This is a genomic window from Microvirga sp. P5_D2 (assembly GCF_054049475.1).
In genome coordinates this window covers 1-41629 of record NZ_JBFUMH010000036.1, presented here as the reverse complement: position 1 = coordinate 41629, position 41629 = coordinate 1, and the positions used below count along the sequence as shown (strand labels likewise).

31 protein-coding genes are annotated in these 41629 nt (G+C 61.4%); 19 read left to right on the top strand and 12 right to left on the bottom strand.

Features of this window, described 5'->3' with window-relative positions:
* Together ACXJKO_RS12290 and ACXJKO_RS12285 are read right to left on the bottom strand one after the other, a co-directional pair.
* Positions 1-642 (bottom strand): response regulator (locus tag ACXJKO_RS12290; protein WP_457091380.1); only part of this gene is annotated, 642 nt, incomplete at its 3' end.
* A complete protein-coding gene (locus tag ACXJKO_RS12285; protein WP_457091379.1) occupies positions 632-1993 on the bottom strand; it encodes a sensor histidine kinase in 1362 nt (453 codons plus the stop codon). The genes ACXJKO_RS12285 and ACXJKO_RS12290, both read right to left, overlap by 11 nt.
* Before the next feature lie 476 nt (positions 1994-2469).
* Between ACXJKO_RS12285 and ACXJKO_RS12280 the strand changes: the two genes are divergently transcribed.
* The 3 genes from ACXJKO_RS12280 to ACXJKO_RS12270 all read left to right on the top strand — a co-directional run bounded on the left by ACXJKO_RS12280 (position 2470) and on the right by ACXJKO_RS12270 (position 12843).
* Positions 2470-9636 (top strand): peroxidase family protein, encoded by a 7167-nt coding sequence (locus tag ACXJKO_RS12280; RefSeq protein WP_457091378.1) that lies wholly within the window; start codon positions 2470-2472, stop codon positions 9634-9636.
* A gap of 140 nt (positions 9637-9776) precedes the next feature.
* Positions 9777-11516 (top strand): type I secretion system permease/ATPase, encoded by a 1740-nt coding sequence (locus ACXJKO_RS12275; protein WP_457091377.1) that lies wholly within the window; start codon positions 9777-9779, stop codon positions 11514-11516.
* Between the two features lie 16 nt (positions 11517-11532).
* The gene (locus tag ACXJKO_RS12270; protein WP_457091376.1) at positions 11533-12843 is read left to right on the top strand and encodes an HlyD family type I secretion periplasmic adaptor subunit; all 1311 of its coding nucleotides are present in this window, start codon (positions 11533-11535) and stop codon (positions 12841-12843) included.
* An 89-nt stretch (positions 12844-12932) separates the two neighbouring features.
* On the opposite strand, the gene ACXJKO_RS12265 is transcribed toward ACXJKO_RS12270, so the two are convergent.
* Genes ACXJKO_RS12265 through ACXJKO_RS12235 form a run of 7 tightly spaced genes read right to left on the bottom strand, consistent with a single transcriptional unit; the run spans position 12933 to position 19298 of the window.
* Complete coding sequence (locus ACXJKO_RS12265) at positions 12933-13907, bottom strand: isoaspartyl peptidase/L-asparaginase family protein (protein WP_457091375.1); 975 nt, start codon at positions 13905-13907, stop codon at positions 12933-12935.
* Between the two features lie 6 nt (positions 13908-13913).
* Positions 13914-14963 carry a DmpA family aminopeptidase gene (locus ACXJKO_RS12260; protein ID WP_457091374.1) on the bottom strand — a complete coding sequence of 350 codons (1050 nt, stop codon included), beginning with the start codon at positions 14961-14963 and terminating at the stop codon, positions 13914-13916.
* A 1-nt stretch (position 14964) separates the two neighbouring features.
* Positions 14965-15861 carry a polysaccharide deacetylase family protein gene (locus tag ACXJKO_RS12255; protein ID WP_457091373.1) on the bottom strand — a complete coding sequence of 299 codons (897 nt, stop codon included), beginning with the start codon at positions 15859-15861 and terminating at the stop codon, positions 14965-14967.
* A gap of 32 nt (positions 15862-15893) precedes the next feature.
* Complete coding sequence (locus ACXJKO_RS12250; protein WP_457091372.1) at positions 15894-16649, bottom strand: SDR family NAD(P)-dependent oxidoreductase; 756 nt, start codon at positions 16647-16649, stop codon at positions 15894-15896.
* Positions 16646-17662, bottom strand: coding sequence for a ketopantoate reductase family protein (locus ACXJKO_RS12245; RefSeq protein ID WP_457091371.1), 1017 nt, complete (start codon positions 17660-17662; stop codon positions 16646-16648). Before ACXJKO_RS12245 ends, ACXJKO_RS12250 begins: the two co-directional genes overlap by 4 nt.
* On the bottom strand, positions 17662-18357 hold the full coding sequence (locus tag ACXJKO_RS12240; protein ID WP_457091370.1) for a creatininase family protein: 696 nt from the start codon (positions 18355-18357) through the stop codon (positions 17662-17664). Before ACXJKO_RS12240 ends, ACXJKO_RS12245 begins: the two co-directional genes overlap by 1 nt.
* Positions 18354-19298, bottom strand: a complete 945-nt coding sequence (locus ACXJKO_RS12235) for a GntR family transcriptional regulator (protein WP_457091369.1) — start codon at positions 19296-19298, stop codon at positions 18354-18356. Before ACXJKO_RS12235 ends, ACXJKO_RS12240 begins: the two co-directional genes overlap by 4 nt.
* Before the next feature lie 228 nt (positions 19299-19526).
* Between ACXJKO_RS12235 and ACXJKO_RS12230 the strand changes: the two genes are divergently transcribed.
* The 6 genes from ACXJKO_RS12230 to ACXJKO_RS12205 all read left to right on the top strand — a co-directional run bounded on the left by ACXJKO_RS12230 (position 19527) and on the right by ACXJKO_RS12205 (position 26652).
* Positions 19527-21107 (top strand): ABC transporter substrate-binding protein, encoded by a 1581-nt coding sequence (locus tag ACXJKO_RS12230; RefSeq protein WP_457091368.1) that lies wholly within the window; start codon positions 19527-19529, stop codon positions 21105-21107.
* Between the two features lie 148 nt (positions 21108-21255).
* Positions 21256-22230 carry an ABC transporter permease gene (locus ACXJKO_RS12225; protein ID WP_457091367.1) on the top strand — a complete coding sequence of 325 codons (975 nt, stop codon included), beginning with the start codon at positions 21256-21258 and terminating at the stop codon, positions 22228-22230.
* Entirely contained in the window at positions 22227-23138 is a 912-nt protein-coding gene (locus ACXJKO_RS12220; RefSeq protein ID WP_457091366.1) for an ABC transporter permease, read from the top strand. The genes ACXJKO_RS12225 and ACXJKO_RS12220 overlap by 4 nt, the downstream gene beginning before the upstream one ends.
* Positions 23135-24154: an ABC transporter ATP-binding protein gene (locus ACXJKO_RS12215; RefSeq protein ID WP_457091365.1), complete on the top strand. Its 1020-nt coding sequence runs from the start codon at positions 23135-23137 to the stop codon at positions 24152-24154. The genes ACXJKO_RS12220 and ACXJKO_RS12215 overlap by 4 nt, the downstream gene beginning before the upstream one ends.
* Positions 24106-25110 carry an ABC transporter ATP-binding protein gene (locus tag ACXJKO_RS12210; RefSeq protein ID WP_457091364.1) on the top strand — a complete coding sequence of 335 codons (1005 nt, stop codon included), beginning with the start codon at positions 24106-24108 and terminating at the stop codon, positions 25108-25110. The genes ACXJKO_RS12215 and ACXJKO_RS12210 overlap by 49 nt, the downstream gene beginning before the upstream one ends.
* 18 nt (positions 25111-25128) lie before the next feature.
* Positions 25129-26652 (top strand): carboxypeptidase M32, encoded by a 1524-nt coding sequence (locus ACXJKO_RS12205; protein WP_457091363.1) that lies wholly within the window; start codon positions 25129-25131, stop codon positions 26650-26652.
* 200 nt (positions 26653-26852) lie between these two features.
* Here the strand turns inward: ACXJKO_RS12205 and ACXJKO_RS12200 are convergent, their stop codons facing one another.
* Positions 26853-27779, bottom strand: a complete 927-nt coding sequence (locus ACXJKO_RS12200) for a LysR substrate-binding domain-containing protein (RefSeq protein WP_457091362.1) — start codon at positions 27777-27779, stop codon at positions 26853-26855.
* A 206-nt stretch (positions 27780-27985) separates the two neighbouring features.
* Here ACXJKO_RS12200 and nikB point away from each other — a divergent pair, with 206 nt between their 5' ends.
* From nikB to ltaE, 6 genes are all read left to right on the top strand, one after another.
* On the top strand, positions 27986-28906 hold the full coding sequence (nikB, locus tag ACXJKO_RS12195; RefSeq protein WP_457091361.1) for a nickel ABC transporter permease: 921 nt from the start codon (positions 27986-27988) through the stop codon (positions 28904-28906).
* Positions 28899-29762, top strand: a complete 864-nt coding sequence (locus ACXJKO_RS12190; protein ID WP_457091360.1) for an ABC transporter permease — start codon at positions 28899-28901, stop codon at positions 29760-29762. Before nikB ends, ACXJKO_RS12190 begins: the two co-directional genes overlap by 8 nt.
* 40 nt (positions 29763-29802) lie before the next feature.
* Positions 29803-31371: an ABC transporter substrate-binding protein gene (locus tag ACXJKO_RS12185; RefSeq protein WP_457091359.1), complete on the top strand. Its 1569-nt coding sequence runs from the start codon at positions 29803-29805 to the stop codon at positions 31369-31371.
* A 144-nt stretch (positions 31372-31515) separates the two neighbouring features.
* Entirely contained in the window at positions 31516-33027 is a 1512-nt protein-coding gene (gene argH, locus ACXJKO_RS12180) for an argininosuccinate lyase (protein WP_457091358.1), read from the top strand.
* A 40-nt stretch (positions 33028-33067) separates the two neighbouring features.
* Positions 33068-34711 carry an ABC transporter ATP-binding protein gene (locus ACXJKO_RS12175; protein WP_457091357.1) on the top strand — a complete coding sequence of 548 codons (1644 nt, stop codon included), beginning with the start codon at positions 33068-33070 and terminating at the stop codon, positions 34709-34711.
* 36 nt (positions 34712-34747) lie between these two features.
* Complete coding sequence (gene ltaE, locus ACXJKO_RS12170) at positions 34748-35809, top strand: low-specificity L-threonine aldolase (protein ID WP_457091356.1); 1062 nt, start codon at positions 34748-34750, stop codon at positions 35807-35809.
* A 323-nt stretch (positions 35810-36132) separates the two neighbouring features.
* Here ltaE and ACXJKO_RS12165 read toward each other — a convergent pair whose 3' ends face one another.
* Positions 36133-36408 (bottom strand): hypothetical protein, encoded by a 276-nt coding sequence (locus ACXJKO_RS12165; RefSeq protein WP_457091355.1) that lies wholly within the window; start codon positions 36406-36408, stop codon positions 36133-36135.
* A 436-nt stretch (positions 36409-36844) separates the two neighbouring features.
* Here ACXJKO_RS12165 and ACXJKO_RS12160 point away from each other — a divergent pair, with 436 nt between their 5' ends.
* Together ACXJKO_RS12160 and ACXJKO_RS12155 are read left to right on the top strand one after the other, a co-directional pair.
* Positions 36845-37372 carry an HdeD family acid-resistance protein gene (locus tag ACXJKO_RS12160; RefSeq protein WP_457091354.1) on the top strand — a complete coding sequence of 176 codons (528 nt, stop codon included), beginning with the start codon at positions 36845-36847 and terminating at the stop codon, positions 37370-37372.
* Positions 37373-37444: 72 nt separating this feature from the next.
* Positions 37445-38563, top strand: coding sequence for an AI-2E family transporter (locus ACXJKO_RS12155; protein WP_457091353.1), 1119 nt, complete (start codon positions 37445-37447; stop codon positions 38561-38563).
* Here the strand turns inward: ACXJKO_RS12155 and ACXJKO_RS12150 are convergent.
* Positions 38457-40313 carry a metallophosphoesterase family protein gene (locus ACXJKO_RS12150; protein WP_457091352.1) on the bottom strand — a complete coding sequence of 619 codons (1857 nt, stop codon included), beginning with the start codon at positions 40311-40313 and terminating at the stop codon, positions 38457-38459. The two genes, ACXJKO_RS12155 and ACXJKO_RS12150, sit on opposite strands and share 107 nt — an antisense overlap.
* Before the next feature lie 308 nt (positions 40314-40621).
* Between ACXJKO_RS12150 and ACXJKO_RS12145 the strand changes: the two genes are divergently transcribed.
* Positions 40622-41194 (top strand): DUF1269 domain-containing protein, encoded by a 573-nt coding sequence (locus ACXJKO_RS12145; RefSeq protein ID WP_457091351.1) that lies wholly within the window; start codon positions 40622-40624, stop codon positions 41192-41194.
* A 64-nt stretch (positions 41195-41258) separates the two neighbouring features.
* Positions 41259-41629 (top strand): hypothetical protein (locus tag ACXJKO_RS12140; protein WP_457091350.1); only part of this gene is annotated, 371 nt, incomplete at its 3' end.

Here is a 41629-nt window from a genome sequence, read left to right as displayed (position 1 = left end):
GTATAACCTCGTCGCAGCGACCATGGCGACCTCGACGCGGTTTCTGACACCTAGCTTTTCCATGATGGCGGTCACGTAGCTTTTGACCGTCTTCTCCGTCAGGCCGAGCTCATCGCCGATGCGCCGGTTGCTGAAACCCTGGAGGATCAGCATCAGTATCTGCTCCTCGCGCGCGGTGACTTCGGGGAAGCGGCTTGGGGTCGATGGTTCACGAGTCTCCGTGATTCTCGACATGAAGAGCTGCGCCGCGAAGCTCGGCGACACATAGCTTTGGCCTTTGTCGACGGTGCGGATGGCATTCACGAGTTCGGAACTGCTGGTCCCCTTGAGAAGATAACCGCGCGCTCCCTTCCGCAAGGCGCTGCGGACTTCCTCCTCGTCATCGACGACCGTGAGCATCAGCGTCTTCGTCGCGGGATAGCGCAGCGCGATCCTGGCGGCGGCGTTGATCCCGCCGCCCGGCATGTTCATGTCGAGAAGCAGAACATCGGGGGTGTGCTCCTCGGCGATCTGAACAGCATCGGCAGCTGTGCCGCCCTCGCCGACAACCTCGATATCGGCCTCTGATTCCAGGGCGAAGACCACCCCATCCCGGTAGAGCATGTGGTCGTCCACGACCCCGACGCGGATCTTACGCTGCATCCGCCACTCCCATGGTCAGAGGCAGGGATGCCTTGATGCAGGTTCCTGCTTCCGGCCTGCTTCTCATGTTCACGGTTCCACCGATGCTCTCGATCCGGTCCCGAAGTCCCGCCAGGCCGAAGCCCGGCTGCTTCATCTGGCCCTCTGGATCGCACATGCCCGGACCCTTGTCCGAAACCTCGATGTCGATGGAGATTCCATCCCAGGTAATGTCGACCTTCTGGCCCCGGCCGCCCGCGTGCTTGAAGGCGTTGTTGAGCCCTTCCTGCACGAAGCGGCACAGGGCGATTTTCACGAATTGCGGAGCCTGTTCCGGTAGTTCGGCGATGTTGCAGATGATGCTCGTTCCCGTCGTGCGTTCATGAAGACGGATCATGAAGGTCAATGCTTCCCTCAAGGACAGTTTCTCGACTTCCGGGAGGAGGAGACCCTTGCAGATGTTTCTGATGTCGGTGAGTGCATCCGACAGGGCCTTTTGCGTTCGCCCCAGATTGTCATAGTCTTGCGGGCTGCCATGAACCTTGCTCAGGCGCAGCAGAGCAAGGCTGACCAATTGGGCAACGCCGTCATGCAGGTCATATCCCATCTGCCGTAGAAAGCGCTCGTTACTTTCCGTTGCATTCTGCGCCGCACGCTCGATTCGCTCGTGCAGGACGCGGTTCTGCTTGAGCAGGCCTGACAACTGCGCCACGCGCATGCTGAGCGCCGCACGCTGATGGTCGATAGTCTTGCTGCCATTGGCCACGATCACGAACAACGCGCCCATCATGTTCAACGTGATCAGGATCGTGGCGATCCAGGTTTGCCACTCGGCCGCGACGAGCTCGGCCTCCAGCGCTTGCGCGCGCTCGTGAAACTCGACGGCGGCAATGATCTTGCCGGTTTCGCTCTCGCGGATGGGAGCGAAGACCTTGAAGTGCGCATGGCCCGCATCCCGCTGATCGATATGCGCTTCCTGGGAAGCGTCCTCGAACTGCACCGAGATGGTGCCAGCCCATACGGCTTGAGAGGCCGGTGCCTGTTCGAGTCGTTCTCCGACGAGTGTCTGGGCGCTGCTATAGACAATCACCCCATCGCGCCTCCAGACTCTCAGCGACAGGATGTTCGTGCGAAGATCGGGCCGCTCCATGTCCCGATCAAGGTCGCTGATGGTCTTCTCGGACAGAGTCCCGCGGAATGCGAGTTCCTGAAGATGGGGCGTGATGAAGCTGCTGACGGTGAGTGCGGCGGATGCGGCTTTGAAATCTGAAACGCTTTTCTCGATCTGCCATGAGACCCAGGTGCCCAACGCCAGCATTCCGACCAGCATTACCGCGAAAGCCGTGAGAAGGAATTGCCCGCTGAGGCTCATTCGTCGTCCAGGTTTTGACCCTGGATCCGTTTCGAGCCTAGCACCTTGAGAAACGTACACCGCGGCGATCCCTCTGACCTCCGCACGGACCCTTCTGGACGGGGTCTGCTTAGAGGCTTTCCAAAGTAGAGCCGAGCTTCCATGGCTGTAAATACTACCCGAAAGAGGTAGTTCATCGATGCCGAGGGCGCCAGGGTGCGAACGAATAACAAATGTTATAATAATGAGATAACGATAATAGGAATTTGTGTCTGCCGGTGAAAGTAATGATGTCGATGTGATCGGCTTTGATGTTGTATCGTAGTGGACTTTGGTCGAGTGGTCGACCAAGGTCCCGGATGACCTTGAGATCACTATCGGACCTAGGTCCCTTTGCCGGCAATAGGACCTCAGACCGTCTAGTGAGCAGCCTCCCTCTTTGACCAGAATGTGTCTGGTAGCCGTCAATTTTGCGGCGATAGATTGGGAGGGAAACTATGGTCAATCTCGTCAGGCACGATCTCGAATTCATTCTGAAGCAGATCAAAATCGCTGAGGCCAACTCGTCAGCTCATTCAGGTGAGGRCGCGAAGAAGTTGACCGAAATCCGCGTCGATGCGGACGGCAACGTCGTCGCGGAAGGCGGAGCGCTGGCTGTTCCGACGACGCTGTCTCCCTACGGCCTGCGCACGGTCGATGGCAGCTACAACAATCTCGTCGATGGACGCAATGAATGGGGCGCTTCGGACACGCCCTTCGGACAACTGACGGATCCCTACTGGCGCGACGAGCAGGACGATCAGATCGTCTTCGGAACGCCTCAGAACTCCGTCACGATGAACAATAACAACTACGGTAACGCCGGAAACGTCGTAGACGCAGACCCGCGCATCATCTCGAATCTGATCGTCGATCAGTCGCTGGACAACCCCGCCGCCATCTATGCGGCATTGAGCTATGCCGGCGTTACCGGCCAGGCGCTTTTGACGACAACGCAGGCCATTCGCGCGGCCAAGGAAACCCTCGATGCGGCCATCGAGAACGCTGAAAATTCAGGTGGTGACATTTCGGCGCTCGAGCAGGCTGTGGAGGATGCTCAAGCCGCGGCTGATTTGGCACAGGCTGCTGCCGATGCGGCGCAGACTGAAGCGGATGCCGATCAAGCTGCATACGAAGCCGCCGTTGCGGATGCTCAACTCGCCGAGACTGTTGCAGATCAGGCGCTGGATGACCTGACCGCATTTCTGATCGACGGCATCGTCCCGGATGATCAGCAGGAAGGCTATGCCGAGGCGCTCGCGAACTTCCTGACGAAGCAGACAGAATTCGGCGAGGCCGAAGCTCTTGCCACGACCCGAGGCCAGGAGGCCCAGGCTTCCGCCGGTATCGCGGAGACGAAAGCCGCCAATGCAGCAGAAAAGGCGGCAGAGGTCGATCAGGCTCAGCAAGCACTCGATGATGCCCTGGCTGCTAACGGCGATGCCGCTGTCGCTGCTGCCCAGATTATCTTGGATAAGCTGCTCGACGATAACGGCGTCGTCGTCGACAACAACAGCGTGGTGCTTCCCAACGTATCTCCCGACGAAGGCCTGTCGGCTCAGTACAACAGCTGGTTCACCCTCTTCGGCCAGTTCTTCGACCACGGTCTCGATCTGGTGCCGAAGGGCGGCAACGGAACGGTATATATTCCGCTTCAAGAGGATGACCCGCTGTATAACCCGGCCAGCCCGCACACCAACTTCATGGTGCTGACCCGCGCGCCTGCCAATCCCGAAAACCTGACGACGCCATGGGTCGACCAGAACCAGACCTACAGTTCCCACGCATCGAAGCAGCTTTTCATGCGTGAATATGCTGTGGTTGACGGCAAGCCTCTCGCAACTGGTCTGTTACTCGAAGGCGATAAGGGCGGCCTTGCCACCTGGGCCGATGTGAAGGCTCAGGCTCGCGAAGTGCTTGGCATCAACCTGACGGATGGAGACATCACGAACATTCCGATGTTCGTCATGGACGCCTATGGCGAGTTCGTGCGCGGCGAAAACGGCTTCCCGCAGATGGTGGTTTCGCTCGGCGCCGACAACGCGTTCGGCGGCGAAGGAGCCAATGCCGACGTGTTCGTGGAAGGCAATCCGGCAAGCCCGATCTCGACAGCCAATGCAGTTCGCACCGGCCACGCCTTCCTCGACGACATTGCCCACGCGGCTGGCCCGAAGACTTCGACCGGCGTCATGCTGCCTCAGGATAACGATGATGCGGTCGGCTACACTGGCGCATATGACATGCGAGGCAACCAGACCTCGTACGACAACGAGCTGCTCGATGCCCATTACATCACGGGTGACGGACGCGGTAACGAGAATATCGGCCTGACCGCCGTCCACCACGTGTTCCACTCCGAACACAACCATATGGTGGAACAGGTCAAGACCCGCGCCATCGAGTCCGGCGATCTCGACTTCCTCAACGAATGGCTCCGCAATCCGTTGGAGGCGGGCACCGCTCTCCCGGACCCGACGGATGCCGAGGCCGTCAAGGCCTTCGCGGATAGCCTCGCATGGGACGGCGAGCGCCTGTTCCAGGCCGCCCGCTTCACCACCGAGATGCAGTACCAGCACCTCGTGTTCGAAGAATTCGCTCGCAAGATCCAGCCGGACGTGGATGCCTTCGTCTTCCAGCCGTCCATGGATATCGACCCGGCAATTTTTGCCGAGTTCGCCCATGTGGTCTACCGCTTCGGTCACTCGATGCTGCGGGAAACGGTCGATCAGACCAACGCCGATGGCAGCGCGAGCAACCTGGACCTCTTCGAGGCCTTCCTGAATCCGCTGGCCTTCGGCGCCGATGGTCTGGATCACAGTCAGGCCGCAGGCGCCATCGTGCGCGGCATGACCAGCCAGGTCGGCAACGAGATCGACGAGTTCGTTACCGGCGTGCTTCGTAACCAGCTCCTCGGCATCCCGCTCGACCTCGCGGCGTTGAATATCGCTCGCGGGCGTGAAACCGGCATCCCGTCATTGAACGAGGCCCGTCGCCAGTTCAGGGAAATCGCGAGCGGCGATACTCAGCTCGATCCCTATACGAGCTGGACCGACTTCATGCTCAACCTGAAGAACCCGGCGTCCATCGTGAACTTCATCGCGGCCTACGGCACGCATATCTCGATCATGAACGCGACGACGGCAGACGCCAAGCGTGACGCCGCCTGGAAGATCGTGTTCGGCGGGGCGGGCGCGCCGGAGGACCGGCTTGCCTTCCTCAATGCCACGGGTGCCTACGCCGGAGGAAAGCTCGGCGGCTTGGAGGATGTCGACCTCTGGGTCGGCGGCATGGCCGAGAAGAAGATGGCCTTCGGCGGCATGCTGGGCTCGACCTTCTCGTTCGTCTTCGAGCTGCAGCTCGAGAACCTGCAGAATGCCGATCGGTTCTATTACCTGTCTCGCGTTCAGGGTCTCAACTTCCTCAATGAGCTGGAGAACAACTCCCTCGCCAAGATCGTGCTGAACAATACGGATCTGGGCGAAACAGGCTATGCGTTGCCGGGCGATATCTTCTCGGTGCCCGACCACGTCCTGTATGTGGACGGCAATGTGCAGATGATGTTCGGCCACACGGACCCGACGCACGACGATCCCTTCCTCGCCGCGATTTCCGATCTCGTCGAGCGTGTCGATGCCGATGGCGACGGCATTGCCGAGTACATTCGCTACAACGGCAACGATCACGTGCTCATCCAGGGCACCAACGGTAACGACCATATCGTGGCCGGCGGCGGCGACGACTCGGTCTGGGGTCGCGACGGCGACGACAAGATCGAAGCCGGCTACGGCGTGGACAAGATCCACGGCGGCAAGGGCGATGACATCATCACCAATTCCGGCACGGATATCGGTGAGGTCGACATGCTCCACGGTGAAGAGGGCAATGACGTCATCCATGGCGGCAGCGGCCTGGCTTTGATCTTCGGCAACGAGGGCCAGGACTTCATCATGGCAGGCCCGGACGGTAAGGAGGTGTTCGGCGGTACGGGTAACGACTTCATCCTAGGCGGTGACGGCGGCGACTTCCTGCTCGGCAACGAGGGTGACGACTGGATCGAGGCTGGCAACGGTTTCGATACGACAGCCGGCGACAACTCGGATCTGAACTTCAACTCGTCGATCCTCGGCCACGACGTCATGTTCGCCGGCCAGAACGAGCATGATTTCGACGCCGAATCCGGCGACGACATCATGGTCCAGGGCGAGAGCGTCATGCGCAACGAGGGCATGTTCGGCTACGATTGGTCGATCCATAAGTTCAATAACGAGGCCGCCGATTCAGACCTGCTGACACCCATCTTCACTACGGCTGAGCAGGATATCCTCCGGGATCGGTTCGACCAGGTCGAAGCACTCTCGGGCTGGAAGAACAATGACGTCCTGCGGGGTGACAACCGGGGTGACCCGAATGCGGAAGTGCCTCCTCCCGGAGCCAATGGCGACGCGGTCGAGACCGTATTCACCAACAACGAGCTGAGCCAAGCTGGCGTAAACCGCATCACAGGTCTGCGCGATCTCCTCGGCGACATGGTGGCGGCAGCTCCAACCAGCGGCGATCTGGAGAAGGTCATCGCGTTCCAGAGCGGCAATATCCTCATCGGCGGTGGCGGCAGCGACACCATCGAAGGTCGTGGCGGTGACGACGTGATCGACGGCGATGCCTGGCTCAACGTCCGCATCGGCATCTATAACGCCTCCGGTGCCCTGATCGGCTCGGCTGAGACCATGGGTGGACCGGTCACCAATGCAAGCGGCGGTTCGCTCTATGGCGGCAGGCCGCTCCATGACCTGATGCTCGACCGAACCCTCAATCCAGGGCAGCTCAAGATCATTCGCGAGATCCTGGTCGCAAACAACGAGGGCGATGTCGATACGGCGGTGTATACTGGTAATCGTGACGACTACACGGTCATCCAGCTCGACGCCGACTCCGTTCGGATCATCGACAACCGGGGCATCGACTCCTCGGAGATTGGTGACCGGGTTCACCGGGTCGAGCAGTTCCAGTTCGCTGACGGCACCATCAGTTTCAAAGAACTGGTCAATGTGGCACCGGAAATCAGCAATAACGGCGGCAACGACATCACGCTCTCGGTTAACGAGAACTCGCCCGTCAACACGACGGTCGTGGACATCGATGCGACCGATGCCAATGCCGCCGACACGCTGGTCTACTCGATCAGCGCTGGCAACGGGAGCGGCCTCTTCGCCATCGACGCGGCGACCGGGCGGATCTCCCTGACGGCTTCGCCGGACTACGAGGCTCTCCTTGCCCTCGGGCAAGCGAGTCAGACCCTGACGATCACGGTCAGCGACGGTTTCGCAACCGATACCATCGATCTTACCGTCAACATCGCCGACGTGCCTGAGCTGGTTGTGACCGGCCCGGTCACGCTCCCTGCCTCCGCCGAGGACATGGTTCGCACCATTACTCTGGAGGAGCTCCTGGCGAACGCCAACCTCGACGGCTCGACCGCAGGGCTCACCGTCAGCAACGTCACCGTTCCCGCAGGCAAGGGCACCATCGTCAGCAATGGAGATGGCACTTACGACTACACCCCTGCGMTCGATGACGAGACCGGGGTGACGATTTCCTTCACCGTCAATGGTGGCGGGACATCGGTGAACACCACGGCCACCCTCGACCTGCTGCCATACTTTGACGTGAACGGCACCGTCGGGAACAACACCCTGACCGGCGGTACGGGTCAGAATACCAACCGCGCGGAGCAGTTCCACGCGGAAGGTGGCAACGACACGATCACCCCGAACGGTGGCGATGACATCATCTTCGGCGGTGCGGGTAACGATACGGTCGCTGGCAATGGTGCAGCCGGAAACGGCAACGACATCATCGTGGCAGAGAACAACGACGGCAACGATACCTATAACGGCGGTGCCGGCATCGACACCTACGACATGCGCCGGGTAAACGGCAATGTCACGGTGAACTTGGCGGACACGACCAGTGGCACCAGCGGGGCAGCTGGAACCGATAGCCTCTCAGGCATCGAGAACGTCATCGGCGGCCGTGGGAACGACACCCTTCTGGGTGACGGCAACGACAACCTGCTTCGCGGCCATGTCGGCAACGACTCGGTTTCGGGTGCAGGTGGAAACGACAGCCTGTTCGGCGATGCCGGCAACGATACCATCACCGGCGGAAGCGGGCGGGACACCATGACCGGCGGTGCCGGAGCGGACCGGTTCGTCTTCGACGATGGTGATACCGGCACCGGGATCAACGGACGCGACGTCATCACCGACTTCGTGCAGGGCCAGGATCTGATCGATATCGACGGCATCGATGCGAACCTTGCCATTATCTCGGGCGGCGGAGATCAGGACTTCACCTTCATCGGAAACGCTGCGTTCACGCAGAACGGGCAGGTTCGTTATCGGCACGAAACCGTCAATGGGGTGATGCACACCATCGTCGAGGGACGCGCAACCGGCACATTGGGCGCCTTCGGAAATCCGGTCTTCTTCGAGATTGCGATCCGCGGTCAGCATAATTTGACGGCTGCGGACTTCGCCGGGATCACCAATGTGCAGGCAGCGGGGAATCCGGCGGGGCTGGTCGCGGCTCGCTCGTTGAGCGTGGCCGAGAACGTGACGGCGGGCACGGTGGTTGCAACGCTGGCGGTGCTCGGATCCGAAGAGGTAGGCGGTGTCACTTACTCGCTTCAGGGGGCTCAGGCTGACCTGTACGAGATCCAGGGCAACCAGGTCGTCCTCAGACAGGGAGCACAGGTCGACTTCGAGAAGGCTTCAACGCACCAGTTGACTGTTGTTGCCATGACCGATGGCGAAACTCACGAGGAAACCTTCACGATCCATATCGAGGATCTGCAAGGCATCACGTGGGCCTCCGGATCGTCACGCTCTCAGAGCGTTTCCGGCAGTGCCGAGGACGATACGATCAGGGCAGGCAAGGGCCATGACCGTGTCAACGGGCTCGAAGGCAACGACAGACTCCACGGCGGTGACGGCAACGACCGTATCGACGGTGGCGTCGGCGCCGACCGGATGTGGGGTGGACGCGGCAACGATGTCTACTTCGTCGATGACCAGGGTGACCGGGTCTTCGAGACCAGAGGGCAGGGCATCGACACGGTGAAAGCTGGCGTATCCTTCTCCCTCTCCGGCACCCATGTCGAAAAGCTCATCCTGACGGGGTCGGAAAACCTCGACGGCACCGGCAACAGCCTCGACAACTTCCTGATGGGCAACGGCGGACACAACGTGCTCAAGGGCGGACGCGGTCACGATACGCTCCGGGGCATGAGCGGTAACGACACGCTCGACGGCGGCTCCGGCCGTGACCGGGTCAACGGCGGCGCCGGCGACGACGTCCTCAAGGGTGGAGCGGGCGACGACCGCCTCACCGGCGGCAYGGGAGCGGACACCTTCGTCTTCCAGAAGGGTGGTGGCCGCGATGTGGTGACCGACTTCCGCCATGGTCAGGACGACATCGACGTGAGCCGCCTCAATGGTGTCAACGGCTTGTCGGACCTGGACATCCGACAGGAGGGCAGAGACACCCTCATCCAGCATGACACGAGTATCCTCGTGCTCAAGGGTGTCAACGCATCCGATCTCGACAGCAGCGACTTCATCTTCTGATCAGCCCTGCTTGAGATCGAATGGCCCCGCCGGGAGCACTCCCCCCAAACCCTCCCGGCGGGGATCCTTACAGAATGTCGCGGTGCATCCCTTGAGGCCAAGCGAGGCACCGGACGACCCCATCTTTCGAGGCAACGCCGATGACACACCTTTCCAAGAAAAGCCCAAGCCTTCTGGCCTCCTGTCGCGGTGCCTTCATCGGCGTCGCTGTCCTGAGCGGCCTCGTCAACCTGCTCTATCTCTCCGGTTCGATCTTCATGATGGAGGTCTATGACCGCGTGCTCCCCAGCCGGAGCATTCCCACGCTGGTCGGCCTCTCGATCATCATCGTGGTTCTCTATCTCTTCCAAGGGCTGTTCGACATGGTGCGTGGCCGCATCCTGGCACGGGTCGGCGCGGCCGTGGATGAGGATCTCAGTCAGCAGATTTTCCAGGGGCAGCTCAATGCACCCCTCAAAGGAAAAGTCGAAGGCGACGGGCAGCAGCCCCTGCGCGATCTCGACCAGCTGCGTGCTTTCCTGGCAGGCGGAGGCCCGACCGCGCTCTTCGATCTTCCATGGATGCCGCTTTATCTCTTCATGTGCTTCGCCTTCCATCCCTGGCTTGGCGCCGTCGCTGTCGGCGGAGCATGCCTGCTCGTGATGGTCACGCTCCTCACCGAGCTCATGACCCGCGATGCAGCCAAAGCCGCCGTGAGCGCGGGCCTTGTACGGAACGGAATTTCCGAGGGTGCACGCCGCAACGCGGAAGTAGTGCGCGCCATGGGAATGGGGCAGCGGATCGGCACGCTGTGGGGCGATGCGAATTCGAGCTATCTCGCCCACCAGCAGCGCACATCGGATGTGGCCGGCGGTTTCGGCGCCATGTCCAAGGTGCTGCGCATGATGCTGCAATCGGCCGTGCTGGCGGTCGGCGCCTATCTCGTCATCGATGGGCAGGCCACGGGCGGCATCATGATCGCGAGCTCCATTCTCACGTCCCGCGCTCTCGCTCCGGTGGAGCTGGCCATTGCCAACTGGAAGGGCTTTGTCAGCGCCCGCCAAGGCTGGCGTCGGCTGAAGACCGTGATCGAGGCCAATGCCCGCGGCGAAGCGCCTCTCAAGCTGCCCGCGCCGCGTTCTGCCGTGACCGTGGAGAGCGCGGCGGTGGGAGCACCGGGCGGCAAGCGAATCGTCATCCAGGATCTGTCCTTCGATCTGACGGCGGGCAGTGGATTGGGCATCATCGGCCCCAGCGCCTCCGGCAAGTCCTCGCTCGCACGAATGATCGTCGGTGTGTGGCCGACCTGGCGCGGCAAGATCCGCTTCGATGGCGCGGCCATCGAGCAATGGCTGCCGGAAGATCTCGGGCGTCACATCGGCTACCTGCCGCAGGATGTCGAATTGTTCTCAGGATCTGTGGCGCAGAACATCGCCCGCTTCGACGGCAAGGCGAAGGCCGAGGCGATCATCGCCGCCGCGCAGGCTGCGAATGTCCATGAGATGATCCTGCAGCTGCCCGATGGCTACGAGACGCAGGTCGGCGAAGCGGGCGCAGCCCTTTCCGGCGGCCAGCGGCAGCGCATCGCGCTCGCCCGGGCTCTCTACGGCGATCCCTTCCTCGTGGTGCTCGACGAGCCGAACTCGAACCTCGACAACGAAGGCGAGCAGGCGCTCACCACCGCGATCAGGAGCGTCAGGGCGCGCGGGGGCATCGTGATCGTGATCGCTCACCGGCCGAGCGCGCTCGCGGGGGTTGATCTGCTTCTCGTGATGGCGGAGGGGCGCATGCAGAGTTTCGGCCCGAAGGACGACGTTCTGAGCAAGGTCCTGCGCCCTGTGCCGGCCCCTCAAGCGGCAGAGCCACGGATGCCTGCCGTCACCCCTCTAAAAGTCGGTTAGGATTTGGGAGAGCGTCATGAAATCAGAAACCAAACTCAGCGCACGTGCCGCCATCCGCCGATATTCGATGCTCGGCCTGTCATCCGCGTTCTTTCTCGTCGGCGGACTCGGTGGATGGGCGGCGGTGACGGAGCTCTCCGGAGCTGTCGTCGCACCGGGCACTCTCGTGGTCGATAGCCACGTCAAGAAAGTTCAGCATCCCACCGGTGGCGTCGTCGGCGAAATCCTTGCCCGCGATGGCGACCGGGTCCGGGCCGGGGATGTGGTGATCAGGTTGGATGAAACGGTTGCGCGTGCCAACCTCGCCATGGTCGCCAAGAGCCTGGACGAATTAGCCGCGCGCCAAAGCCGCCTCGAAGCGGAGCGCGATGGCCTGAAGCAGGTTACTTTTCCGGTGGCATTGACCAGCCGACTCCATGAGCCGGACCTGGCAAAGCTCATCAAGGGCGAGAACCACGTTTTCGAGGATAGCAGTGCGGCGCGTGCGGGCCAGAAGGCGCAGCTCAAGGAGCGCATCGCGCAGCTGCAGGAGCAGATCGACGGCCTCAAGCTTCAGGTCACGGCCAAAGCCGACGAGATCCAGCTGATTCAGGACGAGTTGACGGGCGTAGAGCAGCTCTGGCGCAAGAACCTCGTGCCCATCACCCGCGTGACGGCGCTCAAGCGTGAGGAGACACGCCTGCGCGGCGAGCGCGGGCAGCTCATCTCGAACATTGCCCAGGCGAAGGGCCGGATCGGCGAAACGGAGCTTCAGATCATCCAGATCGATCAGGATCTCAGAAGCGAAGTGTCAAAAGAGCTGCGTGAGGTTCAGGCGAAGATCGCGGAATTGGTCGAGCGTAAGGTGGCCGCGCAGGATCAGCTGAAGCGCATCGACATCCGCGCACCTCAGGATGGCCTTGTGCACCAGTCGATCGTTCACACCATCGGCGGTGTCATCAATGCCGGCGAGCCCTTGATGTTGGTCGTGCCTGAGGCGGACGAGCTCTCCATCGAGGTGAAGGTATCGCCCCAGGACATCGACCAGCTGCGGCCCGGTTTGGATACGATGCTCAGGCTGTCGGCCTTCAATCAACGCACGACGCCGGAGGTCAAAGGCAAGGTGAGCTTGATCGCAGCCGATCTGGTAACGGATCAGCGGTCAGGGGTGCAGTATTATCCCGTCCGCATCTCGTTCGCGGAAGGTGAGCGGGAGCGTCTGGGTTCCCTGAAACTGCTGCCCGGCATGCCGGTCGAAAGCTTCATTCAGACAGGATACCGCACCGTCTTCTCTTATCTCACGAAGCCGGTTGCGGACAATCTGACCAAGGCCTTCCGTGAAGAGTAGGGGCCTTCATCGGGCCTTCGGCAGTGAAAAGCCCTCGGTCATTATGGATCGGGGGCTTTTTGCTGGAATGAATGTGAGGATCGAGAGGATTACGGTCCCTGATATTCGACGAGCGCTTCCTTGTAGATCGCAGTCATGAGCTTGCCGTCCTGGCGCACGACGCCGCGATACATGCCCGAGCAGTTGAAGGGCAGGGAGACGTTGCCGGCGTAATCCACGGCGATGATCCCACCCGTGCCGCCGGCGGGCTTCAGCATGTCGATCACGACCACGCGCGCGGCGTCGTCCAGGGACTGGCCCGCATAGCGCATGCGGGAGGCGATTTCATGGGCTGCGGCGTAGCGGATGAAAATCTCTCCATGCCCGGTTGCCGAGATGGCGCAGGTCTCATTATCGGCCCAGGTGCCTGCGCCGATCACGGGGCTATCACCGACGCGCCCGGGCATTTTCGCCGTCATGCCGCCGGTGGAGGTGGCTGCCGCGAGGTTGCCACTCCGGTCCCGTGCCACGGCTCCAACGGTGCCGTGCTTGCGGGACTCGTCCTGATCCTCCGCGCCGCTATTGCGCATGTCGAGGGTCTTCTGCAGAGCCTCCCAGCGCTGCTCGGTAAAGAAATAGGACGGTTCCTCGAAGGCGAGGCCCTGAGCGCGGCAGAACTCCATGGCGCTTTCGCCGATGAGAACCACATGGCCCGAATGTTCCATCACGGCGCGGGCGGCGAGAATGGGATTGCGGGGGCCGCAGATCCCCGCGACGGCACCGGCGGAACGGTCACGTCCGTCCATGATCGCCGCATCCATCTCCTGCTTGCCCGCCGAGGTGTAGACCGCGCCGCGTCCCGCGTTGAAGAGCGGCTCGTCCTCAAGTGCCATCACGGCCGCCGACACAGCATCGAGCGCGCTGCCGCCATCGGCCAGAATGGTGCGGCCCGCATCGAGTGAGCGGCGCAGGCCCGCGTGATAGGCCGCCTCGCGCTCAGGCGTCATCGTGCTGCGCCGGATCGTGCCCGCGCCGCCATGGATGGCGAGAGCGAAATTGGTGTCGGATGAAGACGTGCCGGTCATGGGATTTCAGGCTCTTGATGTGAGGTGGAGGGCATCGCGGAAGGCGGGCAGATGGTGGCCTGCGCGGCCCGTCATGGGGCCTGCTGCCACGAGCGAGTCGAGGACGGCCTCCTGCGTCGCATCGGCCATGGCCTCGAACAGGAGATCGATGCGGTTTTCGTTGAGAATGCGCAGATCGTTGAGCGCCGTACCCTCATCGTGTGAGATCATGTTGGCTGTGGTGAACCCGAGCGCGATGTCRCCGCTGCCATGGCCCCAGAAGGAGCCGAGGCGTGCGAGGCCTGCACCGGAGCGGCGGATGACGCGCTTCAGTTGCCGGTCACTCAAGGGAATATCTGTCGCGGCTATCATGATGATGGAGCCCTTCTCCGGGGCCTTTGCATCCGCCGTTGTCAGAGGCGGCGCGATAACTCTGCCATCGGGAAGTCGCAGGTCTCCCAAACGGCCGAAATTGGAGAGAACCAGCACGCCAAGATGAAAGCTTTGCCCATCGAGATCCAGTCGCCGGGACGACGTGCCGATGCCGCTCTTGAAGCCGAAGCTACGCATGCCGCAGCCGGCACCGACGGAGCCGGTCATCACATGCGAAGAAGCCTCCGCGATGGCGAGGTGGGCATCCTCTTCCGTGACCGTGAGGGCCTGGATGTCATTGAGATAACCGTCGTTGCATTCCATCACGACCGGGTTCACGGTCGCGGTCTGGCGGCCGATATCCGGATTATGTGCGATGGCATGGCGCACGAGCGCCGTGTAGCAGGTGCCGACCGACAGGGTGTTGGTGAGAAGGATGGGCGTCTCGATGACACCTAGTTCCTCCACCTGAACAAGCCCCACGCTCTTGCCGAAGCCGTTCAGAACGTGGGCGGCTGCAATCGGCTTCTTGCGGTAGAGATTGCCGCCATGCGGCAGCACGGCGGTCACGCCGGTGCGGATATCGCCCTGAACGAGGGTGCAGTGGCCGACGCGAACGCCCGGAACATCCGCGATGCTGTTGAGAGGGCCCGCGGGCAGGGCACCGCAGGCGAGGCCGACATCCCTTGCGCGCAAGGTTTTCATGTCAGGGGCACTCCGCTTTCACGTAGGCAGCGATCTCCGCATGCGTGGCGATCCATACATCGGAGCGCTTCGTGATTTCTTCCAAGAGCTTCTCCAAAATCCAGATGCGGGAGCGGTAGCCGGTCACATGCGGGTGCATGGTGAGCAGGAAAAGGCCTCCCTCTTCATAAGCGCGCTCGAACTCGCGAATGAAGATATCATAAACGGAGGCGGGTGGCGTGTGGGGGCGAAGACCATTGAAACGGTGCATATTGAAATAGACCGCGTCATCGCGGATCCATTCCACCGGCAGCTCGACGATGCCTGTCGGCGCGCCCTTTTCCAGAAGCTCATAGGGGTCATCATCGGCCATGAGCGAGGAATCGTAGAGCAGCCCGAGTTCACGCTCGATCTGGAGCGTCGTGGGGCTGAAGTCCCATGAGGGAGTGCGCAGGCCCACCGGGCGCACGCCGGTGATCCGCTCCAGGGTATCGGCGGATCTGAACATCAGGTCGCGCTCGATCTCATAGGGAAGCTGGCTGTTCAGTTCATGAATCCAGCCATGAATGCCGATCTCGTGCCCTTCAGCCACGACGCGGCGCTGCTCGTCCTCATAGAGGAGGGCTGCGACGGCGGGCACGAAGAATGTGGCCTTCGCGTCGTATTTGGCGAGCGCGTTGAGGATGCGCGGCACGCCCCGGCGGTTACCGTACTGGCCCTGCGACATGCGGCCGATGGACTTGCCGCCGTCGCGCAGCTCATTGGTCTCATGGTCGGAATCGAAAGACAGCGCGACGGCGCAGCGCGCGCCGTTCTTCCATCGGTCAGGCTTCATGGACCGTCCGGCGCGCACATGCTCGACCTTGCTGCGCCAGGTTTGCTCTTCCCACGTCCAGGGCTGAGTGCCAATATCGTCCATGATGTTTCAAATCCTTCAATGAAAAGCAGGTATCACGAGCGGCCGCCATCGACCGAGATGATCTGGCCGGAAACCCAGCCGGCGGCGTCGGAAGCCAGGAACATGACCGTGTTGGCAATATCCTGCGGATGACCGAGGCGGCGGGTGTGGATGCTCTCCACAAGGCGCGCCTGACCCTCGGGCCCATAGCTTTCCCACTGGCGCTGCGTGGCCGGGTTCGACAGCACGAAGCCGGGGGCCACACTGTTGACCGTGACGCCGTAGGGGCCGAGCTCGAAGCTGAGCTGCTTCGTCAATCCGACGAGCGCGTGCTTGGAGGCCGTATAAGCCTGGATGCCCGTCAGGCTCGGGCGAAGCCCCGCGCCGGATGAGATGTTGACGATGCGTCCGAATCTCTGGCGTTTCATGTGAGGGACCACGGCCTGAGAGCACCAGAAGGCCCCATGCACATTGGCCTCGAACAGAACAAGCCATTCCTGCTCGCTTACCTCCTCGACGGGCTTTGCTACCTGGCCCCGCACGCCTCCGGCGCAGTTTACGAGAATGTCGATGCCGCCCAGAGACTGCGCCATGTCGTCCATGGCGCTGGCCACAGCCGCGCGGTCAGCGAGGTCGAGGATACGGGTGGCTTTGGCCCCTGCCTCGGCGGCTGTGCGAAGGCCTGCCTCATCAAGATCGAGAGCCCACACATGCGCGCCCTCAGCCGCAAGTGACTGGACGATCGTACGACCGATGCCTTGTGCAGCGCCGGTCACGACGACACGGCGATTGGCGAAATCGAGCTTCATGATGCAAGCATCTCGTCGAGATTGGACCAGGATTGTTCACGGCGCCCGTCCTCGATGTCGTGGATCAGGCTGACCAGCTTTTCGATGGCCGGTGTTGGGATGCCGGCTTCCTGGCCGAGCGTGCCGATGATGGCGATCTGCGCATCAACCTCGGTCTTGCGCTTGCGCACGGCGAGGTCGCGCCAAATGCCCGAATGGGTCTTCGCGGTGTGACGGTTGAACTCCGCCATATCGGCGACGGAGCGGCGGGCCTCAGCCTCATCGGCACTCGGCCTGAAGGCCTTGGGGTCGAAACCATTAAAGCCTAAGGGGGAGACGCCTTGAGCCATCGCTACGGTCATGACTTCCTGACCAAGCTTATGGAATACGGGGAAGTGGCGCTCCGACGCGAGGTTCTCCGACATGGAGGCGTTCGTCAGGGCTGTGGCGAACAACAGCGAGCCGTATCCGAGCTTGCCCCAGAGATAGCCCCAGATATTGTCCGTGAGCACCGCCTTCGGCTCGAAGATCGACAGCAGGCGATGATAATCACGCACCGCATCCGTGGTCTTCCCATCGATGCCGCCGACCGCGACGGCGGCACGGTTGCCGAAGAGAATGCGGCCCGGCTCCAACCAATCCGCTCCGAAATTCACGAAGCAGCCGATTGTGCGCCCTGCGCCGATCTCTTCGGCGATGACGATCTCGTTCAATCCGTTCTGCGCGGAGAGCACCGTGCCATCGTGGGCGAGGTGAGGCTTCAGCGCGCGCACGGCATCGCGGGTATGGTGTGCCTTCACGGCCAGAATGACTCGCTTGAACTGACCCGTTACGTCCTCGGGTTTCGCAGCCCGAACAGGCTGCTGGAACGTCTCGACCGGGCCTTCGATGGAAAGGCCGTCGCGGTTCATGGCATCCACATGCTCGCTGACGATATCCACGAGCAGCACATCCTCGCCAGCGCGGGCGAGATAGGCGCCGAGCACGCCGCCGATAGCGCCCGCGCCCCAGATCAGGATCGTGTTCTCGTTCATCACCAGTTCTCGATAAGTGCGCGGGTCTCAGAAATGGCGACCTGCCAGACGGCATCCATGTCTTCGTCGGAACGCTGGTAACGGCCGCCGAAATTACCATCGCCGAGGACCTCGCGAACGCCCGCAGGGCCGAAGGTGCGCATGCGGTCGAGATCGACCATGGGCTTCTGGTGGTCGGGCTGTGTAATGCCTGGCAGGCGGGTCCAGGGGAAGTTCTCCATCCAGGAGGCATGCGATGCCACCGGATCGATCTCCTTCACCTTCTCGAAGGTGCGGGGCGCGTTCCACCAGTTGTGGAATTTCACGCGGCAACCTTCGTTCTGGCCCATCCACTCGATGGCGGCCGTGTGCCCCGGCGTGTTGCCGCCGTGGCCGTTCACGAAGAGAATTCGGCGAAAGCCCGTGCGCTTCAGGGAATCCAAAATGTCCGTAATGATGCGCAGATAAGTATCGGCCTTGAGCGAGACCGTGCCGGGGTAGGCCATGAAATAGGGCGTGATGCCGTAAGCCTGAACAGGGAAGACCGGAATGCCGAGCGGCTCTGCCGCGTCGACCGAGACGCGTTCAGCCAGGATGCTGTCCACCGAGAGGCTCAAATAGGCGTGCTGCTCCGTGCAGCCGAGCGGAACGACGGCGCGGTCATCCGTCTTCAGATATTCTTCCACCTGAAGCCAGTTCATCTCACTGATTTTCATGCAGACTTTTCCTCTTGATTGTTGGTGGACGAGCGCAGGCGCTCGAGCACGGGCAGCAGCGTGGCGCGGATGGCATGGGGGTCCGGCATATAGCGGAACTCCATGGCGTTCCGGTCCGGCGGCAGCAGCTTCCTGATGGTTGCTTCCGCGCCGCTGGCATAGACGGCCACATCGACACCGGCGAGAAATGCCGCGAGGTCGGGCGCAGTGATCAGGCGCACTTCCACGTCGGATACGTGGGGCGCGAAGCGCAGGACGCCGGGCTTCATGAGCGCCGTGAATTCCGGAAAGATCGACACGATTCCGATCCGCGCCATCGGGTCGATCATCGCGAGCTGCGCGCGTGTTTCCTCGGCCGGAATGAAGCTCAGGCCCACGACTGGAATGCCGCTCGGCACCAGATGCTCGACCTCACCACGACGATGCGCCAGCGTCACGCACACATCGCAGGGCAGGGGAAATGTCTCGCCGGCATGCAGGGCATCTACGGTCGTCACGACGATGGAATCATTTGCGCCGATATATTCCTGGATCCGGTTGGCGTATTGCTGGGTCGTCTCGACGAAGTTGCCCACCATCACCAGACGAAGCGGGCGCGTCGGTGTGGGTCCGCGTGCGGCGCGTGCATTGACCAGCGACGAAACGACCGATGGCGCGAGGCCCAAATGCTCTGCTTCATTGAAGAGCATTTCGATATGGCGCTGGATTCTTCGAATGGCAGTGGAGCGTATGCCGTCGCTGTTGCTTGCTTCCCCGACATACGTGCCCGCTCCGGGCTTCGCCTCGACGAGCCCGGCTTCGCGCAGTTCCCGGTACACGGTGGCAACCGTCATGTGCGCGATGCCGGCGCGCTCCGCCAGTTCACGCACGGAGGGCAGGCGCTGGCCGGCAGGCAATTCACCAAGGGCGATGCCGAACTCGATCAGGCCGCGCAGCTGCACGCCCAGCGGTACAGGAAGCGAACGGTCCAGCGCAGCGGCAAGGTTCGCGAGAATCCGGTCTTCGGGAGGTTGTTCTGTTTCGGAATAACAGTTTCTCTCAAAGGCCCCAGAGGATGATTGACTTTTAGGCACGGTGCAGTTGACTTTTCTAAATCGGGTGACCTACCGTTCTAATCGATAAGAACACCTTGGACGAAAAGCCAGGGCGTTAGCAAGAGGGGAAGTGCATTGAACAAAAATTTCAAGTTGGGCGGATCGCTCGTTGCCGCTCTCATGCTCGGAACTGTGCTCGGTGGCGCAGTGTCGGCGCAAACACTGACCATGGGCCTGCGTGCAGGCCCTGACTCCATCGACCCGCATTGGTCGACCCTCGGCAGCCAGGCCGAGGCCCTGCGGCACATCTTCGACAYGCTCGTGATGTCGGACGAAAATCTTCAGCTGAAGCCCGGCCTTGCAACGTCCTGGAAACCGATCGACGACACCACCTGGGAGTTCAAGATCCGCGAAGGCGTGAAATTCCACGACGGGTCCGAGCTGACGGCCGAGGACGTGAAGTTCTCCATCGACCGCATTCCGGTCGTCACCGGCCCGATGAGCATGACCATCTACACGAAGCAGGTTGCGGAGACGAAGGTCGCCGATAAGTACACCCTGCACGTGAAGACCAAGGCTCCGGCTCCCACCCTGCCGAACGATTTCATCCGCCTCTTCGTCGTGTCGAAGTCCGTCGGCATGGAGGCGCGTAACGAGCAGTTCAACTCCGGCAAGGCCGCCATCGGCACGGGCCCTTACAAGTTCGTGTCCTGGGAACCGAAGGGCGACCTCGTCGTCGAGCGGTTCGACGGATATTGGGGTGAGAAGCAGCCGTGGCAGAAGGTGGTCCGCAAGGAAATCCCGAGCGATCCGGCTCGCATGGCAGCTATGAAGTCGGGTCAGGTGGATCTCGTCAACTACGTGCCGGCGACCGATTATGCAGCGATGCAGAAGGACAAGTCGGTGGACACGTTCGTGGCCGACTCAGTGTATTTCCTCAATCTCACGCCGAACGTGAAGGAAACCCTGCCGAAGAAGGTGAAGGTCGACGGCAAGGAAATCGATGCCAACCCGTTGCGCGACCCCAAGGTGCGCGAAGCCATGGATCTCGCCATCGACCGCAAGACGCTCGTGCGCGTCGTGCTCGAAGGCCTCGGTCGCCCCGCAAACCAGTTGATGCCGGCGACGTTCTTCGGCGGTAACAAGAACCTGCCGGAGCGTCCCTACGATATCGCGAAGGCGAAGCAGCTGCTTGCCGATGCAGGTTATCCGAAGGGCTTCGAGATCGACTTCCACTGCACCAACAACCGCCTGCCTGGCGACTCGGCTGTCTGCGAGGCCCTCGCGCAGATGTGGTCGCGTGCAGGCCTGAAGGTGAACGCCAATGCGCTCAACGGCACAGTGTTCTTCCCGGCTCAGCAGAAGGGCGAATTCTCCCTGTGGATGAGCRGCTGGGGCACGCTGACGGGCGAGGCGAGCTATACCTACGGCTCGCTGGTGCACACCGCCGATCCGCAGATCGGCCTCGGCGCCTTCAACAAGCAGGGGTACTCGAACCCAGAGGTCGACAAGCTGCTCCAGGAAGGCAGCCGCACCATGGATGACGCGAAGCGCCGCGCGCTCTTCGAGAAGGCGACGGAGGTTTCCATGAACGACCGGGCGCTGATCCCGACCGTTCAGCTCCAGACCGTGTGGGCCGCTAAGAAGGGCATGCTCACCATCCCGCCGCGCGTCGACCAGGAAACCCTGGCCTACGAGATCAAGCCGAAGAGCTGATCTTGATCGAACCCGGCCGGATCATCCGTCTGGTTCACTTAGGGGAGGGGCCTCGTGTCCCTCTCCCTTTATCGTTTGATCTTACTTCCAAAGGACGCTGCGGTCTTCGCATCGTCCGGCGGCATCGCAACGCCATGCACGAGACAGCATGATCGGTTTTCTTATCCAGCGTATTCTTCAGGCACTCATGGTCGTGATCGCTATGTCGATCATCGTGTTCCTTGGCGTCTACGCCATCGGAAATCCGATCGACGTGATGATCGACCCGGCATCGGACCAAGCTCTGCGCGAGGCGCTGATCCAGCGTTACGGCCTCGACCGCCCGTTGTTCGAGCAGTATTTCGTCTTCATGGGCAACATGCTCAGCGGCGATCTCGGCGAGTCCTTCATCTATCGTCTGCCCGTGCTGAGCCTGATCTGGTCGCGCTTCCCGGCGACGCTGGAGCTCGCATTGACGGCGATGATGATCGCCACTTGCCTTGGTATCCCGCTTGGGTTGTGGGCCGGCTACAAGCCGGAATCGCTTTCGGCCAAGGCCATCATGGGGTTTTCCGTCCTCGGCTTCAGCGTGCCGAGTTTCTGGGTAGGCCTTCTCCTCATCATGACATTCGCCGTCGAGCTCGGCTGGCTGCCCTCCGGTGGGCGGGGGCCGACGAGCACGGTCTTCGGCGTTCCCATGTCGATTACCTCGCTCGAAGGCTGGAGCTACATCATCCTGCCGGCCTTCAACCTTGCCCTGTTCAAGCTCGGCCTGCTGATCCGCCTGACCCGTGCCGGAACCGTCGAGGTGATGAGTTCCGACTATGTGCGCTTCGCCCGTGCGCAAGGATTATCCGAGAGCAAGGTCGTCGGTCTTCACGTGCTCAAGAACATCTCGATTCCCATCGTCACCGTATTCGGCCTAGAACTCGGCTCGACGCTCGCCTTCGCCGTCGTCACCGAGACGGTGTTCAACTGGCCCGGCATGGGCAAGCTCATCATCGACTCCATCACCGTGCTCGACCGGCCCGTGATGGTCGCTTACCTCATTCTGGTGGTGTTCCTCTTCGTGTTGATCAATCTCATTGTGGACCTGGTCTATGGCCAACTCGATCCGCGCATTCGCGTAAAGGCTGCATCATGAGCAGTTCTCCCGCCCTCGTGGCTCCCGCAGAGACCGGTTGGACCAAGCTTTCTAATTTCTGGTCCGACTTCCGCCAAAGCCCTGTTGCGGTCGTTGCGCTCTTTGTCGTGGTGGCCATCGTCCTGCTGGCGGTCTTTGCGCCCTTCGTAGCCCCGCAGGATCCGTATAATCAGGAAGCGCTCGATCTCTTCGATGCGCGCTTGGAGCCAGGTGAAATCGGGTCAGGCGGCTATGTCCATTGGCTCGGCACCGATGCCGCGGGGCGCGATCTCTTCTCCGCCATTCTCTATGGATTGCGGACGAGCCTGATCGTCGGCGTCATGGCCGGAACGTTCGCCTTGGTGCTCGGCACGACGGTCGGTCTGATCGCTGCCTATTACGGCGGCCGCGTCGAGGCGATTATCATGCGCATCATCGACCTGCAGCTCTCGCTGCCCGCCATCCTGCTGGCACTCGTACTCGTAGCGATGTTGGGGCAGGGGCTGATGCAGCTGACCGCTGCTTTGGTGGCGGCGCAATACGCCTATTTCGCCCGCACGACGCATGGCGCGGCGAGCGCGGAGCGGCGCAAGGATTATATCGAGGCTGCGCTTTCGACGCCGCTACCCGCGCGCCATGTGCTGTTCCGCCATCTCCTGCCGAATGCGCTGCCGCCGATCATCGTGGTCGCGACCGTGCAGGTCGCGAACTCCATCGCCCTTGAGGCGACGTTGTCCTTCCTGGGGCTCGGCCTTCCGATCACCCAGCCGTCGCTGGGATCGCTGATCTCCAACGGGTTCCAGTTCCTGCTCTCCGGCCGTTACTGGATCTCGATCTATCCCGGAATCGCCCTGATGCTGACCGTGGTGGCCATCAATCTCGTAGGCGATCAGGTGCGCAACGTTCTGAACCCGAGGCGCAGCCGATGAGTGACGCCGTTCTTCGTGTCAATAATCTCCAGACGCAGTTCGAGACGCGGGCCGGCGTGCTCAAGGCTGTCGATGGCGTCAGCTTCGAGGTTGGGCGCGGGCGCATCCTCGGTCTCGTGGGCGAGTCCGGCTCCGGCAAGAGCGTGACAGGCTACTCGATCCTCGGTCTCATCGAGGCCCCCGGCAGGATCGCGGGTGGCGAGGTTCTTCTGAACGGCAGGGATATCACCCGCCTCAGGGGTGAGGCCATCCGTCAAGTTCGGGGCGCTCAAGTCGCGATGGTCTTCCAGGACCCGATGATGACGCTCAATCCGGTTCTCAAGATCAGCACGCAGATGATCGCGGCCGTGCGGGCGCATGACAAGGTTTCGCGCAAGGTTGCGCGGGAGCGCGCGCGGGATGCCCTTGCCAAGGTCGGCATTCCGAGCCCCGAGGAGCGGCTCGATGCCTATCCGCATCAACTCTCCGGTGGAATGCGCCAGCGCGTGGCAATCGCCATCGCTCTCCTACACAGCCCCGCCGTCATCATCGCGGACGAGCCGACGACGGCGCTCGACGTTTCGATCCAGGGGCAGATCCTCGCCGAGGTGCGTCGTCTCGCGGATGAAACCGGCACGGCTTTCGTATGGGTGACGCACGATCTCGCGGTGGTGTCGAGCCTCGCGGATGACATCTGTGTCATGTATGCGGGCCGTGTCGTTGAAACCGGGCCGGCGGCCGATGTGATCGCAGCCCCAGGCCATCCCTACACCGCAGGGCTTCTCGCCTCGGTTCCGTCCGAGCACGAGCCCGGATCGCGCCTGCCGCAGGTTCCCGGCTCCACGCCGTCGCTCGCGAATCTGCCGCCGGGATGCTCCTTTGCGCCTCGCTGCGCGAAAGCGGGCCCGGCCTGCACCACCACGCCGCCTGTCCAGCACTTCGACGACGGACGCACCGCTCTCTGCCATTACCCGATCGAGCCCGTTTCATGCCAGCCGCTCTCCTCGACATCGACCACGTATCGAAGCGCTTCGTAAAGCGCCCGAGCCTCGGCGAGCGCATCGCCGGGATGCTCGGCGCAGGTGCAACAACGGAGACCGTGCGCGCGGTGACGGATGTCAGCCTCACCGTCGCGAAGGGCGAGGTCGTGGGCCTCGTCGGTGAATCCGGCTGCGGCAAGTCCACCCTCGGGCGCATGATCGCGGGCATTTATACGCCCAGCGACGGCAAGATCCTGTTTGGCAACGCGCCCGTGGCCAAGCTGCAGGGGCGGCGCACGCATAAGCTGACGACGCGGGTTCAGATGATCCATCAGGACCCATTCGCAAGCCTCAACCCGCGCATGCGCATCGGCGACACGGTGTCTGAGGGTCCGGTGGCGCACAAGATCGTCAAGGCCCGCGAGGCCGACGGCTATGTGGCGGATCTGCTGGGGCGTGTCGGACTCGATCCGAGCTATCGCAGGCGCTTTCCGCACCAGTTCTCCGGCGGTCAGCGCCAGCGCATCGCGATTGCCCGCGCGCTTGCCATGAAGCCGGACCTCCTGGTGCTCGACGAGCCCGTGGCATCTCTCGACGTGTCGATCCAGGCGCAGGTGCTCAACCTGTTCATGGATCTGCGCCAGGATCTCGACCTGACGGGCATCTTCATCAGCCACGATCTCGGCGTCGTGCGCCATGTGTCGGATCGGGTCGCGATCATGTATCTTGGCCGCATCGTTGAGCTAGCCCCGACCTCGGAGCTTTATGCCCAACCGAACCATCCCTATACCCGCGCGCTCTTCGAGAGCGTGCCGCGCGTCGGCGTGGGGCGTAAGGATTTCCGGCCGATCGCCGGCGAAATTCCGTCGCCGCTCCACCCGCCGAGCGGCTGCCACTTCCATCCCCGATGCCCCTTCGCGGGCCCGCGCTGCAAGCGGGAGGCGCCGCCGCTGGCACCTATCGGCCCAGGCCGCCTTTCGGCGTGCCATCTCAACACCGGCGGAACCGAATAAAGACGAGATTTCCAGGACATGACCCAGCAATCATCTCTCGTGGCGCTGCAAGAGCGCGTCGCCGCCGTCAACGACGTGCTCAATGCCACCTCCGTCCTGACCTGGGACTCGCGCACCATGATGCCGGAAGGCGGCGCGGAGACGCGCGGCCATCAGATCGCGACGCTGACCCGCATCGCCCGCGACCTGCTTCTCTCGGCCGAGACGCAGAAGGCGTTGGAGGCTGCAGAAATTGCCGTCGAAGGCTTGCCCGACGACGCCGCTGAGCGTCGCATCGTCGCGCAGACACGCTACGCCGTGGAGCATCATCGCAGCGTTCCCGCATCCCTGATTCAGGAGCGTGCGGCTCTGCGCACCGTGGCGCAATCGGCCTGGATCGAAGCGCGATCGAAAAGCGGCTTTTCTACGTTCGCGCCGTATCTCGTCAAAACCGTCGAACTCTCCCGCGCCTATGCGGATTGCATCGGCTGGAGTGAGCATCCTTACGATGCGATGCTGTCGATCTATGAGCCAGGCGAGACGGCCACGAGCCTGAAAACGCTTTTCGGGAAGCTGCGGGCCGGTCTGCTGCCGATCCTCGATGCCGCGAGAGCGCGCCCCGCGCCGCGTTCCGACTTCCTGTTCCGCGACTATCCGGAGGAGGGGCAGCGCGCCTTTGGATTACGTCTTGCCGAGAGGCTCGGCTACGACCTGAAGCGCGGGCGGCTGGATACCACGGTGCATCCGTTCGAAGTCTCGTTCACTCGCAACGACGTGCGCATCACCACGCGCTACACCCGCAATTATCTACCCGCTTCCATTTTCGGCACGGCTCATGAGACAGGCCATGGCCTCTACGAGCAGGGTGTCGATCCGGCTTATACGCGCACGACCCTCGCCACCGATCTGGTCGGGCTCTACGCTGTGGGCGGTACCAGTTTCGGTGCCCATGAATCGCAGTCGCGCCTGTGGGAAAACCACATCGTCCGCAGCCGGACCTTCTGGCAGCTGCATTTCCTCGATCTCCAGAGGCATTTCCCGGAGCAGCTCGACGATGTGAGCGCGGAAGAGTTCTATCGCGCCGTCACGCGTGTCGAGCCCGGCTTCATCCGAGTCGAGGCGGACGAGCTGACTTACGACCTTCACATCATGCTGCGTACGGACATCGAATGCGCATTGATGGACGGCTCCCTGCCGGTATCGGACCTGCCGGGGGTCTGGAACGCGGCCGTCAAGCGCGACCTTGGCCTCGACGTGCCGGACGACACACGCGGTGTATTGCAGGATGTGCATTGGTCCACGGGCTATATCGGGTCGTTCCCCACTTACACCATCGGCAACATCATGGGTGCGCAGATGATGGACACCCTGCGCAAGCACGATGCCTCGCTCAATGATGCCATCGGGGCAGGGGAGTATTCAGGCCTGGCCGAGGCGCTACACACCAAGATCTGGCAGCACGGACGCCGCTTCAGCCGCGACGAATTGCTGGAGCGCGAGACGGGCCGCAAACTCGATCCGGCCCCCTACATCGCCTATCTCCAGGGCAAATACGCGCAGTAACGGCGTTCACCAGTGCCGGGGTGGAGGCTCTACCGCCACCCCGCTCCTGTCGATTATCGCGATAGGGTTGATTGCGAGAGGCCATTCAGGGCAGACCGCAGGCTGTCCGGCTCGATCTGCGGTATCCGTTCTGAGGCGGACCAGAGGTGGAGGAGCGGGCTTCGCGACTCCAGCGCGGTAACACACGTCACGGCTTCAACTCAGGAATTCTGGAAGGAGTGCGAGGAATGTCGCCTGCCTTCCTTCTTGAAGAGATCTACCATGATCTCAATGAAATCGTGGCAGAGGCGCGAGTGCTGGTAATGTGTCGGCCTGACGATGGCGACATCGAAGGGGATGCCGGGCTTGAAAGGACGGCGCACAACACTGCTCGGGCTGAGATAGGTCGCCGTAAAGGGATCGACGATGGAAACACCGAGACCGGAAGCGACAAGGGCGATGGCGCTTGCGGCCAGGGAGGTCTCGAGCAATTCATGCCGGGCAACCTGAGCGTCCGCAAACACCTGATCGATCTTGAGGCGCAGCGGACTGTTTCGCCCCAGCGAGATATACGGTAGATCCTGCAAATCGCGCGGTTCGAGGAACTCCTTCTCCACGATGGGATAATGCGCCGGCACGACGCAGACCGCTTCCACGTAAGGCAAGCGCGTGAGATCCGCGCCGGGGAACTCGCCGGTTATCTGAGCAAAGCCCAGATCGAAGTGACGACCTGCCACGAAGTCGAGGATCAAACGTGAGTTGAGGCTCTCCAGTGTCACGTTCACGGCCGGGCGATCCGAATGAAATGCGCTGATGGCCTGCGTGATGCAACTGAGCGACAAGGCGTTGATGGAGGCGACCCGCAAGGTGCCCGCTTTGGCATGTCGCAGATCGTTAGCGATCTTCGCAATCCGGTCCATGCCGACATAGAAGCGGTCGACTTCCGTGAAGAGAATTGTCGCCTCATGACTCGGCACGAGGCGGTTGCCCTCGCGCCGGAAGAGAGTGAGTTTCAAGTCGGCTTCAAGATCTTTCACCAGGCGGCTGACAGCGGGCTGCGTGATTTTCAACAGCTCTGCTGCCACCGTCATGCTTCCTGTCAGCATGACTGCTCTGAAGGCTTCAATCTGCCTTGGATTCAACTGCATGAAGCATTACTCGCCGATTTTGGTGGGCGCCATAATCGTTCGTATGAGTTTTATTATTACGATGCATGGCATCTCTAAGGGCATGTCTTCCACATAACATTCCGTTATGGAGATAGTAGGGCATATGTACTTGAATCATGCCATCCGTAAATGCCTAATCCCTGCACTTCGCTGGCTAGACATCACTGCAGGGCTCGCCAAACACAATGGTGACTTACATCCTCCGACGCCTGACGATGCTCATCCCCATGTTGCTTGGGGTGTCGGTAGCCGTCTTTCTCGTGCTTCATCTGATCCCAGGCGATCCTGCGCGCATGGCCGCGGGTCCCGATGCGACCGAAGCTGATATCCAGCAGATTCGCGTCAATTACGGTCTCGACCAGCCTCTCACGATTCAATACGGCATCTATCTCAAGAAGCTGCTGCAAGGCGATCTCGGAGAGTCGTTTCAGACGCTGGCTCCCGTGACGGAGGGCATTGCCAGAACGTTTCCGGCAACGCTCGAGCTCACGATTGCAGGCATGCTGATCGCAGTGCTGCTCGGCGTTCCTCTCGGCATCTATTCCGCCCTTCATCCACGCGGCGCGGCAGACCGATTGGTGACGAGCATCGCGGTGCTGGGCATTTCGATGCCGGGCTTCTTCCTCGGTCTTCTCCTGATGCTCGTCTTCGCCTCCATGCTCGGCTGGCTTCCGCCCACAGGCAGGGGAGGCTGGTCGCATCTCATCCTGCCCAGCCTCACGCTTGGACTTCCTTACGTGGCGACCTTTGCCCGGCTGACGCGCTCCAGCATGCTCGATGTGCTGTCTGAGGATTTCATTCGCACGGCGCGCGCCAAGGGCTTGTCCTGGCAAAAGGTCACTTACCGCCATGCCTTGCGCAATGCCTCGATCCCCATCGTGACCGTGCTTGGCCTCGATTTCGGCCGTCTTCTCGGCGGTGCGGCCATCGTCGAAACGGTTTTCGCCTGGCCGGGAATGGGCCGCTACATGGTCGACGCGATCATGGTCCGTGACATCTATGTCGTGCAGGGAACCATCCTGGTGTTCGCTGCTGCCGTCGTCATCATCAACCTTCTCGTAGACGTGATTTATGGCATCCTCGACCCTCGCATCACCTATGCATAAGCGCGCCAAGTCGCAGAATTTCTTCGGCTATCTTCTGCGCCGTCGAAACTATGTCGCGATTGCTGCAGCTTTCATCACGGTCGCTTTCGTGCTGGCCGCCATTTTCGCACCGCTGCTTTATGACTGGGGCGCCACCACCCGCGTCTCGCTCAGCACCGCGCTTCTGCCGCCATCGGCAGCATATCCGCTCGGTACGGATGAGCTTGGCCGCGATATGCTGGCGCGCATCGTCTGGGGCGCCCGGATTACGCTGATCGTTGCCGTGGTGAGCGTCGCGATCGCGATGGTCATCGGCATCGTGATCGGGTCCCTCTGCGGTTATTACGAGAACTGGTTCACAAGCCTCGTGATGCGCTTCATGGATTTCATGATCGCGTTTCCCCGGACGCTGCTTGCGATCATCGTCGTCACGATCTTCGGCTCCGGCGTGCTCAGCCTCACGCTCGCCATCGGCATCTCGACCATTCCCGCGAATGTGCGCCTGTTCCGTGGGCCGATCCTGGCTTTGAAGCGGCGCCAGTTCACCATGGCGGCGAAGGCTCTGGGCGCGAAGGATTCGAGCATCCTATTCTCTCACATCCTACCGAACACCATGTCGCTGATCATCATTCAGGGCACGCTCTCGCTGGCTGAGGCCATCCTCATCGGTTCGGGCCTGAGCTTCTTAGGGTTAGGCCCGCAGCCCCCGACACCCGAATGGGGCGCCATGATCGCGTCCTCCCGCGCGCACATCACGAGCCACCCGCACGTCATCTTCGCACCGGGCTTCGCGCTGTTTCTCGTCATCCTGAGCTTCAATCTCGTCGGTGACGCGCTGCGCGACTACATCGACCCCCGGTCGCGCAAGGCACTTTAGAGTTTCCATGCAAATCCAAACCATAAGGAAAGAGGGACCAATGCAATTCTCGACGTTCACACGCCGCTCCTGCCTGGGACTGGGCCTTGCCCTTCTGAGCGCTACCGCGATCATGTCGCCGTCCGTGGCACGCGCCGAGTTCGACCTGCGCATYGTGCAGGGCACCGACGTGGACACGCTCGATCCGGCCGTGTCGCGCAGCACGCCGTCTCAGGTGGTGTTCAACAACATCTTCAACACCCTCGTGCGCTGGAAGGACACGAAGCTCACCGAGATCGTGCCCGATCTGGGCGAGTCCTGGACGAAGTCGGAAGACGGCCTGAAGTGGACCTTCAAGCTGCGCAAGGACGTGAAATTCCATGACGGCACGCCCTTCGACGCTGAAGCGGTGAAGTTCAGCCTTGACCGTATTGCCGATCCGGCCCTGGGCTCGCCCAACCGCTCGCTCTTCACCAATATCAGCCAGGTGACGGTGATCGATCCGAACACGGTGGAGATCACCACCAAGGAGCCGTCGCCCATGCTCCTTGAGATCCTTTCGGACGAGTATTCCTCCATCAACAGCCCGACGGCGGTGAAGAACGGCGGTCGTGCTTATTCCCGCAAGCCGGTCGGTACCGGCCCCTACATGATCTCGGAGTTCATTCCGGGCCAGCATGTGATCATCAAGCGGAACCCGAACTATTTCGGCACGCCCGGCAAGGCCGATACCATGACCTTCCGTCCGGTGCCGGAGGCTGGCGCACGCGTGATCGAGCTTGAGGCCGGCAATGCCGACATCGCACTCAACATTGCTCCTGAATCCGCCGACAAGATCAAACAGAACAGCAAGACCGAGCTGGTCGTGGAGCCGAGCTCCTTCCAGATCTTCTTCGAGCTCAACACCACTAAGCCCCCCTTCAACGATCCGCGCGTTCGCCTGGCGATCAACCACGCCATCGACCGCGATGCAATCATCGAGAAGATCCTGACTGGCTACGGCAACAAGCCCGAAGGCATCTTCCCGGAGGGTGCGCAGGGCCGCTCCAAGCAGACCGCCTATCCTTACGATCCCGAGAAGGCTCGCAAGATGATTGCCGAGGTCTTCCCGAACGGCTTCAAGGAGAAGATCGTCATGTGGACGCCGGCCGGGCGCTACATGAAGGACAAGGCTGTTGCCGAGGCCGTGCAGGGCTACCTAAACGCCATCGGTTTCGAGACCGAGTTCAAGGTGTGGGAATGGGCGACCTATCAGAAGACGCTCTATCGTCCTGAAGAGGGCAAGGGCACCGGTAAGGGCAGCAACGAGGCCAATATGTGGCTGCTCGGCACGGGCGTCACGAATGCCGACTGGCGCCTACGTCGCAAGTTCTTCAGCACCGATGCGTCGAACCTGACGGGCTACAACAACCCGAAGATCGACGAGCTTTTGAACAAGGCATCGGTGGACATGAACTACGAGTCCCGCATGAAGGCCTATGGCGATGTGCAGACCATCGTCTGGAACGAGGCGCCTAACTCCCTCGTGCTGTTCGATCAGGTTCAACTCATCGGCACCTCCAAGGGCCTGAAGGGCCTTGAGGTCTTCGGCGACGAGATCGTGAAGCTCGATCAGGTCACGAAGCAGTAAGTAACGCGAAGAATGGTTCAGGCGGCCCTCAAGCCGCCTGAACCTATCCTGCCCCAAACAAGAAACGACCCGACGCGGATTTTCCGCGAACGGCGAAGCCATGCCTTCGCCACTGAAAAACTCTACTCTGAACTGGAAGTAACGATGAATAAGCCGGTGACCGAACGTGAAATCCTGCTGACCGAAGCCCGCCTCAGCAGCCCTCCGGCAGAAGGTCTGATCAAGTATCACGACATTCCGGGCCTCGCCCGAGAGAAGCGTCACTTCCGTGAGTTCAACCATGTCGATCTCGCGCACACAGTTATGCTTGCCGAGCAGGGCATTCTGCCGAAGGATGTCGCCGGCATAATCCTGAAGGGCCTGCTCGAGCTGCGCCACATGGACCCGGCCACGTTCCCCATCGATCCCGTCAAGGGAAGCTTCCTGCTTCAGGTCGAGGCCTATCTGTTTGCCCGGATGGGTGAGGATATCGGCGGCCAGATGCATACGGGCCGCAGCCGCATCGACCAGGGCACCACCGTGCGCCGTCTCTACAAGCGCAATCGCATCCTCGATGTGCTGGAGAGGCTGAACGGCTTCCGCGACGCGCTCATCGTGAAGGCCGAGCAGCATTCGCGCACCATCATGCCAGGCTACACCCATATGCAACAGGCTCAGCCGTGGGTGTTCGGCCATTATCTGCTGAGCATCGTCACGCGCCTGACCGAGGATTTCACCCGGCTCACGGAGTCTTACGCCCGCGTCAACCTGAATCCGCTCGGCGCAGTCGGCCTATCCGGCACATCCTGGCCGCTCGACCGGTATCGCACGACGGAGCTTCTGGGCTTTGCCGCCGTGCTGGAAAACTCCAAGCTCGGACGCGAGGCCTTCTACGCGGCGGATGCCATTGGCGCGCTGTCGATTGCTATGTCGACCCTGAACGATCTCGCAACCGATCTTCATATCTGGTCAAGCACGGAGTTCGGCTTCGTCGAATCCGACGATGCCTATTGCGGCACCAGCAGCATCTTCCCGCAGAAGAAGAACCCGGCCGGACTCGAGACGGTCAAGAAGGTGGCCGGCGGTTCCGTGACCTGGCTTGCTACTGCCCTTGGCACATTCCGCGCCGAAGGCACCGGCGATCAGGCGGTGCGCGATCTTCCGCTCATCGATGAGGCGCTCGAAGCCACGGAAGGCATGCTCGATCTCTTCACCGGCATCATCGCGACGCTCATCGTGCATGAGACCCGCATGCGTGAAGCCCTGAAGGGTAGCTGGTGCACCGCGAGCAATCTTGCCGACGTCATCGTGCGCGAAACCGGCCTGTCCTTCAGGCAGGTGCACCATGTAGTGGCCCGCCTCGTGCGTATCTGCCTGACCGAAGGCATCACGCCCACCACGGTCACGGTGGAGGTGTTGAATCGCGCTGCGCAGGAAACCATCAGCCGCGATGTGCAGCTCAGCCAGGCGACGCTCACGAAAGCCCTCGACCCCGAGAACTTCGTGCAGACCCGTGTGACAACCGGCAGCGTTGCCCCTGCCGAGGTGGACCGTATGCTGGACGTTGCCAAGGCTCAGCTGTCGGAAGGCCGTTCGTGGGTTGCGGCGGAACGCGCCCGCATCGCTGAGGCGGTTGCCAAGCTCGATGCGGCAATCGACTCCATCGTCTCCGCCTGAGTGCATATAGATAGGCCGCCCGGAACCAAGGAATCACGTTATGTCACTTCCTGAAACCTCAGACGCTTTGCTTGAGATCAAGGATCTGCGCGTCGACTTCCTGACGTCGGAAGACCGGATCGCCGCCGTGAAAGGTGTCTCTCTCCATCTCAGGAAGGGAGAGACCCTGGCGCTGGTCGGCGAGTCCGGTTCCGGAAAATCGATCACGGCCCTGTCGATCCTGCAACTGCTGCCTTATGCCGTCTCCAACGAGCAGAAGGGCAGCATTCGCTTTGCAGGGCGCGAACTGGTCGGCGCGTCGGAAAGCGAGCTGGAAAGCATTCGCGGCAACAGGATCGCCATGGTCTTCCAGGAGCCCATGACTTCGCTCAATCCTCTCCAGACCCTGGAGAAGCAGATCGGCGAGATCCTGGCGCTTCATAAGAACATTCGCGGCGAGAAGGCTCGCGAACGCATCATCGAGCTTATGACCCTCGTCGGCCTACCGATGCCGGAGAAACGGCTCAACGCTTATCCGCATGAGTTGTCGGGCGGCCAGCGTCAGCGCGTGATGATTGCCATGGCGCTCGCCAATGAGCCGGATCTGCTGATCGCGGATGAGCCGACGACCGCGCTCGACGTGACCGTGCAGGCCCAGATCCTCAAGCTGCTCAAGAGCCTGCAAAGCCGCTTCGGCATGGCCATGCTGCTGATCACGCATGACCTCGGCGTCGTTCGCAAGATGGCGGATCGCGTCTGCGTGATGAACAAGGGCGAGATCGTGGAAACCGGCGAAACAGAGCAAATCTTCGAGGATCCTCGCCACGCCTATACGCAACACTTGCTGGCATCGGAGCCGAAGGGGCAGCCGATCCCGACCGAGACGGACGCGCCGATCATCCTCGAAGCCAACGACATGAAGGTCTGGTTCAACATCAAGGGCGGCTTCCTGCGACGCACGGTTGCCCATGTGAAGGCGGTCGACGGCATCGACCTGACGGTTCGCCGTGGACAGACGGTCGGAATCGTCGGTGAAAGCGGTTCGGGAAAGTCCACGCTTGGAACCGCGATCCTGAGACTGATCGAAAGCGAAGGCTCCATCCGTTACCAGGGCAAGGAGTTGCAGGGCTTGGACAAGGATTCCCTGCGCGCATTGCGGCGGGAAATCCAGATCGTTTTCCAGGATCCCTATGGCTCCCTGAGCCCGCGCAAATCCGTGTCCGCCATCATCGGCGAGGGACTGAAGATCCACGGCATCGGCGCGTCGGAGAGCGAGCGGGAGCAGATGATCGCTTCCATCCTTGAGGAAGTCGGCCTCGATCCGACGATCCGCGATCGGTATCCGCATGAATTCTCAGGCGGTCAGCGCCAGCGTATCGCCATTGCCCGTGCGATGATCCTGAAGCCGAAATTTGTCGTGCTCGATGAGCCCACATCGGCGCTCGATATGTCGATCCAGGCGCAGATCATCGACCTGCTGCGCGACCTGCAGAAGAAGCACAATCTCGCTTACCTCTTCATCAGCCATGACCTCAAGGTGGTGAAAGCTTTGTGCGAAGAGGTGATCGTCATGAAATCCGGCAAGGTGGTCGAGCGAGGGGAGGCGGCACGTATCTTCAACGCGCCCCAGCATCCCTATACGCAGGCGCTCCTGAAGGCGGCTTTCGATGTCGTTGCGGATACGAGCGCCGCGGTCGCGTCCTGATCCCTCATATATATCTTGTTAGAAATGAGTTCCTCCATGATTGATCTGCGCAGCGACACGGTCACCCGCCCTACCAAAGGCATGATCGAGGCGATGAACGCCGCTCCCGTCGGTGACGACGTGTGGGGTGACGATCCGTCCGTAATCGCGCTTCAGGATGCCGTGGCCGAGCGCTCCGGCAAGAAGGCCGCACTCTTCTTTCCTTCGGGAACGCAGAGTAATCTGGCCGCCCTCATGGCCCATTGCCAGAGAGGCGATGAGTATATCGTCGGCCAGGATGCTCATACCTACAAGTACGAAGGCGGTGGCGCCGCCGTTCTCGGCAGCATCCAGCCCCAGCCCATCGAGAATGCGGCGGATGGCACGCTTCCTCTCGACAAGGTCCGTGCCGCCATCAAGGTCGATGATTATCACTTTGCGCGCTCCAAGCTTCTCGCACTCGAGAACACGATGGGAGGCAAGGTTCTGCCTTCCACCTATGTCGATGAGGCGGCGGATCTCGCCCGCGACAACAACCTGATCTTCCACCTCGATGGAGCGCGGGCCTGGAACGCTGCGGTGGCCAGCAACAGCAGCCTATCCGAGATTTGCGCGCCTTTCGCTTCCGTCTCCTTGTGTTTCTCGAAAGGCATGGGTGCGCCGGTCGGCTCAGTTCTTGTCGGCGAACCGGATTTCATCAAGGAAGCGCGCCGCTGGCGCAAGGTTCTGGGCGGCGGCATGCGACAGAGCGGCTATCTCGCTGCCGCTTGCCGATACGCTCTTGACCATCACATGGACCGCTTGGCCGAGGATCATGCGAATGCGGCGCGCTTGGCGGATGCCCTCGAAGCTATCGAGGAGATCAAGGTCGTCTCCATCGCGACAAATATGCTCTTCGTGCGCATCCCGGCAGAGCATTGCGCCGGCTTGCAGGCGCATTTGGACCAGAACGGCATCCTCGCGGCTATTGGCCCGACGACCCGTTTCGTCACGCATCTCGATATCAGCGCAGACGATGTTGGAATTATCGGCAATGCCGTGAAGAGCTATTTCAGCTCGGCGCCAGGCCAGACTGCGACAGCCAATATCCCATCACAGCTCTATGGTTCCAGCATATGAGCTGGCATCGTCAGCAATCAGGAGCGCACCGGTGCCGTCGATAGCTACTCCGACGGGCCGCCCCGCGCCTGATCGCAGTCCAAGAATCCAGTCCGGCAGGACGGGATCCGGACCGATCTGGATCGAAACATCGAAGCCCGTGTCGATAGCGCTGCATCCAGCCAAGGCAGGCGCCAAAAGGCAGGTGCCGGTGAGAGCGGCAATCGGCCTTTGCCGATCCCCGTGAGGGGAGCGCCTCCGCACGACTCATCGCGCTCGGCAAACCCAAGTGAATCCGGGGTGCCGGAAACAGTACCAAGCCTAAGGCTATGGGCCCTATCCGATCATCGGCAGAACAGGTTGCCGGCAGCATCCCTGTAGGTGCCATAGGGACACGGGCTCCGTGGGGCGGTCGCTCCACCGACGATCGCGCCGCCGGCCGCGCCGACAGCTGCTCCGGCCAGGGCTCCGCCCGCCCGGCCTGTGGCAGCTCCGCCGATCGCGGCACCGGCAACGCCACCGACGACTGCGCCACCAGCCGCACGTTCTCCCGGCGTAGTGCAGGCGGCCGCAGAAAGCACCAACGCACCCACCGCGACAGCTGACATGATCTTTCTCATGGTATCCTTCCTCCTGATCTCGAATTGTAGATACCCTATCGGACAAGAATGAGACGTAGCCTTAAGCACCTGTTTGCTTTTGGCTATCCGGTGAATACCTCAGTTTCGGCGATTTAAGACCTGATCCGGGGCAGCGTGATCGGCAGGCCCCTGCCGCCGGCAATGGTTTCCTCATCCGGCTTCAGGATGAATTCTAGTCCGCTCTCAGGATAAATCCGTGTCCGGTTCAGGGTTAGATCGGATGGACATCGGTCAGAAGATCATAAGCTCTGAGACCTGTCGGCGTTTCCCAGGCTTCACCTGCACATCTTAATTGCACGATGCGTTCGGTAGCGTGAGGATTATATTGAAGGCCGGTGGACACGAGGGCTTTCGATAGAGGGAGGATTCCATGGCAATTTCTTTGGATGCTGCGGCGGAAGCTTTTCGCGAAGCCATGCGTGATGCCGTCAAGCGCTATTCGCTTTGGTATCTCGTCGAAGGAATATTACTGATCGCCGCTGGGCTTCTGGCGATAATCTATCCCGTTTTTTCCTCGGCGGCGGTTGTCGTTCTCCTCGGCTGGCTCCTGGTTATCAGCGGGCTTGTCCAGGGGCTCAGTCTCATCAGCGCAAGGCACGTGCCGCATTTCTGGTTGCAGCTGATCTCCATTGGCCTTGCCATGCTGATCGGCTTTCTCTTCCTTCGAGACCCGGCGCAGGGAATGACAACGATTACGCTCCTCCTTATCGTCTTCTTCATGATGGAAGGCATATCCAAAGTCGTCTTCGCATTGACCATCCGGCCCTTTCCCAACTGGGGCTGGGTGCTGGGAAGCGGCATGGTCGGCATCCTGTTGTCGCTTATCCTCTGGGCAAATCTGCCGGTGACGTCCGCATGGTTGCTGGGATTTCTGCTCGGCATGAATCTGATCAGCGTCGGTGCGGCGATTGCCTATCTCGCCTGGAAGGTGAGGGTGAGTTGACCGCGAACAGGCGGTCGTGAGCCGTTCGTCGTCAATGGGCCGGTCGAAGCTGCGGTAAACGGGAGAGACGATGTGGATCGACCTCAAGCTCCCATGGACGAGGCTTCCCTGGACGAAGCGCATCRCATAGCACCTGCCCCTGTCTCGACGCACTGGGCCTGGATCGTGCTCGTGACCTTGAGTCTCTTAGGGGCGGTCTACATCGCCGAAGCGGTTGTCGCTCCGGTTGCTTTCGCGCTGTTCCTCATTGCAATGGTCTGGCCATTACAGTCGCGCCTCCAGGCTCACGCCCCGCGTCTCATCGCCTTGGCAATCAGCATCACGGTGCTCGTGATAGCGTTCAGCGGCTTCGCCTCGCTCATCGTCTGGGCCTTCGGCCGTGTTGGGCGCTGGGTCATCTTCAATCTGAGCCAGTTTCAAGCGCTCTATAATCAAATGACGGTTTGGCTCGAAGCGCGCGGAGTCGTGATGGCGAGCCTCTGGGCCGATCACTTCAACGTCAGTTGGATCGTGAGTCTCATGCAGAAGCTCACCGGCCAAGTGAATACGACTTTGAGCTTCTGGCTGGTGGTTCTCGTCTACGTCATCCTCGGCCTGCTCGAAGTCGAAGGAACTGCCAGGAAGATCGAGTCTCTCCCAAGCCGCCGCGCCGCACGCATTCTGCTTTCCGGCAGCGCGGAGACAGCTGTGAAGATCAGACGATACATGATCGTGCGAACGCAGATGAGCATTCTCACCGGTGTGCTCGTCTGGGCCTTCGCGGTACTCTTCGGCTTGCCGCTCGCTCAGGAATGGGGAGTGATCGCGTTCACGTTGAACTACATTCCGTTCATCGGTCCTTTTATTGCGACCCTGTTTCCGACCCTGCTCGCGGTGGTCCAATTCGAGACTTGGCAGGCAGTCATAGTCGTGTTCGCCTGCCTGAACGTGATTCAATTCGTGGTTGGGAGCTATATCGAGCCGCGCCTTTCCGGCAGCGTTCTGGCGATGTCGCCTTTCGTCGTGCTGTTTTCGATCTTTCTCTGGACATTCCTGTGGGGCTTGCCGGGAACCTTCATCGGCATTCCGATCACCATCGCCATCCTCACGTTCTGCGCCCAGGATCCATCGACCCGTTGGCTGGCAATTCAACTCGGCCCACCGGAGGAGACGGATCAGCCCATTTCCCAGCATCCTCGCTCTGAAGATTGACCTCGAGGCGCTCCGGTGCCGCGAGTTGCACTTCACCGCCGCTGACTGCGAGGGTATGCACGAAGAACGAGACACTGCCGTTATTCGGCATATCCATCACGGGAGAGGACGCGGAGACAATGCGGACGCCGCCGCATTGTCCAATCCATTCGGTATGCCGGTGACCGTGAAACACCACCAGCCGCCCGGCTTGAGGCCGGAGTTGCCGCACGAACCAGGAGCCATTGATAAGGGCAGTTCCGATGCGCTCGGAGAATGCCTTTGCCGGCGTGGGATACTCCACCAGATGATGATGGAGCCCTACGATCCAGCCGGCGCGCGGATACCGCTCCATGGCAGCGTCGAGGCCCTGTGCTTGAAGTACCGACACCATGCCCAGTGCATTCGTGAAGGAGAAATGTGCTTCCGCATTCGAATTGAGAAGTACGACGCCGAGCCCATCATCCACCGAGGGCGGAATGAGCATGGGAAAAGCATCGTCCCAGATTTGGGCCAGTCGATGCGACCGCCTGATCCCGCCCAGATTGGCAAAGGTGTCGATATCGTCCCGGTATGAGCGCAGCATCTCCGTCAGGGAGGAGTCGAACTGGCCCGTCCGGGAATCGAAGCACAGAACCTTGTCGCCCTGAAAAGCCTCGATGGCAGACAAGGTGCGCAGCTGGCGAAGACGCTTTCCGGGACTCGTCGGCAGTTCGAGCCTGGCAGGATTGGCGCGATCGACGACATTCACGTCATGGTTTCCGGGAAGAATCAAGACACGCTCGGTGAGCCGTGGGTGGGCTGCGAGGGCGTCCAGGAATTCGGCCCATTCCGCGGACCGTCCCGCATCCGTCATGTCGCCCGTGATCAGAATGAGATCCAAAGGCTGATCATCGTGGTACGCTTCCAGCCGGTCGAGGACACGGTGCACTCTTCCATTGCCTTGAGGCCCCGTTCGGCCGCTCTCAATCCGGAATCCGTAGCGTTCGCCGACCACATGAAGATCGGAAAGATGTGCGACGCGCCATGTGTGGGTCTCAGTTGGGATCTCGGCAAAAGCCATGAGATCGGCCGGTCGGCCCATGGCGCCGTCAGCCAGTGCCCAGATGAGGGCGACGACCATGACATAGCATCCGATGATGAAGACGGCATTTGCCAGTACCGGGACGATCAGCTGATGCGGTGCCAGCAGATCCCTTGCCTCGCCAACCCAGCGCGAAGCGGGCCAGGCAAGGGTGACGAACCAGAAGGACAGAGCGCTCACCAGGAGGCCGCCGCCGATTGCCGCCGCTGCGTAAAGATGGGTGCGATGGCGCGGCCCGAGATTGGGAGCAAACTTGACGATGATATGCCTCAGTCCTTCTCGAAAGAGAGCATAGATCGGCTGAATGGCCAGCGCATTGAGAGACCAGAAGCTTTTCTCAGTTACGCGCAGCAACGGCTTGCTGCCGAACCACGCAAGAGCAACGAGGCCGACGGCGATCAGCAGAGACCAGAATCCCGCGAGTGCCGTAGCAACCCTCGCCGGTATCGTGGATACCCATCCGAAGACGAGCAATGGCGCAAGCCCCAGCAGGATGGCAGGCAGGCCGATCAGCATGATCCAGGCCAGGAGGAGTTTCGGAAGACTGATTTCCGCGAGAAGGCGTCCGCCTATGGCAACAAGGGATCGGCTCTTGGTGCTGGCAACATCATCTTCCGCATCCCCGAGGCGGGGATCCACCAGCAGAGGCTTCTCATGCATGGACTGCGGTAGGGTTGGATCCTGCATGTACCCGCTACCCCATGTGTCGAAGATGGCAAGGCGACTGCACGCATCATCGGACGCGGCTGGCGCCTACGAACAGCAAGGATGCCACGAGCGGCTTGGCAGAAACGGATGCTCCGCCTCATGCCGTCTCATGTCAAGGAGCTGGAGAGAGCATCGGATTTCTCCCCGTCCGCGCGAAGTTCTAAACGCACATTAGGGGAGATTTCCGCGCTGGATGAGGGTTTCACCCGATGGTTCCGCATTGATTTCATTGATAGCCTGAAGGTCGCGCGGGGCGCAGCATGGTCGGTGCTTGAGGAGTGTATCCCATGGCTGAACTGGTGGTCGTCGGGTTCGACAACCCGACCGATGCGGATCGCGTTCTGACCGAGCTCACGCGTCTGCAAAAGGAATACCTCATCGATCTCGAGGATGCGGTCGTGGCTATCCGAGGCCAGGACGGCGCGGTGCGCATCAAGCAGAGCGTCAATCTTGTGAAGCTTGGGGCAACCTCCGGCGGCCTGTCCGGCGCGATGTGGGGCAGTCTCATCGGCCTGCTATTCCTGAACCCGATTGCCGGGTTCGCTATCGGAGGGGCCGTAGGAGCATGCTCGGGCGCCCTGTCCGGAAACTTGATCGATTACGGCATCAATGACGACTTCATCAAGTCGATCGGCGACACGCTCAAGCCCGAGACTTCGGCCCTGTTTCTGCTGATCCGAAAGTCGCAGCCCGAAAAGGTTCTCGCCGAGTTGTCAGGGTTCAAGGGACACGTGATCCGCTCCTCGCTGTCACCGGAACAGGAGGCCAAGCTTCAGGCCGCTCTGTCCCAAGCGCATCCGCCTAGCCCGAGCGAAGGCGTAGCAGCCGCAGCCGCCGTGGCGGCGCAGCCGGCGACGTGATGCCGACCCACGTTGAAGAGAAACGTGATAGGCCATCGCGACGGTCCCTTCTGAAATGGCTGGCGTGCACCGTGGTCGCAGCATCACTCGGCGCGACGGCGGCGACGATGGTACAGGCTCAACCTACGCCAAGCACCCGCTCGCGGCGGCCGGGACGACGTCCGCCTGCGCCACGCCCACGTTTCGAGCGCCGTCCTCGACCGAGGCCTGGGTTCATCTGGGTGCCGGGGCGATGGGTCTGGACCGTAGCTCATCGGAGCTGAATGAGCGCCCGAGGGAAATTCCGTCCGCAAAGGGGGAGGCTGCCCATGTTTTCGTGCGTATCCGCCGATCAGGTGGGCCTGTCTGCTTCTCCACCCTGTTCCTGTTGCCAGCCGCAACTTCAGGTCGCCGCTCGGCGGATCGACAGGGATCTGTCCCGGCGCGGGTTCATGG

What these genes read in the sequence shown, in the direction of transcription:
- ACXJKO_RS12250 (WP_457091372.1), bottom strand. Translation starts at nt 16,649, where the DNA reads ATGAAGCTCGATTTCGCCAATCGCCGTGTCGTCGTGACCGGCGCTGCA.
- ACXJKO_RS12200 (WP_457091362.1), bottom strand. Translation starts at nt 27,779, where the DNA reads ATGCAGTTGAATCCAAGGCAGATTGAAGCCTTCAGAGCAGTCATGCTG.
- ACXJKO_RS12215 (WP_457091365.1), top strand. Translation starts at nt 23,135, where the DNA reads ATGAGTGACGCCGTTCTTCGTGTCAATAATCTCCAGACGCAGTTCGAG.
- ACXJKO_RS12240 (WP_457091370.1), bottom strand. Translation starts at nt 18,357, where the DNA reads ATGAAAATCAGTGAGATGAACTGGCTTCAGGTGGAAGAATATCTGAAG.
- ACXJKO_RS12220 (WP_457091366.1), top strand. Translation starts at nt 22,227, where the DNA reads ATGAGCAGTTCTCCCGCCCTCGTGGCTCCCGCAGAGACCGGTTGGACC.
- nikB (WP_457091361.1), top strand. Translation starts at nt 27,986, where the DNA reads ATGGTGACTTACATCCTCCGACGCCTGACGATGCTCATCCCCATGTTG.
- ACXJKO_RS12210 (WP_457091364.1), top strand. Translation starts at nt 24,106, where the DNA reads ATGCCAGCCGCTCTCCTCGACATCGACCACGTATCGAAGCGCTTCGTA.
- ACXJKO_RS12245 (WP_457091371.1), bottom strand. Translation starts at nt 17,662, where the DNA reads ATGAACGAGAACACGATCCTGATCTGGGGCGCGGGCGCTATCGGCGGC.
- ACXJKO_RS12145 (WP_457091351.1), top strand. Translation starts at nt 40,622, where the DNA reads ATGGCTGAACTGGTGGTCGTCGGGTTCGACAACCCGACCGATGCGGAT.
- ltaE (WP_457091356.1), top strand. Translation starts at nt 34,748, where the DNA reads ATGATTGATCTGCGCAGCGACACGGTCACCCGCCCTACCAAAGGCATG.
- ACXJKO_RS12255 (WP_457091373.1), bottom strand. Translation starts at nt 15,861, where the DNA reads ATGGACGATATTGGCACTCAGCCCTGGACGTGGGAAGAGCAAACCTGG.
- ACXJKO_RS12270 (WP_457091376.1), top strand. Translation starts at nt 11,533, where the DNA reads ATGAAATCAGAAACCAAACTCAGCGCACGTGCCGCCATCCGCCGATAT.
- ACXJKO_RS12165 (WP_457091355.1), bottom strand. Translation starts at nt 36,408, where the DNA reads ATGAGAAAGATCATGTCAGCTGTCGCGGTGGGTGCGTTGGTGCTTTCT.
- ACXJKO_RS12285 (WP_457091379.1), bottom strand. Translation starts at nt 1,993, where the DNA reads ATGAGCCTCAGCGGGCAATTCCTTCTCACGGCTTTCGCGGTAATGCTG.
- ACXJKO_RS12265 (WP_457091375.1), bottom strand. Translation starts at nt 13,907, where the DNA reads ATGACCGGCACGTCTTCATCCGACACCAATTTCGCTCTCGCCATCCAT.
- ACXJKO_RS12160 (WP_457091354.1), top strand. Translation starts at nt 36,845, where the DNA reads ATGCGTGATGCCGTCAAGCGCTATTCGCTTTGGTATCTCGTCGAAGGA.
- ACXJKO_RS12205 (WP_457091363.1), top strand. Translation starts at nt 25,129, where the DNA reads ATGACCCAGCAATCATCTCTCGTGGCGCTGCAAGAGCGCGTCGCCGCC.
- ACXJKO_RS12225 (WP_457091367.1), top strand. Translation starts at nt 21,256, where the DNA reads ATGATCGGTTTTCTTATCCAGCGTATTCTTCAGGCACTCATGGTCGTG.
- argH (WP_457091358.1), top strand. Translation starts at nt 31,516, where the DNA reads ATGAATAAGCCGGTGACCGAACGTGAAATCCTGCTGACCGAAGCCCGC.
- ACXJKO_RS12275 (WP_457091377.1), top strand. Translation starts at nt 9,777, where the DNA reads ATGACACACCTTTCCAAGAAAAGCCCAAGCCTTCTGGCCTCCTGTCGC.
- ACXJKO_RS12150 (WP_457091352.1), bottom strand. Translation starts at nt 40,313, where the DNA reads ATGCAGGATCCAACCCTACCGCAGTCCATGCATGAGAAGCCTCTGCTG.
- ACXJKO_RS12175 (WP_457091357.1), top strand. Translation starts at nt 33,068, where the DNA reads ATGTCACTTCCTGAAACCTCAGACGCTTTGCTTGAGATCAAGGATCTG.
- ACXJKO_RS12190 (WP_457091360.1), top strand. Translation starts at nt 28,899, where the DNA reads ATGCATAAGCGCGCCAAGTCGCAGAATTTCTTCGGCTATCTTCTGCGC.